The following is a 57671-nucleotide window of genomic DNA, read 5'->3' on the forward strand; positions in this document are numbered from 1 at the left end:
TCCGAAATCAGCACCATTCATTCTTGACGGGATATCGTGTCCCTCTTGCTGGCATCGAATTCTGGAATCCCATTGAGATCCTACGCCAGCGCTTTTTATGGTTGTCACTTTTTGACCTAGGCTTGCACCCTGGGCTATTCAAGGTTGGACTCCTTCAGAGTCCGGTTTATTGGATTTCAACTCATCAAACATGGGTCTTCCGTCTCCGGTCATCGGTCATAGGTCTTCTTTTTAAATCCGAAATCCCAAATCCGAAATCAGCACCATTCATTCTTGACGAGATATCGTGTCCCTCTTGCTGGCATCGAATTCTGGAATCCCATTGAGATCCTACGCCAGCGCTTTTTATGGTTGTCACTTTTTGTCCCAAGATTGCACATTGGGCTATTCAAGGTTGGACTCCTTCTGAGTCCAGTTTATTGGATATCAAGTCATCATACATGGGGCTTCCGTCTCCGGTCATTGGTCTTCTTTTTAAATCCGAAATCCCAAATCCGAAATCAGCACCATTCATTCTTGACGGGATATCGTGTCCCTCTTGCTGGCATCGAATTCTGGAATCCCATTGAGATCCTACGCCAGCGCTTTTTATGGTTGTCACTTTTTGTCCCAAGATTGCACATTGGGCTATTCAAGGTTGGACTCCTTCTGAGTCGGTTTTGATCTTGAACCAAAAAAAGCCTTGGCTTTTTTCCTCTGTTGCCTTGAAAAGGGTTGAAATGGCATCCAGTTTTGAAGTTGAGTAAGATGTCAATTTTATCTTTTCTCAAATCCTTTGTGAAACTTTGCGGTTAAAAGAATTCCGTCTTTCCTCATCTGTTATCCCACTTCCGTCTTCGGTCTCCGGTCTTCCGTCTTTCATCATTGGTCATCCCACACCTGTGGTGAGCGGAGTCGAACCATCGGACTTTAAATATTATTTTCCTCCTTCCCCTCAAACCACATCCTGTTTTTGACGGGTTCGACGAGGGTGAGGATCTTGTCCAAGAGCTCATCAGGAATTTCTAGTTTGACTGCCTCGAGGTTTTGCTGCACTACGTTTACTTCGCACATGCCCACAATGGTGGTAGCGATCATGGGATGATCCATGGCAAATCGCAGCGCCACCTGACTCAGCGACAATCCATAGCTTTTGCAAAGCTCCAACAGAATCGGTTGCATGGCCTTGACCTCGGCCGGTGAGCGATGCCAAGGAGGAAGGGAAGCGTCCGACAGGATGCGCTGCATCAGCGGGGCAGCATTCATCAGGCCGAAACCCATTTCCTGGGAAAGAGGCACAAGTTCCTCGTTGATCTCGTCCTCAAGCAGGTTGTAATGCGCCCAGGAAAGCACGGTGTCAGGATTGGTCTCACGGGCGATTTGGGCTAAATAGCGGACAGGAAGTCCCGTAATGCCCCAAAACCGCGCCTTTCCGGATTGAACCACTTCCTGAATCGCCGGTACGGCCTCCTCGAGGATGATTCGTTTGTCCACAAACTCGATGTCGTGAAGTTGAAATAGGTCTAGGTAGTCGGTTTTCAGCCGAGTTAGGGATTCGTCGATGCTTTGGAGGATTCTTTTTCGGGAAAAGTCAAAGTCCTGCAAATCGTACCGACCGCATTTGCTGGCCAAAACAATGTCTTTCCGCTTTCCTTCCAGGGCTTTTCCGAGCCGGCTTTCTGCCAAAGTCAGTCCATAAAAAGGAGACACATCGAAGAAATTGACCCCGTGATCGAGTGCGAGGTGAACGGCCGAGATGGCTTCCTTTTCATCCACAGGGTCAAAGACATTGCCCATAGGAGAGGCACCAAAACCAAGAATGGATACGTCGAGACCGGTTTTGCCTAAAGTGCGGTACTGCATAGGATTGAAAGAATAAGATTCCTTTTCCAAGATAGGGGAATTTTTAAATGAAGGAATCCTGTGGAAGGGATGGATTCCGAAAAAGGAAAATAACATCGATTGGGAGGCGCTGCTCTTGAGTGTTCTGGGGTACCTGAATCCCGATGGATCAGGCGGAATACTTTTTGAAAATTTGGATCAAGGGACCATTGTTTTTTTTGAGGCTGTGCTGTTTTTTCTTTCTATTTTGGGGATTGGAATACCGCTTGAAACTACCTCTACTGTGGGATATACGTCTAAAATCGCGTTTTTAACCTTTTTTGCTTGGATAGTTGTCACTCAACAAAGGGATTGTGTCCTTCGAAAATCCGCTGATGGAATCGAGGTCTACACCTGTAAGATGGAAGACTCCAAGATCAATTCCATTCAATCCAGCTTTACGGTTTCTGCCTCCTTGTCAGCGCTTTCGGAGGCATTGTTCGATTTGAATAACTTTCACAAGTGGCAGTATAAAATTGTCAACACCGAGATGCTGAAGAGGATTTCGAAAAACGAGTTTATCTACCGGGCCGAATTGGAAACCCCTTGGCCTGTTTCCAACCGGGATTTGATTCTTCATGTGAAGATGTCACCGACTTCAACTCCTCAGGAGTATCACTTCTCGGCTATTGGGAAGCCTGATTTTATCCCTCCCCGAGAGGGCTTTGTGCGCGTTCCGTTGAGTGAAGCCCATTGGTACATCAAGGTGGTGGACGCAAACAAGATCCAAATCAAGCACAGCATTTTGATTGACCCGGGAGGTTCTATCCCGGCTTGGTTGATGAATCTTTCGCTCGCGGAAGGGCCTTATGAGACCTTTAAAAATCTGCGAGCGTATTTGGGTTCAGCGAACTAAGGATTTTCACCGCAAAGGGCACTAAGGTAATTAGAAGGGTCCAAAGTGGGATAATGGAAAAGTATTGTTACATGTCTATGCAACCTTATGACTGCCTACAAGGAAGCAGAAGCAAACCCAGGGGATGTCAGATAGGAAGACTTTGATCTAAATGGAAATAGGGAAGAGTTGTAATCTTGAATGTCGAACATCGAACTTTGAACATCGAATGTCGAATCTCAAATGATGTCTAAAAACCTGAAGTGCTAACATGAAAACACTGTGGATTACTCCCGAAGGGTTGGAAAAGTTGAAGGCCGAATTGGACCACCTGTGGCGAGTCGAGCGTCCGGAGACCACGCAAAAAGTAGCTTGGGCGGCGAGCTTGGGGGATCGCTCAGAAAATGCAGATTACACCTACAATAAAAAACGCCTTCGCGAAATCGACCGACGGGTCCATTACCTGCGAAAAATGCTGGATAATTTGAAGGTCATTCCCTATACCCCTTACCAGGAAGGGAAAGTGATGTTTGGCGCTTGGGTGGAGATCGAAAATGCCAAAAAGCAAAAGATCCGCTTCCGGATTGTAGGCGGAGAGGAGATTTTTGAGCGAAGGGATTACATCTCCATTGATTCACCCATGGCCCAAGCTCTGCTCAAAAAGGAAGTGGGTGATGAGGCAATAGTCCAAACGCCTACCATGCAGATGACGTGGCGAATCACCAAAATTGAGTATGAGAAATAAGGCGCGACCTTGGTGAACAGGAAGTAAAAAGGCGATTGTAAATTCCCAAGAAAGAAAATCGGAGTTTCAAAATCCTCTAAATCTGAGAGGAAAGACCCCCTGTGCTAAAGTAGGAGATTTTTTAGAGAAGGGGGCTGCCAGTAAAAAAAAAGTATCTGAAGGTCAGCTAGGTAGCTGATTACCGTCATCTCTTTTTTCAGGAATTCATTCGTAATTGGGATCTGTGCAAAACTTCAACTTAACGCATTATGACACAGACCACTGCACCCTTTGACCTGCATACCGATGAGTATGAGGCTTGGTTTGAAAATTATCCCGATGTCTTTCAATCGGAAGTGGAAGCCATACGCTCCCAAATGCAAGAACTGCCCGAAAATCTTCAGGGCATAGAGGTGGGGTTGGGGACAGGGCGGTTTGCTCTGGAGCTCGGCATCAAAGAGGGGATCGAGCCTTCGGAAAACATGCGAAACCTAGCCTTGGAGAGGGGGATTGAAGTAATGGATGCCTGGGCAGAAAATCTCCCCTACAAAGATCTTCATTTCGACTTTGTTCTATTTGTGACCATCTGCTACCTTGAGGATGTTCCCCGGGCGATGAAGGAAGCATATCGGGTTCTCAAATCCGGTGGTTCTGTAATCGTAGCCTTTATTGATAAAAATGGTATCGTGGGTAAGCAGTATGAAGCCAAGCGAAGCCGAAGTACGTTTTACCGACAGGCTCATTTTTATGGAGTGGAAGAGGTGCTGGCAATCCTGAAAAATGCTGGATTTAAGCTGCCCGTCATCACCCAAACCATCTTCGGAGATTTGGATCAGATCAAGGAAGTTCAAATTGCCCGCCCCGGATACGGAGAAGGCTCTTTTGTGGTCATCCGTGCCAAGAAGGAATAGGGGCTGAGCAAAAATTTATCCTCGTTCAGGGGTAATCTAAAGGTTGTGACCGTTTAGAATCATTCCTTCTTTGACGGTCTTGAGGTAGGTGATGGCTTTCCCGTCTTCTCCTACCTCACATACCCGGTAGGATGGAAATGGATTACCCCAGCTTCCCCCAAAATGCCCTGACCAAAGGAAGGGTTTTTTCTTATAAATCATTTGCCCGTCCACATCGTGGTCATGTCCGTGGAAAGTAGCCTTGACATTCGGATAGGAAGTCACCAGATCCAGAAATGGCTTGCAGTCCACTCCGTGCCGGGTCCAGTCGTTTTGGGAAATATGTACGAAGACAAAGACCTGGGGTAGCTTCGCGTATTCGTCTAGGATCGTTTTGGTGAATTCCAGATCGGCGCAGAGGTATTCTCCTTTTTCATTGGAGCAGTCCAACAGAAGGATACCTGAGTCTTTGGCGATGAAGGAGAAGTTGGTGGGTTGGTGCATGACCTCCTGAAAAACCGCTTCACTAACCCGGTCGTGGTTGCCCCGAGTGGCATACCAAGGCATTTGCAACTGTTCGTAAACATTCATCACCTGAGGTAGAAACTTGGGTTCGTCGTGGATAAGGTCTCCGTTGAACACGACAAAGTCCACGTCTTTTTCTCGGTGTATGGCTTCTATTAGGTTTCGATGCGAGGTTTCAAAGTCCGTGTTGGGTTGACCCCAATGTCCGTCGGAAGCAGTGATGAATTTCAGTCGGGTGGCTTTTGGGAACTCCATTTTCCCATAGGAAATAAAAGGCATGGTCATGAGGGAAGTGCCAAGAAGGCCAAGTTTATGTAGAAATGGACGTCGGTTCATCCTGTTAAATTAGGATTTTAGGATAAAAAATCGAGGATTTCCCTGATGAATAAAATTGCCTGATGCCATACAGGCCTTTGTTCAACTTCATTTCAGACATTCAGGAATAGAAAATCCCTTTCTGCTGTCGCAAAAAGGGAATGGAATTCCATTAAAACCTCAAATCAATTTCTTTCAATGTACATCACCGCGGAGTCCTCAATGTATCGGGCGGGATTAAAGGAGGAATTAAACTTGTTTTTCAAAGAGTTGAGGGGATTGTTTAGGCTGTTGATTTTGGAGGTAAATTCTGCCGGGAATTTGGTGGCATCCGAATACATCGTGATGAGCTGTTGGTATTGCTCGATATTGGCCATCATTCTCATGGTCAGTTGGCCAAAGCGAAGCCTCAGAGATTGCACCTTGTACATGTAGGTTTCGACCTGTCCCAACCATTTCCCTTTGCTGGAAGGATTTTTGTCCAACCCGGAAAGCTTGTCTGAGATGATTTTGCGGCATTCATTTTTGAATGCTTCCCTATCGCTGTCAAGTGTTGCTCTTAGGTATCGGCTTTGGTAGCGATCCATGCTGATACCGTAGTAGCTCATTTGCTCCTGAAGCAACTCGGTATTTTCCTTTTGTAGTTGCTCCAGTTCCTTATTGATCAGAGTCCATTCGTGGTCGATAATGGATTTTTGTTGTTCAAACTGGCTGGTCACATTGAGCAAAAGCAGCATTTGGGGAGTTTTATCGTAAAGATCTTTTTCTCTTTTACCCATGGTCATCATGATGTTGTTGATGCCGGAAATTGCCGTATTGACCATAGTTCCATAGAGGGGCACGGCTGCGGAAGCCGAGCTGATCAGGTTGATCGAGGTGTTGAGTACATTGACCAAAGGATCTTCCTGGCCTTGCTTTTTGTACCACTTGTCATATTCAGACTTCCAAGAGGTAAACCCATTGTATTGTTGGATCTTTCCGATGTTTCCCAGTTGAGTGAAGAACGTCTGAGACGTCAAAAACAGATCTACAGGCTGTATGTCCCGCTGGATGCTTAACAGTTCGGTAAATGCCAGCTGTCCATTCAGATTGATTTTGGTTTTTGGGGTTTCTTCCAAGATTCTCAGCCGATCATCCAAGGCGAGTTGGAGGGTTTCCAAGTCCTTGATTTTCTCCTTATCGGTGGCAGTTTTGGAGTCGGTAGCAGCCAACTTTTCGGTCAGTTTACTGATCAGTTCCTCATTCGTTTTCAGTTTGTCGTTAAGTTCCTTGAGTTGGGCATCCCGCTCGTTTTTAATCTGCTCATTGATGGTGTTTTCCTGGGTTTGGGCTAAAGTGTGGACGGAAAGACCAAGGCTCAACAGAAGAAATACAGGAATCCTGAAGTTCATAGGGAAGGAGGATTTTGTTTTTAATGTAAGATGAAAATTACAGTCCGATTCCTCCTCTAATTCTGTACCAGTTCAAAAAGTTTAAATCCTGAGATAGAATTAAATGAAAAATCCCTTCCGGCTTTCAACCAGAAGGGATCCATAAATCTCAAATATGATTGTCCGCAATTATGCCAGTTGCCTTATTTTCTTTGTAAAGCTGGTTGGAAGACCGAAGACCGAAAACCGAAGCTTCCGGATTCTGATCCTTTTAGCGGTCAATTAGCCGTATTTTTGTTGATACTGGTAAGAAAGCGGATATACATAATCTCAAATTTCAAATAAGAAATCTCAAATCTTGTTTTCAACCCACTTTCTCGCATTCACAAACGCCTCCAGCCAAGGAGTGAAGTCGTCGTTTCGTTCACTAGGGTAATGGGCCCAGTTCCACGGCTTTAGGCTTCGCTCGATGTGTGGCATGATAGCCAGGTGACGCCCGTCCACGGAAGCAATACCCGCTGTCGCAAAGTCAGAGCCGTTGGGATTTCCTGGGTAGGCGGCGTAGCTGTACTTCATGGCGAAGTGGTAGGCGTTTTCACCTTTTGGAAGGTAGAATTTGCCTTCTCCGTGCGCTACCCATACGCCCAATCGCTGTCCGCTGAGGCTGCCGAGCATCACGGAATTGTTTTCCGGCACAGTCACATTCACAAAGCAGGACTCAAACTTATGACTTGCATTATGCAGCATTTTTGGTTTTTGATCGTGGTCAGGAGTCACGAGACCGAGCTCGATCATCAGCTGGCAACCGTTGCACACTCCGAGTGATAGGGTATCCGGTCTTGCATAGAAGTTGTCGAGCGCCTGCTTAGCTTTCGGGTTGTATAGGAAGGCACCCGCCCATCCTTTGGCCGAACCCAAGACGTCGGAGTTGGAGAAGCCACCCACAAAGACGATCATCTGCACATCGCTGAGGTCTTCTCTACCGGAGATCAGGTCGGTCATGTGCACGTCCTTCACCTCAAATCCCGCCAGCCACAGCGCATAGGCCATTTCACGGTCACCATTCACCCCTTTTTCACGGATGATGGCTGCCTTGGCTTTACCTTTGGTCGTTCTGAAAGGATCTACGCCAAGGGTTTCAAATTTACCTTTCCATCCGGGAGCAAAGTCATAGCTCAGGGCCTGTTTTTTATAATTGTCAAATCGGTCTTTGGCGAGCTTTTCTCCACTTTGCTTTCGGTCCAGGAGGTAAGAGGACTTAAACCATAAGTCTCTCAACTCGGCAACGTCCAAGCTCTGAGATTCCAGATTTACTTTTCCATCCAGGGTCACTTCCGCTAATTCTACAAAGTCGATTTCTGCCTTGGAAAGCAGATCTTCCACTACGTGATCATTGGTAACCTGAATGAGGATCCCCGGATTCTCTGCAAAAAGTGCCTTCACCAGGTCAGATTCGCCCAAACGGGATTCTTTCACAGCAAGCCCAACATTCTGGCTTGGGAAGCACATTTCCAGCAAAGCCGTGATGATGCCACCGGAAGAAATATCGTGACCTGACAAGATCATACCGCTTCCAATCAGAAGTTGAACAGTCTCAAAAGCTCTTTTGAAATAATCAGAATCGGCTACGGTTGGGGTTTCTTTTCCGACCTTATTAAGGATCTGATATAATGATGAACCCGCCAGTTTTGCGGAATCCTGGGAGAAATCAAGGTATAATACTTTGGTTCCTGCCTTTGGGAGAAGTGCGGCTTTGACCGTTTTGGTAATGTCAGCGCATTCGCCCACCGTGGAGATAATCACTGTACCAGGAGAGTACACCACTTTTCCGTCAGGGTATTTCTGAGTCATGGATAGGGAATCCTTTCCGGTAGGAATATTTACTCCCAGCTCAATGGCAAAGTCCGAAACAGCTTTCACTGCGCGGTAAAGTCGGTCGTTTTCTCCTTTGTTTTTGGCAGGCCACATCCAGTTGGCAGAGAGGGAAACGCCTTTCAGTCCATCCTGAACCGGTGCAAACACCAAATTGGTCAATGCCTCTGCTATCGCTAATCGGCTGCCTGCCTCCGGATTGGCCAAGGCCGCTACCGGAGCATGTCCGATGGAGGTAGCGATGCCTTTGTTTCCGGTAAAGTCCAGGGCCATCACGGCCACGTCATTCAATGGAAGTTGGATTTCGCCCACGGTCTGCTGAGTAGCTACTCTTCCGGTTACGGAGCGGTCCACTTTGTTAGTCAACCAATCTTTACAGGCAACCGCCTCGAGCTGAAGGACTTCTTTGATGTATTCTGCCAGTTTTCCGGCTTGATAGTCAGCCTCGGCAAAAGTGGAACCCTGTCCGCTTTGATCTTCCAACACGGTCTTGGGTGAGGAACCAAACATATAGGCCAGGTCCCAATCTACCGGTTTTTCCCCAGTCTTTTGATTTTCAAAGGTGAAGTGCATGTCTCCCGTCGTCTCGCCCACCACGTAGAAGGGCGCACGCTCACGCTCGGAGAGTTGCTTGAGGGTATCGATATTTTCTTTTCCAACCACCAATCCCATACGCTCCTGAGATTCATTTCCGATGATTTCTTTGGCAGAAAGGGTTGGGTCACCTACCGGAAGTTGGTCGATGTGGATGGTGCCACCGGTACTTTCCACGAGTTCCGAAAGACAGTTCAAATGTCCTCCTGCTCCGTGGTCATGGATGGAGATGATCGGGTTGTTTTCGCTTTCGGCCATGGCGCGGATCACGTTGGACACGCGCTTTTGCATTTCCGGATTGGAGCGCTGGATGGCGTTGAGCTCGATGGCGTTGGAGAGTTCTCCGGTATTCAATGAAGAAACTGCTGAACCGCCCATCCCGATGCGGTAGTTGTCACCACCCATGATCACGATCTGGTCGCCGGCCTTGGGTTCGCCTTTTTTGGTGTAGTTGGCATTGGTAAAGCCTATACCCCCTGCGAGCATGATTACCTTGTCGAAACCGTATTGCTTGTCGCCTTCTTCGTGCTCAAAGGTCAAAACGGAACCTGCGATCAGCGGCTGTCCAAACTTGTTTCCGAAGTCAGAAGCACCATTCGAAGCCTTGATCAGGATGTCCATCGGGGTTTGATACAGCCAAGGACGCTCGGCTAGATTTTTTTCCCAGCTTCTTCCTTTTTCAGATCGGGAGTAGGAGGTCATGTATACCGCTGTACCTGCTAATGGTATGGATGCGGTACCTCCCGCCAAGCGGTCTCGTATTTCTCCTCCCGAACCTGTCGCCGCACCGTTGAAGGGCTCGACTGTAGTCGGGAAGTTATGGGTTTCCGCCTTCAGGGAAATGACGGTGTCGATTTCTCTTGGCTCAAAAAAATCAGCCTGATGCTGTGTTTTTGGCGCGAACTGCTGCACTCTTGGGCCTTGGATAAAGGCCACGTTGTCTTTGTATGCGGAAGCAATCCGGTTGGGATTGCGTTTGGATGTTTCTTTGATCAGTTGAAAAAGTGTCAGGGGCTTTTCTTCTCCATCGATGACAAAAGAGCCGTTGAAGATTTTGTGACGGCAATGTTCGGAGTTGACTTGGGAGAAGCCGAAAACTTCAGAATCGGTGAGGGGACGGCCCAATTGTTTGGAGACATTTTCCAAGTAATCCACTTCCTCTTGGCTCAAAGCTAGTCCTTCGGACTTGTTGTAAGAAGCAATGTCGGTGATGGCTTTGATCGGTTCGGGCTGGAGGTGGATGTCGTAGATTTCCTGATCGAGTCCGTCGTATGCTTTCTGGAGCATGGGGTCGATTTGGTCTCCTTCGCTCATCGGGAAAAACTCCTCGATGCGCTGAATGCCTTGGATCCCCATGTTGACCGTGATTTCTACGGCGTTGGTGGACCAGGGGGTGATCATTTCTTTTCTCGGTCCGGAATATTTTCCGGGTACTTTTTCACCTGAGATCAGTTGGGCTTCGCCAAAAAGCCAGGTGAGTTTTGAGATGTCTTCAGTGCTGAGCGGGTGGGGAACTTGAACTCCGTAGATGAGTTTCTGAGGGGATTCAAAGAAGAAAATCATGTCCTTGGGCTGGTAAGTTGCAAAGGTAAGGATTTGAGTGGGAGATTGGAAAATTGGTGGATTGAAAGATTTCAAAATTGAATTGACCTTTCCCCCGTTTGGATATAAAAAATGGTTCCTTCAGGACCGATAGCCGTAGGATTGATCAGAGAAGTATGGCTGGATCAGGGAAAGCAGAAGGGGTTGCACTATCCATTGGTTCGAAGGTGCTCGGCGGCGGCTTCGATCAAGCCTCCATGGCCTATGGGTAGGATGATTTTGCGTAGATGAGGGATTTTGGAGCTGAAGCGTTCGAGATTTTCTGCGCTGACCATTTTGTCAAATTCACCTATGAACAAGGTCATTGGAATGGATTTGCTTCTAGATTGCCGAATGATTTTTCCCAGTTGAAGCTGGATGTTTCCGAAAACCTTCCAGATAAAATAGGCTTGGGCCCTTTTGGATCGGGTTTCCATCTGGGTTTTGACAAATTTCACCAGACTTTTTTCTACCAATCCTGCGGAATTGAGCCCTTCTACCAGGCCGAAAAATCGCTGGGGTTTAAATACCACCCGCTTAAACAGAACATGGAGATAGTTTGGATAGCTGCTCATGCTATACCAAAGTCCTGTTTTTATTCCGTCAGGAGCCAATAGGGTCAGGCTTTTAACCGAGGCGGGTAATAATTCATAAGTCAGTAAGGCGAATTTCCCACCCATGCTGTAGCCGATGAGGTGAAAATCCTGAAATCCTTCCTGTTGTTGAAGTTTGTGGATGAGTTCTTTCCAAATCTGCCGGTCCAAAGGTTTTTCTGAATGGGTCCATTGGCTATGTCCGTGATAAAACATGTCGAAGAAAAGAAAAGTCTGTCCGGGTTTTCTGATCTGATCGAACGGCAGCATGTCATGGTACGTCTGACCAAATCCATGGAAGACCAGAAAATACTCCTGCCCCTTTCCTGATTTTTGGTAGGCCCATTTACCATGGGCGTGTTGGACGTAATTCATTCAAGAAAATTTTGTATTGAATTTAAGGATTTGGAGATAAATGTTGAATCCAGGTTTTGCTATTTCGGAATAAAATTCCTAGAAAGGCACGTGGTGATTAATTTTGTTCGAAAATGAACATTTTATTAATCATTTTTTAGAATAATATTTTTCAAAAAAACTGAGGAAACTTTGAACCAAATGAAAGTTTCCATAGTTTTGCTTCCAAATTCGGAAAGAAGAATTGGAGACACGAGAGAGAATTTTACAGATAGCCACTGAGCAGTTTGCGCGATTTGGCGTCCGTGCGATCACGATGGAAGACATTGCCAGGCAAGCTGGGATTTCGAAAAAGACGATTTATCAAGAGTATGCTGATAAGCGGGATCTCGTCAAAGCGGTGTTTTCCCAGATTTTGGAGGAAGACAGAAAGCGGCTTGCCTTTATTTTGGAAAGAGAAGACGGGGTGATTGAGCATTTGGTACAGACTTCCAAAATGATGCGGGAAAGACTTTCTTCGATCAACCCTATGGTGATCATGGAAGTGCAGAAGTATTTCCCTGAAGCTTGGAAGATGTTTGAAGATTTTAAGGAATGTACCATTCAGACTGACTTGGTAAACGTTCTTGAAAAAGGAAAGGAGTTGGGGTATTTCAGGCCTGAGATCGATTCCCAGATTCTGGCCAAGGTCAGGTTGAACCAAATTACCTCTGCATTCGATCCGGCAAACTTCACAAAGTCTGACTACAACTTTGTGGAAGAGCAGTTGGTTTTGATGGATCATTTTCTTCACGGGATTTTCACAGAAAAAGGAAGACAGGCCTACCAATCCCAAAAAGAATTACTGAGTTAAGAAAAATTTCATTTAATCCAATCCGGTATGAAGCCATCAATTGGTCATGCAAGATTCCATGTAGCCTTTAAAAAAAAATTTAAACACATGAAAAAATACCTTTTAGGTGCTTTTATTCTAGGGTTCAGTTTTTCGATGACAGAAGCCCAGCAGGTGGCTCAACTCACGCTCAATGAGGCGATTTTGTATGCGATCGAAAACAATGTTAACACCAAAAATGCCCGTCTTGAAACGCTGATTTCAAAAGCTACCGTAAAAGAAACAACTGCTTTGGGTCTGCCCCAGATCAACGGTTCGTTCAATTTGGACTACAACCCTCAGATTCCGGTTGTTTTTCTTCCCAATCAGCCTCCATTTGGAGATCCCAGCAATCCGAGTGATGTGATTCCTGCTCGGTTTGGAGTGAGTTACTCCTCAGGAGTGGGGATTACCATGACCCAGATGATTTTCGACGGATCTTTCTTTGTGGGTTTGAGAGCAGCGAAGACCCTGACCCAACTTACTGATCTGGACCTGGTAAAAGCTGAAAATGATGTCATCGAGAACGTTAAAAAAGCCTATTTCGGGGTTTTGGTCAACCAGGAAAGAATCCGTCTTGCCCAAGCCAACTTGGCTCGTATTGATTCGTTGCTTAAGGAAACCAAAGCCTTGAATGAAGCCGGATTTGCGGAGAAAATCGACGTGTCCCGAATTCTGGTGCAGCGAAACAATACCTACACACAAACACAGCGCAGCCAAACAGCCTGGGAAATCAGCAAGGAAATCCTCAAGCTGCAAATGGGGATGCCAATGGATGTGGAGATTGTGATCACAGAGACACTCAAGGAACTTAATCCGAGAAAAGATCTTGCCAGGTTGTTAGTGGAAGAAGGACAAAGCCGGATTGAATTAGACCAGCTGAATACCCAAATCGAGTTGCAGCAGCTAGACCTCAAGTACAACACCAGCCAGTATATGCCCACCATTGATTTTAATGGAAATACGCTGAGAAGAGGTGCGGGAAATGAATTGAACACGGTCTATGACAGCCGAAATTGGTTTGGTAGCTCACTGATCGGGGTAAGTATGAACATCCCGATTTTTGACGGCTTATCCAAAAGCGCTAGAATTCAGAAAAACAGAATTACCATCAATCAGCTGGAAAATCAGCGGTTATTCTTAAACCAAAGCTTCAAAAACGAACTGTTTACCGCCAAAGCCAATCTGACCAATGACCTCAATATCCTAGATGTCCAGATGGAAAATCTCAAGCTGGCACAGGAAGTCTTCGACATCGCCCGTATCAAATACCAGGAAGGTGTCGGGTCAAATCTTGAAGTGGTGGATGCAGATGCCGCATTGATCGAAGCCGAAATCAACTACCTGGCAGCCCTCTATGACGGTCTGATTTCCAAAGTAAATCTTGAAAAAGCCCTTGGCCTGTTGAAGGCCGATTTGACTAACTAAACCAACATTTTCAAAAAATCTCATCTCAACCGATATGAAACTAGTATTCAAATTTTTACCCATTCTTGCGCTCTCGATTGTAGCAAGCTCTTGTGCAAAAGAAGGTGTAGAAGCCAAAAAAGCAGAGCTGGAGGCCATGAAAAAGCAGCTTTCAGAATTGTCCTCCCAGATCAAAAATTTGGAGGCAGAAATTGCCAAGGAGGATCCTGAATTTGCTGCAGCCAACAAGAAATCCCTGCTTATCACTACCGCCTCGGCCAAAAAGGGTGAATTTACCCACTACGTGGAAGTGACCGGCTCGGTACTTTCCAAGAAAAACGTAAGCATCAGTGCAGAGACAGCAGGTAGAATCCTGGATGTGCCTGCCATTGAAGGAATGCGTGTGAGCAAAGGTCAGGTTTTGGCCACGATTGATGCGGAAGTCATTCAGCGCAACATCGAGGAGATGGAAAATAATCTTTCCCTTGCGATTACTGTATTTGAAAAGCAAGAGAGACTTTGGAAACAAAAAATCGGTACCGAAATCCAATACCTGGAAGCCAAGAATCGAAAAGAAGGACTGGAAAAAAGTTTGGCATCCATGAAAACCCAACTTTCCAAGGCTGTAGTCCGGGCGCCTTTCAATGGAACCGTAGAGACTGTGCGGGTTCGATTGGGTGAATTGGTGCAGCCCGGTACTCCCATGTTTCAGTTTGTAGGTGAAAGCGACTTATTCATTGAGGCAGATATTTCCGAGAGCTACATCGGTGTACTTTCCAAAGGGGACTCTGTGGAAGTTTCTTTCCCTTCCATCAATAAGACCATGAAAACGAAGGTTTCGGCAATCGGATCGATTATCAATCCCAACAACAGGACCTTCAAAGTAGAAGTATTCCTTCCGAATCTTCCTGAAGTGAAGCCAAACATGATTTCCGTTCTGAAGATTCAGGATTATAAAAACAAGGAAAGTGTGACTGTGCCTGCTCACCTGATTTTGGCCGATAACAGAGGGGATTACCTCTTTACGGTTGAAAATGGAGTGGCCAAAAAGAAATATGTGAAGCGCGGATACACGTTTGGAGACGAGACCGAAATCCTGGAGGGACTTAATGGTACAGAAACTCTGGTTGACAAAGGATTCCGCGAAGTAGGGGATAATTTCAGTGTGAACATTTCACAGCTTTAAACCATGACAGATTTTCAAAAATCTAAAACCATCCGTGAATTTGGGTTGTCCAGCTTTAGCGTGGACAATTCCACCTCGGTGGTGATTTTGACACTTATTATTACGGTGTTGGGTCTGGGTGCTTATCGAACCATGCCCAAAGAAAGCTTTCCGGAAATCGTCATTCCGACGGTTTACGTGGGTACTCCCTATCCCGGTAACTCACCGGTAGATATGGAAAATCTGATCACCCGTCCTATTGAGAAGGAACTCAAAGGCCTCAATAATGTGAAAGACATCAAGTCTACGTCGGTGCAGGACTTTTCTTCCATCGTGATCGAGTTTACACCCGGCGTGGAGATTTCCAAAGCGATACAGGATGTAAAGGATGCCGTAGATAAAGCCAAAAGTGAATTGCCATCTGATCTGGATCAGGAGCCTAATGTTTTGGAAGTCAATACTTCAGACTTCCCGATCATGAACGTCAATATTTCGGGGCCCTATTCCGAGCAGGAACTGAAGAAGTTTGGGGAATACCTTGAGGATGCGATTGAGAAGCTTCCTGAGATTTCAAAGGCAGATTTGGCCGGCACTGTAGAAAGAGAGATTCAGATCAATGTGGATCCTTACAAAATGGAGGCTGTCGGAGTGAGTTTCGGAGATATTTCCGGAGCTATCCAGGCTGAAAACCTGACCATTTCCGGGGGTAGCATCAAAGGAGGTGATTTTGAGAGAACCTTGCGAGTGGATGGGGAATTTTCAAATCCCATGGACCTCTTGGACGTCATCATCAAGACCGATCAACAAAAGATCGTTTACCTCAGAGACGTAGCCCAAATCAAGGATACCTTTAAGGACAGAACTTCCTATGCCAGAAGCAAGAATCTTCCTGTGGTAACCATCAACGTGACCAAGAGAAGCGGTGAAAACTTGCTTGACGCAGCGGATAAGATCAAAACCATCATTGATAATAGCAAGGCTAACCGTTTCCCAAGCAATTTGGAGATCACCATTACCAATGACCAAAGTAAGCAGACCCGAACTCAGGTAGCAGACTTGGAAAACTCCATCATCTTTGGGATTATCCTGGTTGTATTGGTATTGATGTTTTTCATGGGTTTCCGAAACGCCCTATTCGTGGGCTCGGCGATCCCCTTGTCTATGTTTATTTCCTTCCTGATTCTCAATGCTTTCGGGATCACCCTCAATCTGATGGTGTTGTTCTCTTTGATCTTGGCTTTGGGGATGTTGGTTGACAATGGAATTGTGGTCGTGGAAAATATCTACCGACTCATGCAGGAAGGCAAGCCAGCCATTCAAGCTGCAAAAGAGGGCGTGGGTGAAGTAGCTTGGCCGATCATCACGTCTACAGCTACCACTTTGGCGGCATTCCTTCCCCTGGCTTTCTGGCAGGATGTGGTGGGAGAATTTATGAAATACCTCCCTATCACGTTAATCATCGTGCTTTCCTCTTCCTTATTTGTGGCTTTGGTGATCAACCCAGTGATGACGGCCATGTATATGAAAATCGATGACATGACTCAGGAAAAGCCAAAGCAACGATTTATGATCATTGCAGGAATTTTCCTGGTCATAGCAACCATCTTTTACCTGGTGGGCTGGACCGCTCTAGGATCCCTTTCTTTAGTGGCATCCGTGTTGACACTATTTAATGTGTTCTTGCTTAGAAAAGCCATCAAGTGGTTTCAATTGGTCTTTTTGGTGAAATTGGAGAATGCCTATGAATCCACCTTGACCTATGCCTTGAAAGGAAAAAAACCGTATCTGATTTTCGGAGGCACCTTTCTTCTACTCATCTTCTCCATCGTATTATTGGGCATCAGGGCTCCCAAAGTACTCTTCTTCCCCGACAATCAGCCACAATTGGTGAATGTTTATGTGGAGTTTCCTATCGGTACCAGTATCGAAGCGACCAATACTTTTGTAGACGGTATGGAAGATGAAATGATGCAGGCATTGGAACCTTACGGTGGTATCATCGAATCTGTAATTACCCAAGTGGGTCAAGGTACCAGTGATCCTACCGAGGGACCTAGTACACAGGCTACACCACACAAGGCCAAAATCACCATCGGCTTTGTGGATTACATGTTCCGTCAGGGTATCAATACCAACGATGCCATGGAGGCTATCCGTGATTTGGTAGTCAAGTATCCCGGTGTGTTGATCACGGTCAATAAGCAAAGAAATGGACCTCCTGTAGGTAATCCGGTGAATATTGAGTTTGTGGGTGAAAACTATGAGCAACTCATCAGTTTTGTGGAGGATGCCAAGCTTTACTTGGAGTCTAACAATATCCAAGGCTTAGAAGAGTTGAAGACGGACCTTTCTCTGGGAAGTCCTGAAGTAGTGGTGAATATTGATCGGGAGAAGGCGAGGAGATTTGGACTTTCTACCTCTTCGATTGCTACTGAACTGAGAACTTCTCTCTTTGGACTGGAAGTATCCAAATACAAAGAAGGTGAGGACGATTATCCTATTCAGCTAAGATTGGATGAGGCTTCTCGATACGATATCAATACCCTGGTCAATAAGAAGATAGGCTTCAGAGATAAGTTTGGAGATAAGCGTGAAGTGCCCATCTCAGCTGTTGCCGATATCAAATACGGATCTACTTATGGATCGGTGAAGAGAAAGGATTTGGAAAAAGCCGTAACCCTGTTTTCCAATGTTTTGGATGGGTATAACGCCACTGAAATCAACACTCAGATCAAGGATTTGATGGCTAACTACGAAGTGCCTGAGGGGATTACCGTAAAATATACCGGTGAACAGGAAGAGCAGGCTAAATCACAGGCCTTCCTCTTGAGAGCCTTGGGAATCGCAGTGTCTCTGATCTTCCTGATCATTGTGGCCCAGTTCAACTCCGTGATCAGTCCGTTTATTATTATGACCTCAGTATTGTTCAGTACCATAGGGGTATTCTTGGGCTTGGTCATTTTCAACATGGACTTTGTGGTGATCATGACAGGTATCGGGATCATTTCCTTGGCAGGGGTAGTAGTAAACAATGCCATTGTATTGATTGACTATACCGATTTGGTGAGAGCCAGAAAGCGGGAGGAAAAAGGAATTAAAGCGGGAGAGTTTCTGGAATACAATGACCTGCTTGGAAGTATTATCGAATCAGGCAAAACCCGTCTTCGTCCTGTTTTGCTTACGGCGATCACCACTGTGTTGGGATTGATACCACTAGCCATTGGGATGAACATTAATTTCAGCACACTCCTTAGCGATTTTGATCCTCAGTTTTATGTAGGTGGGGATAATGCAGCATTCTGGGGTCCTATGGCATGGACTGTAATATTTGGGCTAACCTTTGCCACGCTCATTACGTTAGTGATCGTACCAGTCATGTATTTGCTGGCGGATAAGCTCGCCATGAGAATTCGAAAGATCAAAGCATGATTGATTAAGGTTGGTGGTTTTTTTTGAAAAAACCTCCGGAGCGTTGCTTCGGGGGTTTTTGCTTTTTTGGGTGGATTACAAACTTCCATTTAGTATTTTCGCCTTCCCAAATACTTTGAGAGATGCATGAATTAAAATGGTATGTGATGTATACCGCGTCACGTTCGGAGAAGAAAGTCGCAGATCGATTAAAAGAACGTGGTTGGGAAGTTTACCTACCTATTGTTGAGGAATTGAGGCAATGGTCCGACCGAAAGAAAAAGGTTCAGAGGCCACTTTTTAATGGATATGTATTTGTCAAAACCCACCGTAATCAACTGTGGGAATGCCTACAAGTACCCGGTGCGGTTAAGTTTGTTCATTTCTCCGGTCAACATGCGACCATCCGTGATGAAGAATTGGAGATGATTCAGAGGGTAGTCACTACGGGCGTGGCGGTGGAAACGGATGGCTCTGATATCGAGCCCGGGGAAAAAGTCAAAGTGATGGGTGGACCTCTTCAGGATATGGTAGGAGAGTGCATTGAAAAAGGGAATAAGGATTATTTCCTCATCCGTATTCCCGGGATTTACCAAAATATGCTCATCACTATTGAGAGAAAATATTTACAGGTGATGGGAAATCCTGATTCGGTAAAATTGTAACTACGGAAGTTGAACTTTTATCTCTATTCCCTTGGCTTGGGGACAAAATACCTTCTAAACACAATTTGAGCCTGGAAAAGGTGATCTCCGTAACGGTTATTCCCTACGTTTCCATCCAAATTGTCAGAAAATGTCCAAAGCATTGTCCCCTCTCCGGCAATGTCTGAGTATGGACCAAGTTTGTAACTCAATCCTGCCCTAACGGGCACATATCCTGTTGTTATGGACTGTTTGGTGGGTTCTTCTTCAGGATTGAAGGATTTAGTTTGTTGGGTGGTAATCTGCATCACTCCGAGTCCGGCTCCTCCATACAGGTTGAATTTACTTCTGTACATGTGATTGGAGAAGGGAATCAGATAAAAGCTGGGCATCATATCGAAATAAAAGGCCTGCCCCTTTGCCGTAAAGGAAGCATTGTCAAAATACCATCTATCTCTTATCACAAAGGAAGGGTTTCCGCCGCTGCTGATCCATTGTGCTCCTGCCGTCGTTCGAAGTTCGGCCAATGGGCTAAGTTTTTTGGTCAATCCAAATGAAACTGAAGGCTTGATTGCAAAATTAAAATCCCTGTATTGCCCTCCGTTGTCCAAATAGGCAAAAGAAGGCCCAACTCCAATGCTAAAAACATTGTCTCTTGAAATCCGCTCTTTATAAAAATTCTGAGCTTGGATAGGATTTTCCTTCCAGAGAAAGCAAAAGAAAGTAAGAAAGACCAATAATGACTTCATGGGATAAGTTTTCCAACAAAGGGTTTGCATTCTTTTACCGTCAGATTAGACAACAAATATGCCATAGCCGAAATTGGAATTGAGTAAATAGTAATGAAAGCCCTGCTTTAGGCTCCTTCGAACGCTTTTTGGATGTCACTTTCGGTACTTCTAAGCTTCAATCTGCAGAGTTTTACCAATTCAGCCGCTTCTTTGACCAAGTCGGAGAGTTCGTCTACCGTTTTGTTGCCTTCTTCCAATTGGCTAAGAATCGACTCAAGGCGTTGCATGGCTTGGGTGTAGGTCATTTCACTCATTTTTCTTCAATTTGGGTAATGGTGCTGCTGATTTTTTGGGCAAAAGTATGGGTAAGCAAGGTATCACCTGGAGAGAGGTTTACCAGATGAACTGGTTTTCCTTGAGATTCTGTTCGGGTGTAGCCTTTTTTCAACAGGACTTCAGGGTCCATTTGTTTGATGACCTGTTCCAAATGATCCAGCTTGCCTGCCTGAACTTCCACAAATCGACCCAAAGTTTTCTTTAGGTTTTTCTCCAGACTATCCAAAGCTATTGATTCCATTCGAATCAAGTTTCGGCAGGCTTGTTCGGTTTGTCTTCCCAAGGTTTTGACTCTTTCACTTTCCAAAGAAAGCCTGTGTACTGCCAAAGCCTTGGTGCGGAGGGAAAAGTGCTGGATTTTACTGTCCTCTTCCTTGATTCGGAATTGGGTAGTCCGATCCAGGCGCTGAAGAATTAGTCCAAGATTCTCTTCAAACTCCCGGAATCCGGAAAGTAGAAACTCCGCTACGGCTGTGGGGGTTTTTAGCCGGGTATGCGCCACCAAATCCGCTACGGTTTCGTCTCTTTCGTGCCCTATTCCGGTAAAAACTGGCAATGGGAAATTGGCGATTTTTGCCCCCAATCGGTAATCATCAAAGCAGTCAAGGTCCAATTGGGCGCCTCCTCCCCGGATAATAACCACTGCCTCTAGGCCTTGCTGGGTAATCTGACTCTCTACCTGCTCAAGGGCAAAAATCAAGCTTGAAACCGCTTCATTTCCCTGCATTAGTGAGTTGAATAGCTGATGGTAAACCTGATAGCCGTAGGGATTATTTTCCAGTTGATTGACAAAGTCCCCGTATCCCGCAGCGGTAGCGCTGGAGATCACTGCGATTCGTTGCACCACAGGAGGGAGTTCAAATCTGCCATTTAGCCGAATCAATCCCTCTCGGGTCAGCCGATCGATGGTTTCCTGCCGGAGCCTTGCCCGCTCGCCCAGGGAGAAGGAGGGATCGATGTCCTTCACATTGATGCTCATCCCATACACAGAGTGAAAGCCCACCGAGATCTGGGCCAGGACTTTCATCCCATTTTTGAGAGAGGTTCCGGTGATATTTTCAAATTTGGCAGCAACCGAGCGGTAGTTAAATTGCCAGAGGTTGGCCTTGATTTTGGCCAAAACCTGATTTCCCTGCTTTTCCACCAGCTCAAAGTAAGCGTGTCCCTGAGGAGCTACTCTGAAGTCAGCCATTTCTCCCACTACCCAATACACCGGCTCAAGTTCACTTTCAAGAACGAGCTTGATTTTTTCAGTGAGTTGGGAGATGGATAGCGGATTCATCCGATTTACTTTTGGTAAGCCGCTTTGATCTGATTGCTGAGTTCCAAGCTTGCACGAAGCATAGGCAGTCTGACTTGGTCACTGCTGATGATTCCCATGTGCAGAAGCAAGTTTTTGATGCCCACCGGATTGCCTTCCAAATACATGAGTGAGTTCAATTCCAGCAATGAAAAAGTCGCTTCCAATGCGGAGGAGTGATCTCCGTGAGTGAGGGTCTTGAACGTCAAAGGAAATGCATTGGCAAGTACGGAGATGACACCGCTCCCGCCTACACTCATCAGGGCCTTGGTCATCAGATCATCGCCTGAGAGCAAAAGAAAATCCTTAGGCATTCCAGCGGCGATTTGCATGCATTGCTCAAGATTTCCGCTGGCCTCCTTCATCCCGATGATATTGGGGTGATGGGAAAGTTTCAGGGTGGTGGCAGCACTCATATTGGACATGGTACGGCCAGGAATATTATAAAGTACCACCGGCACAGGAGATGCGTCCGCGATCGCGGTGTAGTGGGCGATGATCCCGGCTTGACTGGGCTTATTGTAATAGGGACTGACTGAAAGGATAGCCGCCACTCCGTAAAAATCCGTGGATTCGATCTCATCCAATACCGCTTGGGTGTTGTTGCCACCGATTCCCAGCATCACCGGAACCCGGCCGTCATTGTATTCCAGGCAGGCTTTCAACACCTGTTTTTTCTCGGCGGAAGTCAAGGTGGCAGCTTCACCGGTGGTGCCAAGGACCACCAAGTAATCCACCCCGCCCGAAACTACATGGTCGATCAAGCGCTTGAGACTGTCGAAGTCAATGCTGTGATCGTCATGAAAAGGAGTAATCAGTGCGACTCCGGTGCCTTTGAATGCGTTCATGGTTTTAGATTTGATAGGGCTGCAAAGATACGGGCTTCCCTGGTTTTTCAGGGCCGTTCAAAGAAAAATATGGGTTTAGTGCGTTTAAAGTGGGTTTTGATCGATTATTGGTTTCCTTCCCTTCCCGGAAAAGCTTCAAACTCGGTGGAGGAGCGATGTTGAGGTCACTTTGAATTATTGATAAAGAAACGGATAATAAGAAATGATAATTTCTTGGGTCTAAAAGTCGGAAGCTTTTGGGTTGAACATGATATTTTAAAAGGTTTTTGATTTCATGAAAAACAGATTGCTTTTTTAGTCTAAATTCAGGGTTCGCTTCCAATAGACCAACCCGTGGAAATCCTGATTATCCTTCTTCTTGTTTTGCTAAACGGCATCTTTGCCATGTCCGAACTCTCTCTGGTTTCTTCCAGGAAGTTTAAGTTGGAAAGTTTTAAAAAACAGGGCAAATCCGGGGCTAAGGCGGCATTGGAGCTGTCTGAAAACCCCACCAAACTCTTGTCCACCGTCCAAATCGGTATCACCCTCATTGGTGTCATGCTGGGGGTGTATGGTGGGGAAAATCTTACCGATGACCTCAATCTGATGATACAAAAGGTGCCTTTTTTGGCACCCTATTCCAATACTTTGGCGGTGGGCTTGGTGGTATTGGTGATTACCTACCTATCCATTGTCTTAGGGGAATTGTTTCCAAAGCGATTGGGAATGACTTTTCCCGAGTCGATTGCCTTAATCGTGTCCAAGCCGATGATGCTGCTATCCAAAATCACCAGTCCATTTGTTTGGCTTCTGTCGGTTTCCAACGATTTTTTGCTTTGGGTTTTTGGAATCAAGAGGACCTCTGAAAGTAAGATTTCTGAGGAAGAGCTAAAAGCACTGATCAAAGAAAGTGCAGAAGGAGGGGAGATCATGGATATCGAGCAGGACATTGTGGAGCGGGTGTTTGAACTGGGAGACCGGAGAATCAACACCTTGCTGACTCATCGAGGGGAGTTGGTATTCTTCGATGTAGAAGACACGGAGGAAATTGTCAGACAGAAGATCAGCAAAGAGAAGCATTCCGCCTACCCCTTGTGCAAAGACGGGGACCTGGATGATATCGTCGGGATTGTGTTAGTCAAAGATCTGTTTGATGCCCGGCTTCAGGAAGGGTTTGACCTGCGAAAAATCGCGAAAACCCCACTTTTTTTGAATGAAAGCATGTTTGCCTATCAAGCTCTGGAACTATTCAAAGCCAAGAAATTACACTACGGATTGGTCATTGATGAGTATGGAGTCACGGTGGGGATTGTGACCATGGACGACGTGGTGGATGCCTTGGTTGGTGACTCCACCGAACTTGATCAAAATGAATATCAGATCGTTCAGCGGGATGAAGATTCTTGGCTGGTGGACGGGCAGTATTCGATCATCGATTTTGAAAAGTATTTTGACCTGGAGATCTCTCCCAAAAGCAAAAGCTTTACCACACTGGCTGGATTGATCCTGTACAAAAGCGCCTACATTCCCAATGTGGGAGATTCGGTGATTGTCCAAAATCTCAAGCTTGAGGTCGTAGATAAGGATGGTCAGCGCATAGATAAGGTGCTGGTGACCAAGGTTTAATCTGCATGATTTAATTCCACATTCGAAGTTCGAAGTTCGATATTCGCTATTCAAAATTTTTAATGTTGAATAGCGAACCTCGAATAATGAATGTTGAATTCCATTCTACTGCTAGAGCGAGTATCCCCACTCACGATCTCCTAAATCATAGATTGGTTCAGTAATTTGACAACTTTTCCAAAGTTTGGAACTTTGGAAAAGTTTTGGTCTTCCTTAGTTCTTGATACTTGTGTCTGGTATCTTGATACTTACGTCTTGCCTCTTGCTTCTATTTTCTTACCCGTTCACCAGCCTCAAAAACTCCTCCTCCGAAATCAGCGGAATTCCCAGCTTTTGGGCTTTTTCCTTTTTGCTTGGCCCCATTTCTTCCCCTTCGATGATGAAGTCTAGGTTTTTGGAAACGGAAGAAATGTATTGTCCCCCGTGGGCCTGTACAAAGTCCACAATCTCGTCCCGCTTGAAATTCTGAAGTTTGCCCGACGCCAGGATTCGCTTACCTGCCAGCGCATTTCCCAGTTGGGTGGATTCGCGCTGCTCGATCTCAAATTTGAGTCCTTGCGCCTTCAGTCTGTTGATGTTTTCCAGGTTTTCCGGCTGCGCAAAAAACTCCCGAATGCTGTGCACCAGAGTTTCGCCCACCCCGTTGATTTCGAGGAGTTGTTCGGTGCTTGCCGCCTGCAATTTTTCAATGCTGCCGAAATGCTTGGCCAGAATTACAGCGGTATTTTCTCCGATGTTTCGGATGCCAAGGGCAAAGAGCACCTTTTCAAAAGGTTGTTCTTTCGAGGCAAAAATACCCTCCATCATATTGGAAATGACGCCTTCTTGGAAGGTGTTGGCTTTGAGTTTTTTGATCCGCTCGTTGATTTCGTCTGGAAGGGTAAGTTGAAGCTCCAGCAAAATGGTATGTACCGTCCCGTGTTTTTTGCTGGCTTCCAATATTCGTTCAAAATCTACCCGTCTGCCCAAAAAGATTTCCAAAACCACCGCCACAGGCACATAATCTTCCACTTTCATCAATTCCTGATGGGAATCCAGGTTCTGAAGAAGAAAATCTACCATGCCCACATTGGCAGGCACTTTTTTCTTCCAAACCCTGATCTGTGCCTGAAAAGCCCGAAGCCGATCCCTCAATGAAAGATGATTGTTTTCCAAAAGGAAATCCTGAATCTGCTTGAAAGAAATGCCTTCCGTCAGGGCAAAAAGCGCTTTTTCGAGGGAAATATAGAGTAGGCCTGACACTTCACGTTCGTATTGGTCTTGGCTCATCTCCAATCCCAACAATTGCGGCTGCTTGGTGTCCAAGTCATAGATGTCGGCATAGCTTCGGATAAATCCCTGATCAATCAAGGCCCGGATTCGCTCCGTTCCGAGAGAATCGATATCCATCGCCCGCTTGCTGACAAAGTGCTCGATCCTACCCAAGACCTGAGGTGGGCAACCCGCGGCATTGGGGCAGTAGTGTTTGGCTTCCCCTTCTTTTCGCATCAGTTTGCTGCCACATTCAGGACAGGTGGTGATGTAGTGAATGCGCGGAGCGCCATGTTTTCTTCTGTCAGGGTTGACGGCCGTGATTTTTGGGATGATTTCCCCTCCTTTTTCCACAAAGACAAAATCTCGCTCATGAATGTCCAGGCGCTCGATTTCATTGGCATTGTGAAGGGAGGCCCGCTTCACGGTAGTACCGGCTAATTGAACCGGTGCCAAGTTGGCTACAGGAGTGATCGCTCCAGTCCGACCTACTTGGTAGGTAATGGACAGCAATTCGGTCTCTGCACTTTCTGCTTTGTATTTGTAGGCGATGGCCCAGCGGGGAGTTTTGGCCGTAAATCCCAGCTCTTCCCGTTGATCGTAATCATTAATTTTCAATACGACTCCGTCGGTATCCAGTGGTAAGAGATATCGCTTTTCTCTCCAATCTTCGATGTAGGCAAGAACTCCCTCGATACTTCTGGCTTTTTTGTAGGTGGGAGACACATTGAATCCCCAGCTTTCGATCAGGTGGATGGCTTCATCGTGCTTGGAAACACCGATGTTTTCACCCAAGAGTTGGTAGAAATAGCAGTTCAGTCTTCGCTTGGCCACTACGCTGCTGTCCTGCATTTTGAGGGTGCCAGAGGCTGCATTTCGCGGGTTGGCCATCAGCGCCTCTCCGTTGGATTCCCGTTCCGCGTTGATTTTTTCAAATTCTTTGAGGGGTAAAAAGATCTCGCCCCGAACCTCAAACTTGGCCGGAACATTGGCCGCTTTGATGCTCAAAGGGATATTTCGAATGGTTTTCACGTTGGCCGTGACGTCGTCTCCTTTGGTACCGTCACCTCGGGTGACAGCACGCACGAGTTGGCCGTTTTCATAGACCAAAGAGATAGCCACTCCGTCAAATTTCAGTTCGCAGAAATACTCGTAATTCTGATGTCCGAGACCTTTGATCACCCGCTCGTCAAATGCTTTCAATTCTTCGATGGTATAGGTGTTCCCCAAAGAAAGCATGCGGTATTCATGCTCTACGGTCTGAAATTCCTTGGTGATCGTGCCACCCACCCGTTGACTTGGGCTGTCGCTTTTTAGCAGATCGGGATACTCGTGCTCCAGACGCACCAGTTCTTCCAGCAATTGGTCAAACTCATAATCCGATATCTCAATCCTGCTTTCCTGATAATACAGATGATTGTGGTGATTGATCTCTTTGGTCAGTTGGGCAATCCGTGCGGCAGCTTCAGCGTGAGTCATGGGTGGTAAAAATTAGGTGGGGTAAAGTTAACCGAATGAGGCTTGGATTTGAAAATTGGGGAATAGCTTTTTGAGGGATGTCTTTTTCGCGTTGTTGGAGGTTGTCGGGTTGTCTGCTTCGCGTTGTCGGGTTGTCCAAGTTTTGTGGTTGTCAAGGTTGTCCAGTTGTCTAGGTTGTAGGATTATCAAGTTGTGTGCTTCGCGTTTTACAGTTGTAATGTTCTCAAGTGATTAAGTGGTAAAGGTTCGTTGATAACGAGACAACTCCGACAACAGCTTTAGCGGAAAACACTGACGACAAGATTTTCAACCAATAGCAACAGCGTAAACTGTGACAACGAGACAACTCCGACAACAGCTTTAGCGGACAACCAGACAACACTGACGGTAAGATTTTCAACCAAAAGCATCAGCGTAAACTGTGACAACGAGACAACTCCGACAACAGCTTCAGCGGAAAACATGACAACCCGATGCCTTGATTATCTTTGCCCCACTATGAGTAAAAAACTGGGATTAGAAGGAAAAATACTGGATGTCGCCTATCGGCATTTCCTCCAAAAGGGCTATCGGCAGACCACCATGGACGATATTGCCCTGGATTTGGGAATGAGTAAAAAGACGCTGTATAAGTATTTTCCGGGAAAGCTGGATTTGCTCGCCGCTTCCTTTGAAGTGCTCAAAACCAAGATGACCGCAAAAGTGGAGGCAATTCTGGATAACCGTCACCTTTCTTTTCCACTCAAGCTCAAATCTTCCCTCACCGTGATTGCCACACATTTGGCACCGATTAATCCTGAACTTTTCGAAGATCTGAGAGAGCATGCCCCAGAGATCTGGACAGCCATGACCGAGTACATCAATGAGTCAGCTTACTCACGCTTCGCTAAGCTCATCGAGCAAGGGATCGCTCAGGGATTGGTCAATCCCAGAATCAATGTCAGTCTCATCGTGATGCTCTACGCAGCGGCCGTGCAGTCACTCTTGGACCCGAAGTTTTATGGTCAGTTTCCCGAAGCCATTCAAAAAGGAATGAAGATTCCTCCATCGGATATCTATGATCAAGCCATCAGCATCATTTACAATGGCATTCTGACCGAGGAAGCCCGCAATGAATTTATCAACGCCTAGCCTCTCCTTCGGTCGATTTCTCTATCTTTGGAGCCAATTTTAGTGGTCAGAGTAAGGTCCTCTTCGGTCTTCTGTCTCCGATCTTCCATCTAATTAAACATGAGAAATAAAAATTTCAAACGATACACCATTACCTCGGCGCTTCCCTATGCCAATGGGCCGCTGCATATCGGTCACCTTGCAGGGTGCTACGTACCTGCCGACATCTACGTACGCTACCTTCGTTCTCAGGGACGCGACGTTGCTTTTATCTGCGGTTCGGATGAGCATGGCGTAGCCATTACCATCAAGGCAGCCAAAGAGGGCAAAACTCCCCAGCAGGTAGTTGACCACTACCATCAGATGATGAAGCATAGCTTCCAGGAATTTGGAATCAGCTTTGATCACTATTCCAGGACCTCTGCCAAGATTCATCATGAGACTGCTCAGGGCTTCTTCACGGATTTGTACCAGAAGGGTGAATTTCTCGAGCAGACTACCGAGCAATATTATGACGAAGAGGCAGGACAATTTTTGGCAGATCGATACATCGAAGGAACCTGTCCCAAGTGTGGAAACGAACACGCCTACGGAGATCAGTGTGAAAAGTGCGGTACTGCGCTCAGTCCGACCGAATTGATCAATCCAAAATCCAAGCTAAGCGGAAGAACACCCGTGCTAAAGGAAACCAAGCACTGGTTCCTGGATTTGGCGCGCTATCAGGATTTCCTGAAAAAGTGGATCCTCGAAGACCATGCGGATGACTGGAAAAACAACGTGCTCGGTCAGTGTCGTTCTTGGTTGGAAGCAGGAGACGGTCTTCAGGCCCGTTCCATGACCCGAGATTTGGACTGGGGAATTCCGGTGCCTTTGAATGATGCCCAGGGCAAAGTGCTCTATGTATGGTTTGATGCGCCTATTGGATACATTTCTTCTACCAAAGAGTGGGCAGCAGAAAAAGGAATTGACTGGCAACCCTATTGGAAAGATCAGGATACCAAGTTGGTGCACTTTATCGGTAAGGACAACATCGTCTTTCACTGCATCATTTTCCCGGCCATCCTGAAAACACACGGAGGCTACGTGCTTCCGGAAAATGTGCCTGCCAACGAGTTTCTGAATTTGGAAGGAGATAAAATCTCCACTTCCCGCAATTGGGCAGTGTGGCTTCATGAGTATTTGCATGAATTTCCGGGCAAGCAGGATGTACTCCGCTACGTGCTGACTGCCAATGCCCCTGAGACCAAGGACAATGATTTCACCTGGAAGGATTTTCAGGGCCGAAACAACTCTGAATTGGTTGCTATTTATGGAAACTTTGTCAATCGTGCCGTGGTACTGACGCAAAAGTTCTTCAGCGGAATTGTCCCCGAAAGAGGTGAGTTGAGAGGAATTGATCAGGAAGTATTGAAAGAGCTGGAAGCTTTTCCTGAGAAAATTGCTACCTCATTGGAGCGCTACCGATTCCGGGAGGCCCTCTCCCTCGTGATGGATTTGGCACGAATGGGTAATAAATACCTGGCAGATACAGAGCCTTGGAAAGAAATCAAAACCGACGAGCCTCGCACCAAAACGATTTTGAATATTGCTTTAAATATCGCCGCCAATCTCGCGATTGTTTCTGAACCTTTCCTCCCACATACTGCCAAAAAGCTTTTCGACCTCTTCGGAATGGAAGGAGGAAAATGGTCTCAGGCAGGAAACAGAAATCTGATCCAAGCCAATCGGGCATTGGGCACGATGGGTCTTCTTTTCGAAAAGATCGAAGACGAAACGGTAGAAAAACAAGTACAAAAACTCCTTGATGCCAAGAAAATGAACGAAGCAGCCAATGCACCTGTGACTCCCATGAAGGAGCTGATCACCTACGATGACTTTGCCAAGCTGGATATGCGTGTGGTTACCGTCCTCGAAGCGGAGCGAATGCCGAAATCCAAAAAGCTCCTCAAGCTGAAAGTGGATATTGGTCTTGGCTATCGTACCGTATTGAGCGGGGTGGCGGAACACTTCGAGCCGGAATTTTTGATCGGAAAGCAAATCGTCATGCTGATCAACTTGGCACCAAGAAAAATGATGGGAATCGACTCAGAAGGAATGATCCTCATGGCAGAAGACAAGGATGGAAAGCTGAAATTGCTTCACCCACATGAGGGCACAGCCAACGGATCTACCATTTCTTAATGCAAGACTTGCTGTAGACCAAAACTAATTTGATTCAGAGTTCAGAGTTTAAGGTTTTCAGCACCCAAACTTTGAACTCTTTTTTTATTCTTTTATCCCGTTGGCAGATTGCAGTCCGGTAAACCGAGGCTTTGGATGTCTTGATTCGTAGCCTGATAAGCTGTGGGAAAAATAGCTGTCCAGTCAATAAGGATCACTAAATCAATTGCTTAACATTCATAGCGCGCATTTCACTTTTTTGGGAATTCTATCCTGAAGGGAGATGAATACATTTCATTTACAGATTTCTCCGAATTGTTCAATTTTTATTCCAATCATCTATTGATTTCAGCTCAAAATTCAATTCAATTGAGTTACCTTTCATTTGCTTTACCCCTACACTTATAAGCTTAACACCCATTATGCCATCGTCAAAATCTTTGCGGTTTCTGGTGGTTGCCTCTGTCCTGATCATTTTGATCAGTGCAGGCTTCTTCTTTGTCAATTTGAGAAATCAGATTGCCTTGGCTACCAGAAGTTTTGAGGTTGAAAACAAAATCAATCAGCTAAATCAATTCTACAAGACTTACTTAGATTTAGTCGTTGAGAAGCGACGGTACCAGTCATCAGTTGATCCTGCGAGTAAGTCGACGTTTGAAAATTTGGAGTTGGAAATTTCAAGCCAACTAGACAGCTTGGTCAAAAGCCGATCTGGATTTGAACAATTTGAGAGCGGATTTCAGAGTTTTTTTTCCGGCTTTCAGAAAAGAATGGATCAGCTGAAACGTCATGTTGGATATTTTGACCACATGTCTGAGGATTCTGCCAAGGCTCAGATTGTATTGGAGAATTTGGATATTCAACTGCTTTCAGGCCAAGTCGAATTAGACTATCAAGAACTTTTATCCTCTTTGTTTCAGGAGAGCGACCGTCTGAAAAGAGAGTACTTTGCAAAAGCCAGGTTTAATTCCTTTGGGTTTTTGGTTTTGTTTTTACTTTCCATCGTCTTGATTTTGGTGAATTATTTTCAGGGAAGAAAGCAGCAGAAACTGGAAGTCGAAAAGAAAATACAACAGGCTCAGTTGGAAATGGCCCATAATGACATGCTGGAATTTCAGGCCACCTTTGACCATGCAGCGATTGGAATGGGGCTTTTAGATGAGTCTGGCAAGTGGATTAAAGTGAATGCAAGTCTTTGTAGAATGCTAGGCTATACTCCTGATGAACTTTTGAAAAAAACATTCCAGGATATCACCCACCCGGATGATTTGTTTAAGGATATGGAATTTGCCCAGCAGTTGTTCGAAAGGAAAATCAATTCCTATTCCATGGAGAAGCGGTATTTTACCTCAGAGGGAGAAATCATTTGGATCAATCTGAATGGGACAGCGGTGAGGAATGAGGATGGATCGTTTAGGTATTTTATCGCCCAAATAGAAAACATCAATCCGAGGAAATTAGCCTATCAAGCTCTGCAAGAGCAAAAAGAGCGGTTTGAGAATGTCATTAGAGGAACAAAGGCCGGAATTTGGGAATGGAATATACAGACAGGGGAGACGGTATTCAATGAAATTTGGGCGGAGATAATAGGGTATAGCCTGGACGAACTCGGGCCTATCTCTATCAAGACCTGGGAGAAATTTGCCCATCCGGAGGATTTGGAAAAATCGGGCAAGTTGTTGGAAAAGTGTTTTACCGGCGAGTCTGAATATTACGAATGTGAGTGCCGCATGAGGCATAGAGATGGACATTGGGTTTGGGTATTGGATCGGGGGAAAGTATTGTCTTGGACCTATGATGGCAAGCCTGAAAAAATGTTCGGAACCCACATGGATATCAGCAGGTTTAAAAGTCTGGAAGATGAACTTCTCAAAAAGGAGGCATTTATCCAGGCAATGCTGGATACTATTGATATAGGTATAGTGGCTTGTGATGCAAACGGGAATCTCAATCTCTTCAATAAGGCAACCATGGGATTTCATGGGATAGATACTAAGGAGATAGACCCAACAGAGTGGGCCAAATACTATCATCTTTACCGGGAAGACGGGGTCACCCTTTTGGAAAAAGAGGAGGTGCCACTTTACCGGGCTTGGAAGGGAGAGGTCGTGGAAAATCAGGTCATCTGTATCAAGCACATTTCGGGCAGGTTGTATTTCATCAATACCTCAGGTTACCAGATCAAGGATGAATTGGGTCGGACTCAAGGAGCCGTGGTGGCCATGAAAGACATCACAGAAAGTCGGCAAATAGCCTTGGAAATCGAGAACAGTGAACGCAAATTCAAAGGGATTTTCAATTCCACTTTTCAGTTTATCGGATTTTTAGAGCCAGACGGCAAGCTGATAGAGGCAAATCAAACCGCCCTGGATTTTGGCGGACTTCTTCCGGAAGATGTCGTTGGGAAGAAATTTTGGGATTGCTTTTGGTGGCAGATCTCTCCGGAAACCCAGCAGCAATTGGAGCAGGCTATTTACAGGGCTTCTCAGGGAGAATTTGTCCAATACGAGGTGGCTGTGTGGGATAAGGATAAAAATCCGGTAACGATTTTATTCAATCTTAAGCCGCTTAGGGATAAGGAAGGTGAAGTGATCGCCATTATTCCGGAGGGAAGACTGATCCAGGATATCGTGGATGCCCGGAAATCTTTGGAGGAAAAAAACCACGAACTCGAGCGGTTTGCTTCGGTGGCTTCGCACGATTTGAAGGAACCACTTCGGATGGTTGTCAATTTTCTTCAGTTGTTGGAAAGAAAATACAAGGGTAAACTGGATGAAAAAGCCGATCAATATATTCATTTCGCAGTGGATGCCTCCCAGCGGATGAATGTGTTGATCTCCGATTTACTGGAGTTTAGCAAGATCGGAAATGATGATACTGACTTGGAATCCATCGACATGGACCGATTGGTGCAGGACCAGAAGCAGTATTTTGCCACTCTTTTGGAAGAAAGCAACGGCAAAATCACCTCTGGTTCCCTTTCTCCGATCCATGGAAAAAAGGTCCCTGTCAACATGCTGTTTAGAAATCTGATCGGGAATGCCATCAAATACAGAAAAAGAGAGGTACCCCTGGAAATCAATATTGAAGAAAAGGAATATGCTGACAGCTGGGAATTTATCATTTCTGACAACGGAATAGGGTTTGATCCCAGCCAGGCGGAGCGGATTTTCGAGATGTTCAAAAGGTTGCATACCAATCAGGAGTTTGCCGGAACAGGTCTCGGACTAGCCATATGCAAAAAAATTGTTGAACAGCATCACGGTAGAATTTGGGCCGAGTCCAGCCCAGGACAGGGCAGCGCCTTCCATTTCACCCTAAGCAAAAACTAACCATGGCATGCTGGGACTTGGACAAAGAGTTAGAGGATACTCATTTGATTTACTTATCGAAGCCAAATCAAATATACCTAAGAATGACCAAGTGGTTCCTTCATCGAGAATCGGTAAATCGTATACGAAAAAGTTTATTCAACTAAATAAGAATGCATTGCTCACAATAGAAGTGTTTTTGCTCCTATTGATCCGGGCAATAAAGAACATGGGGCAAAAGCATACATGGTTTTCTGAAAAGGAAATCAAGGCGGTATAGAATCTGGGATGCCAGAACTTGGGTATGGAAAAAAAAGAGAATAAGCCATTTGTTTTTGTTTTGGTCTCAAGGGACTGGACCTTGGACTACGTCTCTCCGGAAGATCTTTATGCCATGCAAGAAGGTCTTGGGTGGGATGTGCAATTGGGAGTTTACCTTCCCCAACTGATTCAGGATAATCAGCGGGAATACTTTATAGAACAACTCAAGGCAGGATTCTCTGGAAAGTGTTTTTCTTTTGAAATTCTTTTTCCCTGCAAGAAGACCCATCAAAAATCCTGTGAGGTGGTAGTCACTCCAGCCCACTATGCCGATGGTCAAGTCTCCAAAGTGGGATTAGCCATTCGATGTAGGGATGAATTCCATGAAGAACTGGCTAAGATCAATGAGGATGGACTCCTGAGTATCGTGTTCAATTCAGTTTCATTGGGGATATGCATTACCGACCATCATGGGAATTTTGTTGAAGCGAACCGTGAATACTGCAGAATTTATGGCTATGAAAGGGAAGAATTGATAGGCAAAAGCTTCTTGATGGTAGTGGATCCTTCATACCATGCTTTCGTGCAAAAGGTTCATGATGATTTTTTTACCAAAGGAGAAGAGCCGCCGGGTGAGTTTGAGGTGCTGACCATAAATGGAAGCAGGATAACAATCAGTGTTTTTTCTGACAAGTTGGTCACTCCTGATGGAGAAAAATATAAAGTGACCACCGTTCAGGACATCACAGAGTTGAAGGCACTTGAGGATCAGGTGGCAAGTGTCTCTCAGAATATTCCCGGGATCGTCTTCCGTTATCTGTTGAAGCCGGACGGTACCGATCAGATACTATTTGTGTCAGAAGGAGCCAAGATATTTTGCGGAGTAAATCCTCAGGAAATCCTGAAAGACATGAGGTTTATTTGGGATAAGATCCATCCGGATTTTGTAGAGAATCTGCGTGAATCCATTCTCAGATCAGCCCAAACCCTCAAGCATTGGGAGTCCGAATGGAAATATCTTCATCCTGATGGTACGGTTCGCTGGCATAGAGCAAGAGGAAATCCTAGAAAACAATCCGATGGCTCGGTGGTATGGGATTCGATTATCTTGGATGTCACGCACGAGAAAGAGGCAGAACTTGCAGTTCAGGAAACTGAAGTCCGGTTTGAAAAACTGATCAGTGATGGGGTGGAAATGATCGCTATACTTGATAGCGAAGGTCATTACACCTACAACAGCAAGTCCTACCAGACCATACTTGGATATTCACCCGAAGAATTGAAAGGATTTCAGGCGTTTTCCCTTATCCATCCGGATGACGTCCCCACCCTTTATTCAGACTTCCAACAAGTATTTGCCCAAAAGAAAGTCTATTCCCAACCTTACAGAATTCGCAGTAAAGACGGAAAGTACATTTGGCTCAAATCCATCGGTACCAATCTCCTGGATGACCCGCAGATCCAGGGAATCGTAGTCAACAGTACCGATGTGACAGAGCTCATCCAGGTGAAAATGGATCTTGAATCCTCCGAGAAACAATACAAATATCTTTTCGAGAATAATCCCGGCTCGATGATGATCTGGGATTTGGCTACCGGACAGATCCTGGATGTCAATGACCGCACTTGCAGGCTTTATGGCTACACGCGCGAGGAATTATTGGGGATGACCGTGTATGATGTCCGGCCAAAAGAGGAGGTTCCTAAATTCAAGGAAATGTCGGAAAAGCAAAGCTGGGTCAATTACGAGGGGCCAAGGCTTTATTCGGGGATTTCCCGTCATATACACAAATCCGGAGAACTTCTGGATGTGCAGATTAACGCCCAAATGATTGATTACAAAGGGAAGCGGGTTTCCTTGGTGTTGCTTCAGGATGTCACGCAAAAGCTTAAAGAAGAAGTAAGGCTTAAGCTGCTTGAAAGCGTAGTGACCCATGCCAATGATGCGGTTATAATTACAGAAGCTGAGCCTTTTTCAATGCCCGGTCCGAGGATCGTCTATGTCAATGAGGCGTTTACCCGAATGACCGGCTATTCTGCGGAGGAAGTTATTGGAAAGACCCCCAGGATTTTACAGGGACCAAAGACCAACAAAGAAGATCTGGAAGTACTCAGGGAAGCCATGAGAAACTGGGAGTCCTCTGAGGTAACGACCATCAATTACAGAAAAAACGGAGAAGAATTCTGGACTAACTTCTCCATTAGCCCTGTGTCAGATGCCAAAGGTTGGTTTACCCATTGGATTTCCATTCAAAGGGATGTGACCAAGCAGAAGGTCGAAGAACAGAAGCGCGAATTGGCCTCGAGAATCATGCAGATTTTTGGGGAAGAGGAAAGATTCAACTTCGCCTTAGACAGAGGCCTCGAGCAACTTGTCCGATTCAAAGATCTGGATGTGGGAGAAGTTTGGCTGCTGAATTCGGAGAAGTCAAAACTCAAGTTGAATTCAAGGTTTGCCCATAGTGAGGCTGGACTAAAATTTATTTCTCTCGTAGACCGGAGTATTATCTTTAAAAAAGGGGAAGGATTGGCAGGAAAAATTTGGAAAAATAACCAACCCATGGTCATCGATGAATCGGTTGAGCTCCAGGAATTCCCCAGAAAAGATGCCTTGATCGAGTCTGGATTAACTTGTGCGTTTGGGTTTCCCATTCACAACAATCAAGAAGTCATTGGGGTGGCCTTGTTTGCTACAAAAAGAAAAAATGGATTTGTTCAGTCTGCCTTGGATAGTTTTGGTACCATTAATGAAGTCCTTGGATCAGAGATTCATAGAAAAAAAGTAGAGGAGGAATTGTCTCAGATTTTTAATACTGCCCAGGATATCATTTGCATCTCGGGATTTGATGGATTTTTCAAAAAGGTCAACAAAGGAGCGGTCTATAACCTTGGATATTCGGAGGAGGAACTTCTTTCTAAACGGTATGATCATTTTCTCCATCCGGATGACAAAGCCGGATCTGAGGTCGAAATGAAGAATTTGATCAATGGCCAAAACGTCTTTCATTTTGTCAATCGGTTTATCAGCAAAGAAGGAGATGTGGTTTGGCTGGATTGGAATTGTACCGCTGTGCCAGAGGAGGAGTTGATTTACTGTGTGGCCAAAAATATCACTGAAGAAAAAGGTCTTCAAAACTTGTTGGAAAGCGCCAACAAGATGGCCAAAATCGGATTTTGGGATGTGGATGTCATTCGCGGTACCCAATATTGGAGTCCGATAACCAAGGAAATTCATGAGGTTCCATCTGATTTTGATCCCAGCGTTGAGCAGGGGATCCTTTTTTATGATCCCGATTCAATTCCAGTAATTTCTGAGAATTTCTATCGTTGCCAAGAAACAGGTGAGCCTTATGATCTGGAACTTCCGATCATCACCGCTAAGGGAAAACCCATCTGGATACGTACCCAAGGTCAGGCGGAATTTAGAGATGGGGTGTGTGTGAGGGTATATGGTACGATACAGGACATCACCGATCGAAGAGCGGCGGAAGAATTAATCCGCCAGTCCAATGAGCGGTTTGAAAATGTGGCTAAAGCTACCCGAGATGCAATTTGGGATCATGACATTCGTTCCCACAAATTGTATTGGGGAGATGGATTTAGAACACTTTTTGGATATGAACCAAACACCTACAGCCAGCATTTCGAAGCTTGGGTATCCAAAATTCATCCGGAAGACAAGGAAAGGGTTACCGGGAATCTGGTTTCAGCCCTAGAGAATTCCTCTGTTTTGACCATTGAAAATGAATACCGCTTTTTGAAAGCCGACGGGACTTATGCCTATGTATCAGACCGTGGGATCATCATCAGGGATGGGCAAGGAAAAGCAGTACGATTGGTCGGTGCCATGTCTGATGTGACTGAGCGCAAAAAATTTGAGTCATCGCTCAAATCCCTGAATGAACGATTGGAGACAAGAGCTCTGGAACTGGCTAGGTCCAACGCCGAATTGGAGCAGTTTGCCTACGTTGCTTCCCATGACCTGCAAGAGCCTCTTCGTATGGTTACCAGTTTCTTGTCGCAGCTTGAAATCAAATATCAGGATAAACTGGATGAGCGGGCAAATAAGTACATCCATTTTGCAGTGGATGGTGCTAAACGAATGAGGCAGATCATTTTGGATTTGCTCGAATTTTCCAGAGTGGGCAGGATGAATGAGGAGGTTACCCAAATCTCGATTCATTCCATTCTGAAGGAAGTATGCACGCTTCAATCGAGCCTGATTGAAAGCAAAAAAGCCAAGATCAAATGGAATGAAATGCCGGTAATAACTGGTTCGAAAACTCCCTTGATCCAGATTTTCCAAAATCTGATCAGCAATGCAGTTAAATACAGCAAAGAGGGAGTTGCTCCAGAGGTAAAAATTTCCTTTAAGGAATTGCCGGAATTTTGGCAATTTGAGATCCAAGACAACGGAATTGGAATCGATGCAGAGAGTATTGACAAAATCTTTGTTATTTTTCAAAGATTGCACACCAAAGATCAATATGCTGGGACTGGAATCGGTCTCGCAATTGTAAAAAAGACAATTGAGAATTTAGGGGGAAAGATTTGGGTGGAATCCTCGCCAGGGGTAGGATCCACATTCCGATTTACCTTAAAGAAATGAGCTGAAAGATGAAAAAGATTCAGATTCTATTGGTGGAGGACAATGAAGGGGATATTTTATTGACCACCGAAGCCTTGGAAGGATTGACGATCGAAAATGAAATAAAAGTGGTCAAAACCGGCAAAGATGCCATCGATTACGTGACCCGCTCGGGGAATTTCTCCAATGTAATTCTCCCGGATTTGGTATTGTTGGATATCAATTTGCCCGTGAAAAACGGGATTGAGGTTTTGTCTGTCATCAAGTCCGATGAAAAGACCAAGCACATTCCGGTCATCATGCTGACCACCTCTTCCTCAAAAACCGACCGCGAAGCAGCAGAGAGATTAAGCGCTGATTTGTTCATTTCCAAGCCTATCGATATGTACGCTTATGAAGAAGTGGTGCTATTGATCGAGAACTTTCTGAAAAATTTGGATCAACGATTGAATTAGTATCTTTTGTCGTTCTTACATTTTTTCGAAAACAGGGAACCATTTAGGTCCTCTGGTTTTTATCTTTTCCATACCCAGACAACCCTGATTATTTTTAAAAGGCCTTTTTTCCTATGCTTATAACTCCCGAGAATATCATTCTGGTCAGTTCGATTTTGCTCATTTTGAGTATTATAGCCAGTAAGACTGCTGGTAGAGCAGGGATTCCTGTGTTGCTGCTTTTTTTGGGCGTGGGGATGTTGGCTGGGACAGATGGAATAGGCAAGATCAATTTTGAGGATCCGTTTGCCGCGCAGTTTTTGGGAGTAATTGCACTTACCTACATTCTTTTCTCCGGAGGGCTTGATACCAAGTGGGAATCTATCAGGCCTGTACTAGGGCCAGGTATGGTGTTGTCTACCCTCGGTGTATTGTTGACAGCGGTGTCAGTTGGGGTATTTGCCTCCTGGGTAGGAGGCATTTCCCTCAAGGAAGGGATTTTACTTGGTGCGATTGTGTCTTCCACGGATGCGGCCGCGGTCTTTTCCATTTTGAGAAATAAGAGTATTGGTTTAAAGGGAAATCTTCGTCCTTTGCTCGAATTGGAGTCTGGTAGCAATGATCCCATGGCCTTCTTTTTGACTATCGGGATGACCTCATGGCTGAGTTTGGAGGGGTTTTCTCCCGTGGATTTGGTTCCTATGTTTTTCAAGCAGATGATCCTAGGTGCCTTGGGAGGTTATGGATTGGGCAAGGCTTGTGTATTGCTGGTAAATCGCATCAATCTGGAATATGAGGGCTTGTACTCCGTGCTTATGTTGGCTTTGGTCGCCATGATTTATGCCTTGACAGACAGGATAGGTGGTAATGGGTTCTTGGCAGTTTACCTGGCAGGCATCACCATGAACCAGTCTCGAATCGTGCACTACAAAAGTTATATCCGGTTTTTTGACGGGGTGGCTTGGCTGATGCAGATCGTCATGTTTATCACCTTGGGTCTGCTGGTTTTCCCAAGTCAGGTTTTGCATGTGGTAGGAATAGGATTTCTGATAGCCGTGTTTTTGATTTTTGTCGCAAGACCTTTAGGTGTGTGGGCTTCCTTGGTCTTTTTCAGGTTTAAAACCCGAGAAAAACTGTTTATCAGTTGGGTAGGTTTGAGAGGTGCCGTGCCCATTGTTTTTGCCACATTTCCCTTATTGGCAGGATTGGAAAAGAGTAACCTGATTTTCAATATCGTATTTTTCATTGTCATAGCTTCGGTATCCCTCCAAGCTACAACCTTGGCCAAAGTGGCAAAATGGCTTCATTTGGCAGTTCCAGAGGGTTTGAAAAGGAAAAGTTTGTTGGATATTGAACTCTCGGATGGATTCAAAAATGCCTTGGTTGAGGTGGTTCTGCCCCAGAGTTCGACGTTGGATGGGAAGAAAATCCTCGATTTGAATTTTCCCAAGACCGCTCTGATTGTTTTGATTAACAGAGACCATAAGTACATCACGCCTAATGGCTCTACCGAGCTGAAATCAGGAGACCAGCTGATGGTGATGGTCAATTCGGAATCAGAGGAACAGAAAATCAAAGAGGTGCTCGGGGTTTTATAAAAGAAGAATGGTTAATAAAAATGGATTTTTTTTGAATATCGATTAATAGAATGGCTTTTTCAGTTTAAAAATAATCTGATTAAATCAGGATTTTTGAAAATATTTTATTTTCAGGTTTCTTTTTTAACTTACTTGAGATTAAGAGAGAAGCCTATGAAGACAGAGGGATATTCCAGTCAGGAGCATTACGATGAAATGTTTACCAAAGAGGGACTGATCAGGCCTCATTACCGTGAGTTTTACCAATTTTTGAGTAAAGTCTCCTCAAAAAAGATGCATCAGCTCCAATTTTCGGCCAATAAAACCCAGAAGGCCATGGGGATGACATTTAATGTATACCATGACAATCAGGGAATGGAAAAAATCCTTCACCTGGACATCATTCCCAGAATCCTGCCCAATTCAGAGTGGAGAAAATTAGAGGCCGGCCTCAAACAGCGAGTCCATGCGCTCAATCTGTTTTTGCAGGACGTGTACAACGAGCAAAGAATTCTTAAGGATAAAATTGTTCCTCCTGAGTTGATTCTCCACTCAAAGGATTACCTCAAGCCCTGCATGGGTTTGACCCCTCCAAAAGGGATCTGGTGTCATATCACAGGCACGGATCTGGTACGGGACAAAGACGGGGAATACTATATCTTGGAAGACAACCTTCGCTGTCCTTCGGGGGTAAGTTATATGCTGGAGAGCAGAGAAATTATCAAGCGCGCCTATCCACAACTGTTCAATGATGAAGGAGTAATGCCAGTATCTGATTACCCGGTCAAGCTCCTAAAGATGCTCCAATACCTTTCAGACAAACCCAAACCTGTGGTAGGAGTATTGACTCCGGGAATCTACAATTCGGCCTATTTTGAGCATTCCTATTTGGCCTTGCAAATGGGCGTTGAGTTGGTCAATGGGGTCGATTTGGTGGTCAAGGACAAAAAAGTATACATGCAGACCACCAAAGGGCTGCAGCAGATCGATGTGATCTACCGAAGGATTGATGATTCCTTCCTGGATCCGCTCACTTTCAATCCCCAATCCATGCTTGGCGTGCCAGGCATATTTGAAGCTTATAAAGCGGGAAATGTAGCGTTTGCCAATGCTCCGGGCACGGGGGTTGCAGATGATAAGGCCGTCTATGCCTATGTCCCGAGGATCATTAAGTATTACCTCGGTGAGGACCCCATCCTTCAGAATGTGCCCACCTATCTTTGTCGGGAAGAGGAAGACAGAAACTACGTATTGGCGCACATCGACAAGTTGGTAGTGAAAGAAACAAATGCAGCCGGGGGATATGGGATGCTCATCGGGCCTAAGTCCACCAAGGAAGAGCATGCCCGTTTCCGGGAGTTGATCAAAGCCAATCCGGATAATTACATCGCCCAGCCTACGCTTTCTCTTTCCACTGTCCCATGCCTGACCGACCAGGGAATTGCAGGCCGGCATGTGGACCTTAGGCCTTATATTCTGTATGGAGAAGAGATTGAAGTGATCCCGGGAGCATTGACCCGCGTGGCTCTTAAGGAAGGTTCGCTGGTGGTCAACAGTTCTCAAGGCGGAGGAAGTAAAGATACTTGGGTGTTATATAAATAGGTAGAAAAGTCATGTTGAGCAGAGTAGCAAATCATATTTATTGGCTAGGCCGGTATTTGGAAAGGGCAGAAAACTACGCCCGATTTATCGATGTGAATTTCAACTTGATGCAGGATTTGCCCCAAGACCTCAAAGAACAATGGGAACCATTGGTGGCAGCCACAGGAGATTTGGATTTTTACCTGAAAAAGTACCAAGGATTTGAGCGGCATCAGGTCATGTATTTCCTGACCTTCGATCCTGAGAATCCCAACTCCATGCTTTCTGCGGTAAATAAAGCCCGGGAAAATGCCCGGATCATCAGGGAAAATCTGAGCAAGGAGACCTGGGAAAAAGTGAATGAACTGTACTACATGCTCCAAACTGGGATGGAGAAGAAAGTCTGGAAAAAGGAGGATCCCCGTCAATTTTACGAAATGGTGAAAAATCAGATCCTTCTTATTTACGGATTGGCAGATGCTACCGTAGCACGAACGGAGGGCTGGTATTTCCGGCAGTTGGGACAGCTTTTGGAAAGGGCAGATAAGACCTCACGGATTTTGGATGTGAAGTATCATATTCTGCTTCCTTCCCCGATTGAGGTTGGCTCGCCTTTGGACTTTCTTCATTGGATGGCCTTGCTCAAGTCTGTCACCGGATTCAATACCTATAGAAGGTTATATGGGAATATTGATCCCTCCGGAGTGGTCGAGTTTTTGGTGCTGAATAAATATTTTCCCCGATCCATTTACTATTGTCTCAAGGAAGCCGAGCGATGTCTTCATTGCATCTCAGGAAATTCTACGGATGGGATTAAAAACTCATCAGAGAAGGCTATCGGTGAATTGCGGTCCCGCTTGGAGTACTCAGAAGTCGATGATATAATTTCTGTCGGTCTTCATGAATATTTGGATACACTTCAACTGAAAATCAACCATATTTCCGATCTGATAGACATCAATTACTTCCGTCTGAAGGAAAATTTTATTTCTTAACTCTGAACACAATCCCATGACCTTTTGCCTGGGCATAAAAACTAAGCAAGGATTGGTAGGCCTCTCCGACACCCGGATTACTTCCGGAAATGAGACTACTTCCTCCAAAAAAGTATACACTGTCAATCGGAAAAAGCACTCTTTTTTCATCATGACTTCAGGTCTTAGGTCTGTCAGAGATAAGGCGATCACTTATTTTTCAGAAATGATCGCTAGACAGGATGATTCGTTCACCAAGCTGTACCAGGCTGTCAATGAATTTGGGAATCAGGTGAAAATCGTGGCCAAGGAGGATAAGCAATACTTGGAAGAAGCAGGCTTTCAGTTTAATCTTTTCTCCATAATCGGAGGACAGTTGGAGGATGATCCTGAGCCCAAAATGTATCTTCTTTATCCTCAGGGTAATTGGATTGAGATTAGAAGAGGAACTCCCTTTGTCATCATTGGAAATACTGGCTTTGGACATCCCGTTTTGAAGCGTTCGCTTCATTACGAGGATTCCTTGGAATACGCCTTGAAATGTGCTTTTTTGGCTTTTGATGCTACCCGGATTTCTGCCAATGACGTGGATTATCCGATTGATACGGTGATCTTGAAAGATGGGGAATATTTTACTCAGGAGAAGCGATTTGAACAAAAGGAATTGGACCATGTCTCGGCTTTTTGGAATAACAGGCTCAAAAATGCCATCGCTGAGTTGCCATCCGAGGTTTTGAACAGCGCTTTCGAAAAGTTGGAAATTCTTTCCAAAGAATCCTGATTATGCTGATTCAGGTCTGGCATCATACCCATTATTTCTACTCCAATCCGGTGCTTCTGGGAGTTCATAAGGTCTATTTGATTCCCCAATACAGGCCTTATTTTCGGATTGAGCACCAGAAGTTTCAGGTCCATCCCAAGCCAGAAGGAAGCAATTTCAGACAGGACTTGGCCGGGAATTGGTACAAGCAGTGCTGGTTTACAGGAGAAGTGGAGCAGTTGGAAATTACGGGAGAGTGGATTTTCAAACTCCAGCAGTTCAATCCTTTTGGATTTATCCTGGATAAATCCTTCGAGGATAATGGCTGGAACAATCCCCTGTTTCAATTTAGCTATGAAGAAAAAACCGCTTTTTTGATTCCGTTTTTACAGAATCATGAAGGGACTAGTTTCCTTGAGTTTTTGAAGGAGGTCAAAAACTCCTCTACGGGGCTCGTGGATTTTTTGGTGAAGCTGACCCGAATTATCTATCAAAACTGGACCCATGAAATCCGGCATGAGGAAAATATCTGGTCATCTGACTACACGTTTGAACAAAGAAAAGGGTCTTGTCGAGATCTTGCCTTGATGGAAATGGATATGCTACGCGAAGTAGGTTTAGCCACCCGATTTGTATCCGGATACGCGTTTAATCCTGATCTGGAAGATGGACACGAGCTGCATGCTTGGCTTGAAGTCTTCCTTCCAGGTGCAGGCTGGGTAGGGATGGATCCGAGTTTGGGGCTCTTTACAGACCACAACTACATACCCTTGGCCTCCCATCCGGATCCCAAAAGAACCCTTCCTGTGCAAGGTGGCTTTTCAGGAAACGCCGATTCCAAGCTTGTCACCCGTGTGGACTTAAAGCTACTGCATAAGTAATCAGTTTGCTGCCACGGCGCTTTTGGGCATTTCGTAGAGATCTTTTTTCAGGGATTCCTCCAACAGGAACACATCCGAAAAGCTAACCTGATATCTGATTCTTCTGCTGGAATCATTTTCAACCTCATATCCGGTGATCACTCTTGGGAAAATCAACCCACCGGCGTCGCGGTAGTCATCGTAGAACAAGGCTTCCTCTACTTGGTTGTTTGGATTGAAATATTTGACAGAGAAAAGTACCCATGCCAGTTTGCCGGTTTCCGGATCAATGAGCAGGGTATAGCGGTTGGAAGGACCTAAAAGTTTACCTTCTTTCAGGGTGGCATCAAGCGTCTCAAAGGTTTTGCCGTTGAATTCCCGGTTCCCGCCTTTTTTGACTGTCACCAGGGTGTCTGTCAACACATAGGGAATACTGAGAAAAGTAGAATATAGATTATGGTAGAACCGAACCGATTGCCCGGGAAAAGCTTTTCGGTTTGGGCTGATCCAAACTTTCTCTCCGTCGTTACCTGCCTGAAACAGATCGGCGTCTATTCTTGCCTTTCCATTTTGCAGATCCAGGTAATGATTTTCCCATTCCAGGGTAGTTTCATGAACCATGGCAAATGAAAAGGATTTTGCATCGATCCATTTATTCCAGTCGCCATGCGCGTCCAAAAGCTTTTTGAATTCCTCAGGTTGATTCAATCTCGGGTCAGGACCAGTATTCTCTTCTTTACAGGCTGAGATGGATAGAAAAACCAGAACTAGGTAAATCAGGTGACGGGATTTCATCTGTTGATAAATTGTATTTTATGGCTAGACCTGCATTTGTCGGCAACAGGTAGAATGCCTCAAGCAATCGTTCCCTGGTGCGAGAAGTTTTTCTTGGACATTTCCTAAGCCGAATTTTGATGGAAAGTTACCAAAACAGCTCAATTATTATGAGCCATACTGAAGAGCAGGTGAAAATTGATCAAATTCTTTTTGGGTCTCCGGAATTTCTGAAAGAATTAAAGATTTTTTTTAGATCATTTCTAAATAATAAAAATCTCTTGTTTAGATTTGTTCCAGATAAAAATAAGAGTCTATGTGGAAGCCCGTCCGTAAGTTTCTCAATGATATTCACCTCTATGCAGGACTGACCTGTGGACTGATTGTGATTGCAGTTTGTCTGAGTGGGACGATTTATGTGTACAATACCGAAATCAGGGAATTTTTTGATTCCGAGCGTTATTTTGTGGAAGAGAAAGGGACTCCCAAATCTTTGGATGAGCTGAAATCAACTTTGGAACAACAGCTTGCAGGTCAGGTGGTAGGCGTCAATGTGTTTCAACAGGAAGGAAGAACAGTTCAGTTTTTGGTAAAGGAAGAAGGGCAGGAGAGACCAGCTACCTATTTTGTGGATCCCTACACGGGAAGTGTTCTGGCGAATAATGTCGAAAAAACGGGTACCGAGGAATTTATGGGTTACATGTTTTCTCTTCACCGATGGTTGCTGTTGGACAAAATCGAAGAGCCGATTATGGAAAGCATGACCAATCAGGAGCTCGGTCGATTTATCAATGGGGTTGCCACCTTGCTGTTTCTCCTTGGCGTGATCACCGGAATGGTGATCTGGGTTCCTCAAAAAGTCAAAAACTGGAAGCAAGGCCTGAAAGTAAAGTGGTCCGGAAACTGGAAGCGGATCAACCACGATCTCCACAATACCTTGGCTTTTTATTCTCTTGGAGCACTGTTTATCATGGCGGTGACAGGTCCATTCTGGTCCTATCAGTGGTACAAAACAGGCTGGCAAAAGACTTGGGATACCTATCAGCCACCTAAAGAGGAAAAGAAAGGCCCGGCACCAGAGCAAGCGAAAAACGAAGAGACTGCTGATGAGGAGGAAATTCAACCCGCGTACATGTTGTCTTTGGACGAAATCATGCTTGCAGCAAATACAAATCTCGATTATGCAGGAAATGTGCGGATCACCTTGCCTCAAAAGTCGGGAGGAGAGGTGTCCATCAGTAAATCCAGAACAGGCTTTTTTGCCCGTGCTGGCGCAGATCAGCTGAAATTAAACCCAGAAAATCTGGAAGTGAAAGAAACCAATCTTTTTGGGGACTTGCCTGTGCGTCAACAGATTGGAAGGTCCGTGAAGGCGCTTCATACAGGCGAGATTTTCGGTCAGTTTACCAAGTTTTTGTGGTTTTTGGGTTGCCTGATTGCGACTTCTCTGCCGATCACCGGTACGCTGATTTGGTTGAATAAGAAGAAAAAGAAAAAGCCAAGCAAAGCGAGAAAAGCTGCTTCTGTCGTAGAAGCTGAGATGGCTTAATAATAAGGTTCGATTTTTCGAAAAGGGCTTTCAGTTATGCTGGGAGCCTTTTTTTTGCCGCTAAGTTCGCTAAGGGGAAAATGAGAGGGCTCAAAGATTTTTTTTCCTTTTGCCACGAAGGCGCCAAGGCATTAAAGAATACTCTGACAACTGCGACTGAAAACAGATCACTGACCACTTTTTCAGCTTTCTAACTTTATCCTTCAAACTTTTCATGCTGCCAACTGCGACTGAAAACTGAATACTTAAAAGGTTGTCCTGCTTCTCCCGAAGCTGGCTTTTTGATTTTGCCACGAAGGCGCAAAGGCATTAAAGAATACTCTGCCAACTGCGACTGAAAACAGATCACTGACCACTTTTTCAGCTTTCTGACTTTATCCTTCAGACTTTTCATGCTGCCTACTGAGACTGAAAACTGACCACTTTTTCAGCTTTCTGACTTTATCTTTCAGACTTTTCATCCTGTCAACTGCGACTGAAACTGAACACCTCTAGCGCCTTTCTGTCTTTGTGGCAATACTTTTTTGCGCCCTTCCTCTGAAAAAATTTAACTTGCACCATGCGAATCTTAGTAGTCGAAGACGAACCCGGAATATCCAATTTTCTCAAGCAGGGATTGGAAGAGGAAGCTTTTGCGGTGGATGTGGCGGACAACGGTAAAGTCGGTTTGGATCTCGCGCTTTCCGGGAATTACGATTTGTTGCTCTTGGACTGGATGGTACCCGGTATAAGTGGAATTGAGTTGACTCGTCAGTTTCGAAAAGATTTTCCTCAGACGCCCATCATTTTTCTTACGGCCAAAGACACGCTGGATGAGACCATTTTCGGCCTCCAAAGCGGAGCAAATGATTATATCAAAAAGCCTTTCCACTTCGAGGAGTTGCTGATGCGGATTCGCGTACAGCTTCGTGGAAAAGCAAACGTGGAGGAAATACTGACCTTAGGTCCGATCGAGATTTTTCCGGATAAACACCTGGTCCTGAGGAATGGGGAGGAGGTACAGCTTACGCAAAAGGAGTTTGCACTACTGGAATATCTGGTTCGAAACAAAAACAAAGTGTGCCGTCGAACACGGATCATAGAAAGCGTTTGGGATATTCACTTTGACTACAATACAGGGGTGATAGATGTATTTATCAATTCCCTCCGCAAAAAACTCCAGCTCAGCAGAGAGGAGGATTACATCCAGACCATTCGCGGAGTGGGCTATATGGCAAAGGAGCTATGAGGACGGCCTATAAGGAACGAATTGCCAGAAGGCTGACTTGGGTCACGGCGATGATCATCCTGATCGTGTTTGTACTCATCTATCTGGTGGCGAGCTTCACCGTGGTGCGGAATATCGACTACGAGCTCCAACTCGAGACGGACAAGCACAAGGATCAGATTTTTTTGGTTGATGGGGGAATCCGATTTCTCCATATGGACGAGTGGGAGGAGATGGAACATAGTCAAATCCAGCTTGACCCCATTTTTATCGAAATCGTGGATTTGCAAGGAAGATCCATGGATCGATCTCCTAATCTGAGGGAGAATCATCTTAGCTTTTCGCCTGAGAAATCCCTGAAAAACGAGGCTTGGACACAGAAAATCGGTGCAAGCGAGGTAAGACAAAGGCAAATCCCTCTTTACAATGCAGGAAAGCACGAAGGCTATTTACTCCTGGCCAAATCGTTTGAAGATTCAAGAGAGCTCCTGGACAACCTCAGGAATGTATTGGTGGTCTTGTATCCCATTATTTTATTTTCACTTTTTCTCACCATGCGTTACCTCGCAGGAAAAAGTATAGAGCCGATCCAGGAAATTATCGACAAAACCAATCAGATCACCCAAAAAAACCTCAATGAGCGAGTGCCCGAACCGGAACTCCAAGATGAAATAGGCCAGCTCACCCGATCGATCAACAATCTGCTGGGTCGTTTGGAACAGGCCATGAAGAGGGAAAAACAGTTTACCTCCGATGCTTCTCATGAGTTGAGGACACCGCTCTCGGTGCTTCGTGGCACGCTGGAAGTATTGATTCGAAAGCCAAGAACCTCAGAAGAGTACGAGCAAAAAATAAAAACAGCGCTGGGAACCATCGACCGAATGAGTGCCATGATCGATCAGCTTTTAGCCCTTGCCAGAGTCGAAAATTCAAAAAACTTGGTGAGAGAAGAGTTGGAATTAATCACCTTTTTGGAAGAGAAAGCAGATCAAATCTCCGCGGAGCAACAGCGGAATATCACGTTTCAATCCCAAGTCAGTGTGCCGATATACATCACCACCAATGAGAAATCCTTGGAGATGATCTTGGATAATCTGCTGCAGAATGCCATCAAGTATTCGCCCAAAGGATCGGCTATTTATCTCAGAGTAGGCAAGTCAGGGCATCATCCTTACATTGAGGTTACCGATTCGGGTTCGGGGATCGATGAGTCTCATTTGGAGCAGATTTTTGATCCTTTTTTTAGGGAAAAAGAAGCCTTGGATTTGGGGATTCCCGGTACAGGATTGGGTTTGGCCATTGTGAAAAAACTGGCTCAGGAATCTCAGATCAAACTTTCAGTGGTCAGCAAAAAAGATGTAGGCAGTACTTTTAGACTGGATTTTCCTCACCAATCTTAAGCAAATCTTAAGAATCGCCTAAGCCAGTCCTAAGTTGGGTTTTGGACTTTTGTCTATCACTTAGACTTGGGTTCATGCTTGATCGGATCATACAGTGGAGTATTTCCAACAAACTCATCATTTTCATTTTTATCGCGGCTTGGATAGGATTTGGAGTATATGCTCTGTCCAAATTGCCCATAGGCGCAGTACCTGATGTGACCAACAATCAAGTGCAGGTCATTACCACTTCCCGAAATCTGGCCACGGAAGACGTAGAGAAATTTCTTACTTATCCGGTGGAGTTGGAAATGGCCAACTTGCCTGGAGTTAAGGAAATTCGTTCTGTCTCCAAGTTTGGGCTATCCGTGGTGACGATCGTGTTTGAGGAAGATATGGGGACTTATTTGCCCAGACAGCTGATTGCTGAGCGACTGAAAATCGCACAGGAAAAGATCCCTGCTGGTTTTGGGACACCGTTCATGGGGCCTATTTCTACGGGCTTGGGGGAAATTTATCAATATGTGATTGATGTCAAGCCGGGCTACGAAGACCGTTACAGCATCACCGATCTGAGAACCATTCAGGATTGGATTGTCAGGAGAAATCTTTCCGGAATCGAAGGGGTGATCGAGGTTAATACTTGGGGTGGATTTTTGAAACAATATGAAGTAGCTATTAATCCCGAGCGACTCAAGGCCATGAATGTCAATTTGGCTCAAGTCTATGAGGTCTTGGCCAAAAATAATTCCATCGGAGGAGGAAGCTATATCGAAAAGACCAACGAGAGCTTTTTTATCCGTGGTGAAGGTCAGGTCAGAAGCCTGGAAGACATTGGTAGTATTGTCTTGGAGGTACGCAATGGTAGTCCCATTTACATCCGCGACATTGCTACCGTGCAGTTTGGCCACGCCAACCGTTTTGGAGCGATCACTGCCAACGGGGAGGGAGAAAAAGTGCTAGGACAAGTGATGATGCTCAAAGGGGCTGATGGCAAAGGGACCATTGATCGTGTCAAGGAGCGTATATCCGAAATGGAGAATTCCTTGCCTGAGGGCATTGTGATCAATGGTTTTCTGGATCGCTCAGAATTAATTGCCCGAACCACCTTTACCATCACCGAAAACCTGGTGTTGGGCTGTTTGATCGTGGTATTTGTGGTCGTACTGCTCTTGGGGAATTTCCGATCCGGCCTGGTAGTCGCCTCAGTGATTCCATTGAGTTTGCTCTTTGCGCTCTCGATGATGTACATCTTTGGAGTTGATGCCAACCTGATGAGTTTGGGTGCGATTGACTTCGGGATTATCATCGATGGGGCGGTGATCATCGTAGAGTACATAGCCTATCAATTCACTAAATCCTCAGCGGTATTCACTGGACTTTCTTCCAAAGACAAACAGGCCGAAAAGGATAAAATCTCTTTCACGGGAGCTTCCAAAATGATGCACTCTGCCATTTTTGGGCAGATCATCATCATCATTGTATTCATTCCCATTTTGTCTCTTTCGGGCGTGGAGGGCAAAATGTTCCGTCCCATGGCCGAGGTGTTCAGCTTCGCCTTGATTGGAGCCATGATTTTGGGCCTGACCTATGTGCCGGTGGTGTCTTCCCTTTTCCTCAAGTCTGAAGCTCCCGGACCTAAGAATGTCTCCGTTCTGCTGATCAATTTTCTCAATAAGCTCTATGAACCTACCATCCATTGGGCATTGACTCACACCAAGGCAGTGCTTACTGCGGCAGGCTTGATTTTGGTTGGGGCTTTTTTGCTGTTTTCTACCATGGGGGCGGAGTTTGTTCCCACTCTGGACGAAGGTGATTTTGTGATTCAGCCGGTATTGAAGACAGGGACTACCCTGACCAACACCGTCGAAACGATAACAGAAATCGAGAAGATTCTGATGAAGTTTCCTGAAGTAAATCAGGTGGTAACCCGAATCGGAGCAGCCGAAATTCCCACCGACCCCATGTCCATGGAGGAGAGCGATGTGATCGTGACCTTGCATCCACCGAGTGAGTGGACTACTGTGGAGACCAAAGACGAGTTGGCCGAAGAGTTCAAAAAAGCGCTGGAGGCAATTCCCGGATTGGACTACGAATTCACTCAGCCGATCGAGATGCGATTCAATGAGCTGATTACCGGTGTGAGGGCAGACTTGGCGATCAAGGTTTTTGGGGAAGATCTCGAGGTATTGCTCCAAACCGCTCAAGAAATCGAGGCGGCCATCCAAGGTGTGGAAGGTGCGGCGGACATCATTTTGGAGAAAGTGGATGGACTGCCTCAGATGAAAATCGAATATGACCGAGCCAAAATCGCCAAATACGGACTCAATGTGGAGGACCTCAATCAGGTGGTGACTATGGGATTTGCCGGTTTGAGTGCAGGGACGGTTTTTGAGGGGGAAAAGCAGTTTGACTTGGTGGTACGATTCGATGAGCCTTTCCGAAAGGATATTGAAAATCTGGAAAATGCAGCCATCCAACTTCCCAATGGAGGAAGTATTCCTCTTTATGAATTGGCTAAAATCAGCTACACCAAGGGGCCTGCTAAAATATCCAGGGACAATACCCGACGCCGGATCGTCATCGGGGTCAATGTAAGAAATCGTGATCTTCAGTCTGTGGTGGATGATATCCAGGCGATCATCAAAACCAAAATCAAAATTCCGGAAGGTTACCGTGTGGACTATGGTGGGCAGTTTGAGAACCTACAGCAAGCCAGAAACCGCCTGTTGATCGCTGTTCCGGTAGCGTTGGTGCTGATTTTTTTCCTTTTGTATTTCGCGTTTTCCTCCACCAGGGATGCCTTAATGATTTACACGGCGATTCCGTTTTCGGCAATTGGAGGAATCCTTCTCCTTTGGTTTAGAGATATGCCTTTCAGTATTTCTGCTGGGGTTGGGTTTATCGCCCTTTTTGGGATTGCGGTGCTCAATGGAATCGTCATGATCGAACATTTCAAATCCATGAAACATAGATTTACCACCATTCGGGAGTTGGTGATCGTCGGGGCTAAAGAGCGACTTCGCCCCGTATTACTGACCGCTTCGGCGGCAGCCTTGGGCTTTTTGCCTATGGCCGTGTCGGGTTCGGCAGGTGCTGAGGTACAGCGTCCTTTGGCTACGGTAGTGGTAGGCGGATTGATTTCGGCTACGCTGTTGACCTTGGTCGTTTTACCGGTGCTGTATGTGCTTTTCAACTCCGGACAAAAAGGAATCAAATTGCCCAAAGCCGCAAGCATTTTAGTGTTGTTTTTGCTCAGTCCTTTTGCTTCTTCATTTGCACAGCAAAGTACTGAACTGACTCTGGAAGAAGCCCTGCAGTTGGCAGAAAAGCAAAATCCTGGCATTCTCGCCTCCCAAAAACGCTTGGAATCAGCTTCCGCGTTGACCCGTTCGGCCTGGGAGGTTTCCAAAACCACGGTTTTCCATCGACAGGATCAAAATGACATTGCAGAAAATGGCGTGTTCAATAGGGTGTGGGGAGTGCGTCAGAGTATGGATTTTCCTACTGTTTATGGGGCCCAAAAGAATTTTCTCCGCTCTGGTGAGCAACAGGAAGAGGCACGCTTAGCTCTTGACCTCCGGGCCTTGAAAAAAGAGGTGAGCACGGCTTATGTAACCGCTGCCTATTGGAGGGAATTGGAGAAAAATTACAATTTTCTCGATAGCCTTTATGGTTCATTTTCAAGAGCAGCCAACCGACGGCTGGAAACCGGGGAAGCCAATTTGCTGGAAAAACTTACCGCAGAAAGTAAGCAGCGGGAGATCGCCATTCGAAAATCAGAAGCTCAGCGCGGAAAATCCATAGCGCTGGAACAGCTTGCAAGATTGATTCAGCTTAATGGAGAGGTAACGATTTCCGAAGAACCCTTGGAATTGGTGTTGAATACAGATCTGGAGTCCCATCCCGGTTTTTCCCTTTTTGAGGCCGCCAAAATGCAGGCCTTTTACCAGACCAAAGTCAATCAAAATTCCCTTTTGCCCAATTTCCATTTGGATCTGTTTAGAGGCACTAACCAAGAGCCTGGATCTAAAATCTATCCCGGATTTGAAGTGGGCGTAGGGATTCCGCTCTTTTTCGGTGCACAATCTGCAAAAATCAAAGCCGGAAAAATCGCTCAGGAACAGATCGACTTTGAATCGGAAAACTTTCGTTCCCGATTAGAGACCAACTTTTCAAACATCCAAAAGAAATTGGATCAAAATCGGCAAATCATCAACTACTACGAGACAGAAGGAAAAGTGCTTGCCGATCAGTTGCGAAACCAAGCCAGTCGATCCTTCCAAGAAGGAGAAATCGATTTTCTCCAATACGTCCAACTCGTGGAAAACTCCCGGACGATCACCTTGCAATACCTGCAGGCCCGTCTCGATTATCAACTCAATCAACTTGAACTTCTTTATTTAGTGAACTGATGAAAACCGCTAAGCTCACAATACTTGCTCACTTGGGCGCCACTTTACTTATTTTGTCTACTTCCTGTTCCAAGAATGAATCTTCAGAAAACGGTATTGAAGTGGCTGAAGCTCCAGAAGATTCAAGAGAAATTGTCCTTACCGAGGATCAGTTTCGCACCATGAAAATGGAGTGGGGCCCGCTACACACGGGAGAGTTTTCGGAGGAAATTACCGTGCAGGGTACCGTCCAGATTCCAGTCGAAGGGATGCGTGAGATTTCCGCTTACTATGGAGGGTATGTCCAGGATTTGAAATTGCTGGAAGGGGAGGCCGTAAAAAAGGGAGAGGTACTTTTCACTTTGGAAAATCCTGATTTCATCCGTTTACAGCAGGATTACCTGGAGACCAGAAGCCAGCTCACCTACCTGAAGGCAGAGTTTGAGCGTCAGCGTATCTTAGCTTCCGAACAGATTTCGGCCCAGAAAAACTTGATCAAGGCCGAAGCGGATTATCAGTCAGCCTTGGCAAAGACAGAGAGTTTGAAAAAGCAGCTCTCTCTGATCCAAATCAATGCGGAGCAACTCACTCCCGAGTCCATCAAAACCAAAGTAGCGGTGACTTCGCCAATCAGTGGATTTGTTGAGGGTGTGTGGGTAGTTCCAGGTCAATTTTTGCCTGCTGCTGGAAAAGCAGTCTCTCTATTGAGCAAAGATCACATTCATGTCGAGTTGGTGTTGTTTGAAAAAGATGCCAATCGGGTACATCCAGGACAGAAAGTGGAATTTTCCAGTCCTGATAAGCCAGGAGAAGTAATGGAAGCCAAGATTTATGTGGTAGGTCAGTCCATCAATGAGCAGCGCCAAATCAACGTACATGCACATTTGTTGGATGATGGCCAGGAATCTAAGTTGACGCCGGGAATGTTTTTGCAGGCAAGAATCCAGTTAGATCCTAAGATCTCCTTGGCAGTGCCAGAGGAATCGGTACTCGAGGTGGATCAGGAACGCTATATTTTGATCCAAAAGGCTAAGACTGAAAGCGGATTTGTGTTGGAAAAAGTAAAAGTCATTCCCGGTGCCAAGGGCAAGCATTACCTGGCAATCGAGCCGGAGAAGGCCTTGGACTCTACGACGGTGGTCTTGGTCAAGGGAGGCTTTAATTTGCTGTAAAAGCGGATTTGCCACGAAGGCGGAAAGACGCTAAAGATTACTGTTGTCCTGCTTCTCCAGAAGCTGGACTTGACAGAAGAATTCCCAGAGTTTTGCTCGGTTTTCTTAGTTAAAGGAATGAGGGTTGTTTTTGAAGACGTGAGAGGATACACTCACTTCAGCACTAAAGATTGAACTACAATAGACACGTAGGAAACACATAGAAAAAGGGTTGGTAATTAAAAAGCTATGTGCCGCTATGTGGCTAGTGTGGTCAAAAAAAAATCGACTTACCTCAAACCAACCATGAATTTTTTCAACAAGATTCAGCTTTCTGGTTTTAGCTTTTTACTTTCGCAGTCAGCAGTCTTAAGATTCAGTCTTCTGAATTTTGCCCTCTGATTTTCTCCAAAAATATGCCCCACCCGCTCGACAATCCCATTTGGAACGCCCTAAATACGGGCAGTCAATCCCTTTCTTGTGGGACGGATCGGGTACGGCTTATTGATCGTCAAATGGGCTTTTTTGCAGGGATGCCTGCTTATGAGTCCGAGAATCTTGATGAATTATACCATTTCCTCGAGCCAGGACAGCGCGTAATCCTTTTTCCCCCAAGTCATCTTCCTCTGGATGAAAAGTGGACCGTGCACAATGACCGAGAGCTGCTTCAGATGGTCTGCGAACGGGAATTTATTGGGATAGAAACAAATCCTCAAATCCTTCCCCTCAATGAAAGCTACGTCCCTGAGATGTTGGCTTTGACTCAACTCACCAAACCTGGTCCGTTTTTGTCCAAGACCATTGATTTTGGAAATTATTTTGGTTTATTCTCCAATGGAAAATTGGTTTCCATGGCAGGTGCTAGACTTAGCCCTAGTCCTTATACCGAAGTAAGTGCGGTATGCACCCATCCAGATTTTGTCGGTCAAGGCATTTCCAAGAAAGTTATGCCTTTTGTTCTTGAGGGAATTCAAAGCAGGGGGAATATTCCATTTCTCCACCTGTATCCCGACAATACTCCGGCGTTTCGATTATACGCCAGTTTAGGGTTTGTGTCGCGGGCAATGCTGCGGGTGTATTTGTTGGAGAAAAGGGCTTGATTTGTTTTTAAAAGATAAAGTTTGCACGGTCGAGTTGGTCTAGGGGATTGAGGGAAGCAGTCTTTTTGAAGTTCGAAGAGGCATTGAGGGATAGTAGTCCATAAACTTCTAAATTGAGTATAACTACAGTCGGCTTGAAAGGCGGACAGCATCTTAGATATCCAACACAATGAAAAAACTATTCTTTTTGCTTCTTCTGGTAGGCGCACTGGGTATGGGCGCCATGGCTCAAACAAAAAACACCAAAACAGAGAACATCGTCCTGATCACCTTTGATGGATTGAGGTGGCAGGAGCTTTTCAAAGGTGCTGACTCCCTGATGATCGATGATACAGGCATGATAGATCGGGCCGGCTCGCTTTTGTCTGATTTTTGGCATCCTGACCCGATCAAGCGGCGGGAAATGCTGTTTCCGTTTTTTTGGAATACCATCGCCAAGCAGGGGCAGATCTATGGCAACCGGGCTTTTGGCAACTTGGTAGACAACAGCAATACCATGTGGTTTTCCTATCCGGGATACAATGAGGTACTGAGTGGATTTGCCGATGATGCCCGCATCAATTCCAACTCCAAGATCAATAATCCCAATGTGACCTTTCTCGAACACCTAAATCAAATGCCTTCATACAAAGGAAAGGTCATGGCCTTTGGCAGCTGGGACGTGTTTCCTTACATCATTAATGAGGAGAGAAGCGGCATACCCGTCAATGCAGGTTTTGACCTGGCAGTGGGGAATGACCTGACAGATGTGGAGAAAACCGTCAACCGTATGCAGCAGGAAATCCGAGGTCCTTGGGACGGTGTGAGATTAGATCCATTTACTCACCACTATGCACTCGAAGCGATCAAAAAGCACAAGCCTAAAGTGCTCTACATTGCTTATGGAGAGACGGATGACTGGGCTCACGGAGGCAAATACGATCAATACCTATGGTCAGCCAGGCAGACAGACAAGTACATCAAAGAAGTCTGGGAAACCCTGCAAGCCGACCCTCAATACAAAGATAAAACTACCCTGATCATCAGCGTAGATCATGGGCGTGGCATTACCAAAAGCAGCTGGAAAGGGCATGGATCAAATATCCCGGAGGCTGGACAAATCTGGCTAATGGCCATGGGGCCTGATACTCCAGCTACCGGTGAGATGAAAATGGAAGGACAGTGGTCTTCTTCGATGGTAGCACGTACGGTGTTTCAGTTACTAGGACTGGACTATCCTGATGCCAAAGCTGCACCTGCAGTGAAAGAAATGATCAAATGAAGAAACTGATCATGTAATTACTTGCCACTCGGGTCGTAAAAACCTTGAAAAAGGTACTTCTTCAACCTTTTGCGAAACATTCAATGGATGAATTTATCCGATAAAATTTGATGGGACTTTAAAAAACTAACTACTGAAAATTGTGATTGGTCAGCCTTCAAATCTCCCCTATATTCTAGCAATACTCTTCGGAATCCTAATTTTCTTTATCCCAAACTCGGAGGTATTTCCGTTTTTTCTTCTACTAGCAGGCCTTTTCGGAGGAGGATTATTTGGTTTTTTTTGGTCAAAAGAATCCTGGCGTTGGGGTATTTGGATTTCTGGACCTTTGTAGGTCTCCCTGACCTTGAGTGTATTGTTTGCCGGACAATTGGACGTGTTTTTGGAAAAAGATTTACCTATCCTACTTGTAACGCTCTCTTCAACTTGTTTGGGAAGTTTAATTTTCTCCAAACTAAAAAAGAGATAAAAGCCAAAAACGCTGCTTTTCGGCTTCGTTCCCAAATTGGTTAATCAAAAAATAGTATTCCATTAGTATATCCTTGACTTGTCCAAAATATTCAAAGGAGGTTAGTCATTGAAATATACCATTTCAGAGCCACGGTACGTTTTCTTTTTTTATAATTCAAAAGGCAGAAAAAGGAAAAAAGATATCTTACTGAAAAATCCAAACTTAATTCCC

Annotated in this window: 38 protein-coding genes; 26 read left to right on the forward strand and 12 right to left on the reverse strand. The window is 45.4% G+C overall.

The annotated features are described in order from the left end of the window. Nucleotides 1-388: 388 nt before the first annotated feature. On the reverse strand, nucleotides 389-601 hold the full coding sequence (locus DDT91_RS16640; RefSeq protein ID WP_187177324.1) for a hypothetical protein: 213 nt from the start codon (nucleotides 599-601) through the stop codon (nucleotides 389-391). Nucleotides 602-909: 308 nt separating this feature from the next. Next, nucleotides 910-1842: an aldo/keto reductase gene (locus DDT91_RS16645; RefSeq protein WP_187177325.1), complete on the reverse strand. Its 933-nt coding sequence runs from the start codon at nucleotides 1840-1842 to the stop codon at nucleotides 910-912. A 115-nt stretch (nucleotides 1843-1957) separates the two neighbouring features. Between DDT91_RS16645 and DDT91_RS16650 the strand changes: the two genes are divergently transcribed. The 3 genes from DDT91_RS16650 to DDT91_RS16660 all read left to right on the forward strand — a co-directional run bounded on the left by DDT91_RS16650 (nucleotide 1958) and on the right by DDT91_RS16660 (nucleotide 4330). Then, nucleotides 1958-2716 carry an START domain-containing protein gene (locus DDT91_RS16650; RefSeq protein ID WP_187177326.1) on the forward strand — a complete coding sequence of 253 codons (759 nt, stop codon included), beginning with the start codon at nucleotides 1958-1960 and terminating at the stop codon, nucleotides 2714-2716. Nucleotides 2717-2966: 250 nt separating this feature from the next. Continuing rightward, entirely contained in the window at nucleotides 2967-3440 is a 474-nt protein-coding gene (greB, locus tag DDT91_RS16655) for a transcription elongation factor GreB (RefSeq protein ID WP_187177327.1), read from the forward strand. Between the two features lie 248 nt (nucleotides 3441-3688). Beyond that, entirely contained in the window at nucleotides 3689-4330 is a 642-nt protein-coding gene (locus DDT91_RS16660) for a class I SAM-dependent methyltransferase (RefSeq protein WP_187177328.1), read from the forward strand. A 36-nt stretch (nucleotides 4331-4366) separates the two neighbouring features. Here DDT91_RS16660 and DDT91_RS16665 read toward each other — a convergent pair whose 3' ends face one another. From DDT91_RS16665 to DDT91_RS16680, 4 genes are all read right to left on the reverse strand, one after another. After that, nucleotides 4367-5170 (reverse strand): metallophosphoesterase, encoded by an 804-nt coding sequence (locus DDT91_RS16665; protein ID WP_255502162.1) that lies wholly within the window; start codon nucleotides 5168-5170, stop codon nucleotides 4367-4369. 164 nt (nucleotides 5171-5334) lie between these two features. Continuing rightward, nucleotides 5335-6540, reverse strand: coding sequence for a hypothetical protein (locus DDT91_RS16670; protein ID WP_187177329.1), 1206 nt, complete (start codon nucleotides 6538-6540; stop codon nucleotides 5335-5337). Between the two features lie 330 nt (nucleotides 6541-6870). Further along, nucleotides 6871-10548 carry a phosphoribosylformylglycinamidine synthase gene (gene purL / locus DDT91_RS16675; RefSeq protein WP_187177330.1) on the reverse strand — a complete coding sequence of 1226 codons (3678 nt, stop codon included), beginning with the start codon at nucleotides 10546-10548 and terminating at the stop codon, nucleotides 6871-6873. Nucleotides 10549-10736: 188 nt separating this feature from the next. Then, complete coding sequence (locus DDT91_RS16680) at nucleotides 10737-11534, reverse strand: alpha/beta fold hydrolase (protein WP_187177331.1); 798 nt, start codon at nucleotides 11532-11534, stop codon at nucleotides 10737-10739. A 223-nt stretch (nucleotides 11535-11757) separates the two neighbouring features. Here DDT91_RS16680 and DDT91_RS16685 point away from each other — a divergent pair, with 223 nt between their 5' ends. The 5 genes from DDT91_RS16685 (at nucleotide 11758) to DDT91_RS16705 (ending at nucleotide 19029) form a co-directional block, all read left to right on the forward strand. Then, complete coding sequence (locus DDT91_RS16685; protein ID WP_187177332.1) at nucleotides 11758-12366, forward strand: TetR/AcrR family transcriptional regulator; 609 nt, start codon at nucleotides 11758-11760, stop codon at nucleotides 12364-12366. A gap of 87 nt (nucleotides 12367-12453) precedes the next feature. Beyond that, the gene (locus DDT91_RS16690; RefSeq protein WP_187177333.1) at nucleotides 12454-13812 is read left to right on the forward strand and encodes a TolC family protein; all 1359 of its coding nucleotides are present in this window, start codon (nucleotides 12454-12456) and stop codon (nucleotides 13810-13812) included. A gap of 34 nt (nucleotides 13813-13846) precedes the next feature. Then, nucleotides 13847-14977 (forward strand): efflux RND transporter periplasmic adaptor subunit, encoded by a 1131-nt coding sequence (locus tag DDT91_RS16695; protein ID WP_187177334.1) that lies wholly within the window; start codon nucleotides 13847-13849, stop codon nucleotides 14975-14977. Between the two features lie 3 nt (nucleotides 14978-14980). Then, nucleotides 14981-18385 carry an efflux RND transporter permease subunit gene (locus tag DDT91_RS16700; protein ID WP_187177335.1) on the forward strand — a complete coding sequence of 1135 codons (3405 nt, stop codon included), beginning with the start codon at nucleotides 14981-14983 and terminating at the stop codon, nucleotides 18383-18385. A gap of 122 nt (nucleotides 18386-18507) precedes the next feature. After that, nucleotides 18508-19029, forward strand: a complete 522-nt coding sequence (locus DDT91_RS16705; protein WP_187177336.1) for a UpxY family transcription antiterminator — start codon at nucleotides 18508-18510, stop codon at nucleotides 19027-19029. Between the two features lie 23 nt (nucleotides 19030-19052). Here the strand turns inward: DDT91_RS16705 and DDT91_RS16710 are convergent, their stop codons facing one another. The 4 genes from DDT91_RS16710 to dapA all read right to left on the reverse strand — a co-directional run bounded on the left by DDT91_RS16710 (nucleotide 19053) and on the right by dapA (nucleotide 22223). Beyond that, entirely contained in the window at nucleotides 19053-19757 is a 705-nt protein-coding gene (locus tag DDT91_RS16710) for a hypothetical protein (protein ID WP_187177337.1), read from the reverse strand. Between the two features lie 107 nt (nucleotides 19758-19864). Further along, nucleotides 19865-20053, reverse strand: coding sequence for an exodeoxyribonuclease VII small subunit (gene xseB / locus DDT91_RS16715; RefSeq protein ID WP_187177338.1), 189 nt, complete (start codon nucleotides 20051-20053; stop codon nucleotides 19865-19867). Continuing rightward, a complete protein-coding gene (gene xseA, locus DDT91_RS16720) occupies nucleotides 20050-21357 on the reverse strand; it encodes an exodeoxyribonuclease VII large subunit (RefSeq protein WP_187177339.1) in 1308 nt (435 codons plus the stop codon). Before xseA ends, xseB begins: the two co-directional genes overlap by 4 nt. Before the next feature lie 5 nt (nucleotides 21358-21362). Continuing rightward, nucleotides 21363-22223, reverse strand: a complete 861-nt coding sequence (gene dapA, locus DDT91_RS16725; RefSeq protein ID WP_187177340.1) for a 4-hydroxy-tetrahydrodipicolinate synthase — start codon at nucleotides 22221-22223, stop codon at nucleotides 21363-21365. 333 nt (nucleotides 22224-22556) lie between these two features. Between dapA and DDT91_RS16730 the strand changes: the two genes are divergently transcribed. Next, nucleotides 22557-23828, forward strand: a complete 1272-nt coding sequence (locus DDT91_RS16730) for a hemolysin family protein (protein WP_187177341.1) — start codon at nucleotides 22557-22559, stop codon at nucleotides 23826-23828. 276 nt (nucleotides 23829-24104) lie between these two features. Here DDT91_RS16730 and ligA read toward each other — a convergent pair whose 3' ends face one another. After that, nucleotides 24105-26558 carry an NAD-dependent DNA ligase LigA gene (gene ligA, locus DDT91_RS16735; protein WP_187177342.1) on the reverse strand — a complete coding sequence of 818 codons (2454 nt, stop codon included), beginning with the start codon at nucleotides 26556-26558 and terminating at the stop codon, nucleotides 24105-24107. Between the two features lie 498 nt (nucleotides 26559-27056). On the opposite strand from ligA, the gene DDT91_RS16740 reads away from it, so the two are divergent. The 10 genes from DDT91_RS16740 (at nucleotide 27057) to DDT91_RS16785 (ending at nucleotide 44195) form a co-directional block, all read left to right on the forward strand. Next, nucleotides 27057-27689, forward strand: a complete 633-nt coding sequence (locus DDT91_RS16740; protein WP_187177343.1) for a TetR/AcrR family transcriptional regulator — start codon at nucleotides 27057-27059, stop codon at nucleotides 27687-27689. A 99-nt stretch (nucleotides 27690-27788) separates the two neighbouring features. Then, nucleotides 27789-29849, forward strand: a complete 2061-nt coding sequence (metG, locus tag DDT91_RS16745; RefSeq protein WP_187177344.1) for a methionine--tRNA ligase — start codon at nucleotides 27789-27791, stop codon at nucleotides 29847-29849. 401 nt (nucleotides 29850-30250) lie between these two features. Next, nucleotides 30251-33160: a PAS domain S-box protein gene (locus DDT91_RS16750; RefSeq protein WP_187177345.1), complete on the forward strand. Its 2910-nt coding sequence runs from the start codon at nucleotides 30251-30253 to the stop codon at nucleotides 33158-33160. 283 nt (nucleotides 33161-33443) lie between these two features. Then, entirely contained in the window at nucleotides 33444-38009 is a 4566-nt protein-coding gene (locus DDT91_RS16755) for a PAS domain S-box protein (protein ID WP_187177346.1), read from the forward strand. Nucleotides 38010-38017: 8 nt separating this feature from the next. Next, nucleotides 38018-38443: a response regulator gene (locus DDT91_RS16760; RefSeq protein ID WP_187177347.1), complete on the forward strand. Its 426-nt coding sequence runs from the start codon at nucleotides 38018-38020 to the stop codon at nucleotides 38441-38443. Between the two features lie 113 nt (nucleotides 38444-38556). Continuing rightward, nucleotides 38557-40020, forward strand: a complete 1464-nt coding sequence (locus DDT91_RS16765) for a potassium/proton antiporter (protein WP_187177348.1) — start codon at nucleotides 38557-38559, stop codon at nucleotides 40018-40020. Between the two features lie 153 nt (nucleotides 40021-40173). After that, complete coding sequence (locus DDT91_RS16770; RefSeq protein ID WP_187177349.1) at nucleotides 40174-41601, forward strand: circularly permuted type 2 ATP-grasp protein; 1428 nt, start codon at nucleotides 40174-40176, stop codon at nucleotides 41599-41601. An 11-nt stretch (nucleotides 41602-41612) separates the two neighbouring features. Further along, nucleotides 41613-42575, forward strand: a complete 963-nt coding sequence (locus DDT91_RS16775; RefSeq protein ID WP_187177350.1) for an alpha-E domain-containing protein — start codon at nucleotides 41613-41615, stop codon at nucleotides 42573-42575. A gap of 16 nt (nucleotides 42576-42591) precedes the next feature. Then, the gene (locus DDT91_RS16780) at nucleotides 42592-43335 is read left to right on the forward strand and encodes a peptidase (RefSeq protein WP_187177351.1); all 744 of its coding nucleotides are present in this window, start codon (nucleotides 42592-42594) and stop codon (nucleotides 43333-43335) included. Nucleotides 43336-43337: 2 nt separating this feature from the next. Continuing rightward, nucleotides 43338-44195 carry a transglutaminase family protein gene (locus tag DDT91_RS16785; protein ID WP_255502163.1) on the forward strand — a complete coding sequence of 286 codons (858 nt, stop codon included), beginning with the start codon at nucleotides 43338-43340 and terminating at the stop codon, nucleotides 44193-44195. Here the strand turns inward: DDT91_RS16785 and DDT91_RS16790 are convergent, their stop codons facing one another. Next, a complete protein-coding gene (locus DDT91_RS16790; protein ID WP_187177352.1) occupies nucleotides 44196-44969 on the reverse strand; it encodes a hypothetical protein in 774 nt (257 codons plus the stop codon). A gap of 295 nt (nucleotides 44970-45264) precedes the next feature. Between DDT91_RS16790 and DDT91_RS16795 the strand changes: the two genes are divergently transcribed. The 7 genes from DDT91_RS16795 (at nucleotide 45265) to DDT91_RS16825 (ending at nucleotide 56989) form a co-directional block, all read left to right on the forward strand. After that, nucleotides 45265-46497 (forward strand): PepSY domain-containing protein, encoded by a 1233-nt coding sequence (locus DDT91_RS16795; RefSeq protein ID WP_187177353.1) that lies wholly within the window; start codon nucleotides 45265-45267, stop codon nucleotides 46495-46497. Between the two features lie 559 nt (nucleotides 46498-47056). Then, nucleotides 47057-47725: a response regulator transcription factor gene (locus DDT91_RS16800; RefSeq protein ID WP_187177354.1), complete on the forward strand. Its 669-nt coding sequence runs from the start codon at nucleotides 47057-47059 to the stop codon at nucleotides 47723-47725. After that, the gene (locus DDT91_RS16805; RefSeq protein WP_187177355.1) at nucleotides 47722-49104 is read left to right on the forward strand and encodes a HAMP domain-containing sensor histidine kinase; all 1383 of its coding nucleotides are present in this window, start codon (nucleotides 47722-47724) and stop codon (nucleotides 49102-49104) included. Before DDT91_RS16800 ends, DDT91_RS16805 begins: the two co-directional genes overlap by 4 nt. A 74-nt stretch (nucleotides 49105-49178) precedes the next feature. Next, a complete protein-coding gene (locus DDT91_RS16810; RefSeq protein ID WP_187177356.1) occupies nucleotides 49179-53498 on the forward strand; it encodes a CusA/CzcA family heavy metal efflux RND transporter in 4320 nt (1439 codons plus the stop codon). Further along, complete coding sequence (locus tag DDT91_RS16815) at nucleotides 53498-54649, forward strand: efflux RND transporter periplasmic adaptor subunit (RefSeq protein ID WP_187177357.1); 1152 nt, start codon at nucleotides 53498-53500, stop codon at nucleotides 54647-54649. Before DDT91_RS16810 ends, DDT91_RS16815 begins: the two co-directional genes overlap by 1 nt. 395 nt (nucleotides 54650-55044) lie before the next feature. Then, entirely contained in the window at nucleotides 55045-55728 is a 684-nt protein-coding gene (locus tag DDT91_RS16820; RefSeq protein ID WP_187177358.1) for a GNAT family N-acetyltransferase, read from the forward strand. A gap of 169 nt (nucleotides 55729-55897) precedes the next feature. Continuing rightward, entirely contained in the window at nucleotides 55898-56989 is a 1092-nt protein-coding gene (locus DDT91_RS16825) for an alkaline phosphatase family protein (protein WP_187177359.1), read from the forward strand. The last annotated feature ends 682 nt before the right edge of the window (nucleotides 56990-57671 follow it).

The sequence above is a fragment of the Algoriphagus sp. AK58 genome, assembly GCF_014324365.1.
Taxonomy (GTDB): domain Bacteria; phylum Bacteroidota; class Bacteroidia; order Cytophagales; family Cyclobacteriaceae; genus Algoriphagus.

Bases quoted from the DNA above. Each gene is read 5' to 3' on its own strand.
- metG (WP_187177344.1), top strand. From the start codon at position 27,789: ATGAGAAATAAAAATTTCAAACGATACACCATTACCTCGGCGCTTCCC.
- DDT91_RS16780 (WP_187177351.1), top strand. From the start codon at position 42,592: ATGACCTTTTGCCTGGGCATAAAAACTAAGCAAGGATTGGTAGGCCTC.
- DDT91_RS16800 (WP_187177354.1), top strand. From the start codon at position 47,057: ATGCGAATCTTAGTAGTCGAAGACGAACCCGGAATATCCAATTTTCTC.
- DDT91_RS16825 (WP_187177359.1), top strand. From the start codon at position 55,898: ATGAAAAAACTATTCTTTTTGCTTCTTCTGGTAGGCGCACTGGGTATG.
- DDT91_RS16810 (WP_187177356.1), top strand. From the start codon at position 49,179: ATGCTTGATCGGATCATACAGTGGAGTATTTCCAACAAACTCATCATT.
- DDT91_RS16765 (WP_187177348.1), top strand. From the start codon at position 38,557: ATGCTTATAACTCCCGAGAATATCATTCTGGTCAGTTCGATTTTGCTC.
- DDT91_RS16770 (WP_187177349.1), top strand. From the start codon at position 40,174: ATGAAGACAGAGGGATATTCCAGTCAGGAGCATTACGATGAAATGTTT.
- DDT91_RS16795 (WP_187177353.1), top strand. From the start codon at position 45,265: ATGTGGAAGCCCGTCCGTAAGTTTCTCAATGATATTCACCTCTATGCA.
- DDT91_RS16805 (WP_187177355.1), top strand. From the start codon at position 47,722: ATGAGGACGGCCTATAAGGAACGAATTGCCAGAAGGCTGACTTGGGTC.
- DDT91_RS16665 (WP_255502162.1), bottom strand. From the start codon at position 5,170: ATGAACCGACGTCCATTTCTACATAAACTTGGCCTTCTTGGCACTTCC.
- DDT91_RS16775 (WP_187177350.1), top strand. From the start codon at position 41,613: ATGTTGAGCAGAGTAGCAAATCATATTTATTGGCTAGGCCGGTATTTG.
- DDT91_RS16760 (WP_187177347.1), top strand. From the start codon at position 38,018: ATGAAAAAGATTCAGATTCTATTGGTGGAGGACAATGAAGGGGATATT.
- purL (WP_187177330.1), bottom strand. From the start codon at position 10,548: ATGATTTTCTTCTTTGAATCCCCTCAGAAACTCATCTACGGAGTTCAA.
- ligA (WP_187177342.1), bottom strand. From the start codon at position 26,558: ATGACTCACGCTGAAGCTGCCGCACGGATTGCCCAACTGACCAAAGAG.
- DDT91_RS16710 (WP_187177337.1), bottom strand. From the start codon at position 19,757: ATGAAGTCATTATTGGTCTTTCTTACTTTCTTTTGCTTTCTCTGGAAG.
- DDT91_RS16670 (WP_187177329.1), bottom strand. From the start codon at position 6,540: ATGAACTTCAGGATTCCTGTATTTCTTCTGTTGAGCCTTGGTCTTTCC.
- DDT91_RS16680 (WP_187177331.1), bottom strand. From the start codon at position 11,534: ATGAATTACGTCCAACACGCCCATGGTAAATGGGCCTACCAAAAATCA.
- DDT91_RS16785 (WP_255502163.1), top strand. From the start codon at position 43,338: ATGCTGATTCAGGTCTGGCATCATACCCATTATTTCTACTCCAATCCG.
- xseB (WP_187177338.1), bottom strand. From the start codon at position 20,053: ATGAGTGAAATGACCTACACCCAAGCCATGCAACGCCTTGAGTCGATT.
- greB (WP_187177327.1), top strand. From the start codon at position 2,967: ATGAAAACACTGTGGATTACTCCCGAAGGGTTGGAAAAGTTGAAGGCC.
- DDT91_RS16690 (WP_187177333.1), top strand. From the start codon at position 12,454: ATGAAAAAATACCTTTTAGGTGCTTTTATTCTAGGGTTCAGTTTTTCG.
- xseA (WP_187177339.1), bottom strand. From the start codon at position 21,357: ATGAATCCGCTATCCATCTCCCAACTCACTGAAAAAATCAAGCTCGTT.
- DDT91_RS16740 (WP_187177343.1), top strand. From the start codon at position 27,057: ATGAGTAAAAAACTGGGATTAGAAGGAAAAATACTGGATGTCGCCTAT.
- DDT91_RS16790 (WP_187177352.1), bottom strand. From the start codon at position 44,969: ATGAAATCCCGTCACCTGATTTACCTAGTTCTGGTTTTTCTATCCATC.
- dapA (WP_187177340.1), bottom strand. From the start codon at position 22,223: ATGAACGCATTCAAAGGCACCGGAGTCGCACTGATTACTCCTTTTCAT.
- DDT91_RS16750 (WP_187177345.1), top strand. From the start codon at position 30,251: ATGCCATCGTCAAAATCTTTGCGGTTTCTGGTGGTTGCCTCTGTCCTG.
- DDT91_RS16755 (WP_187177346.1), top strand. From the start codon at position 33,444: ATGGAAAAAAAAGAGAATAAGCCATTTGTTTTTGTTTTGGTCTCAAGG.
- DDT91_RS16645 (WP_187177325.1), bottom strand. From the start codon at position 1,842: ATGCAGTACCGCACTTTAGGCAAAACCGGTCTCGACGTATCCATTCTT.
- DDT91_RS16660 (WP_187177328.1), top strand. From the start codon at position 3,689: ATGACACAGACCACTGCACCCTTTGACCTGCATACCGATGAGTATGAG.
- DDT91_RS16695 (WP_187177334.1), top strand. From the start codon at position 13,847: ATGAAACTAGTATTCAAATTTTTACCCATTCTTGCGCTCTCGATTGTA.
- DDT91_RS16820 (WP_187177358.1), top strand. From the start codon at position 55,045: ATGCCCCACCCGCTCGACAATCCCATTTGGAACGCCCTAAATACGGGC.
- DDT91_RS16700 (WP_187177335.1), top strand. From the start codon at position 14,981: ATGACAGATTTTCAAAAATCTAAAACCATCCGTGAATTTGGGTTGTCC.
- DDT91_RS16705 (WP_187177336.1), top strand. From the start codon at position 18,508: ATGCATGAATTAAAATGGTATGTGATGTATACCGCGTCACGTTCGGAG.
- DDT91_RS16815 (WP_187177357.1), top strand. From the start codon at position 53,498: ATGAAAACCGCTAAGCTCACAATACTTGCTCACTTGGGCGCCACTTTA.